This is a genomic window from Streptosporangium sp. NPDC002544, assembly GCF_040295965.1.
Taxonomy (GTDB): Bacteria; Actinomycetota; Actinomycetes; order Streptosporangiales; family Streptosporangiaceae; genus Streptosporangium.
The window spans coordinates 1-48,715 of the sequence record NZ_JBEOWJ010000046.1 but is presented as its reverse complement, the minus strand read 5'-3'; the positions used below and the strand labels follow the sequence as shown (position 1 = coordinate 48,715).

The following is a 48,715-nucleotide window of genomic DNA, read 5'->3' as shown; positions in this document are numbered from 1 at the left end:
TTGGTGGACAGGCCGTCTGCGGGGACGAGGGTCTCGTTGTGGTTGGTGGACAGGCCGTCTGCGGGGACGAGGGTCTCGTTGTGGTTGGTGGACAGGCCGTCTGCGGGGACGAGGGTCTCGTTGTGGTTGGTGGACAGACCGCGCGCCATTGAGATTCTCCTGGGAGAAGGGCCCCGACCTGGTGTGCAGGGCCAGATGGTTGGACACCGTCAGGCTGGCCGACGCTCCTTGGTGGAGACTTGGTGTCCTTCGCGCCGTCGTCTTGGCTCACAGCTTCCGAGGGCGACCGAGTGGCCGAGGCCTCGCTCGCTCATGCCGGGCGCCAAGCTCCCACCAAGTGGGATCGGTCCAGTGCGGCCGGGCCCGAGTGGAATCCGGTGGGATACCCGGATGACCGGATGCCCGCCGTCGACGATCAGGCTCTCGGCGGAGACCCGCCGGTTCTCGCCGGGATGAGCGGTCCCGGAGCGGGCGGCCGTGCCGAATACGAATCGGTCAGAGTCTTGATCATCGGCGTGGTTCTCTTTGCCTTATATCCGGCAATATCCCCGCTGTACCGTTTATGTCTTTTGGGGGAGCAAATGTCCATTTCCCGCTATCTCGTCACCGCCGCTCTCGCCGCTTCGGCGGTAGCGTTCGCCACGCCGGTCGCGTACGCCGACCCCGTTCCACCCTGGTCCCCCGAGTCGCCGTACTATGATCCCGCCGGCACGCTGACCATCACGAACGGTGGCCGCACGGAGACCTGGACCTGGGAGCCCGGCCACCAGAGCTACCGGAGCACCGAGAGCAACTCCGGGTCGATCGAGCGGGACGGGTAGCCGCCGGCAGGCCCGCCGAATCCGGAAAGCGCGCGTGGGCCGCGTACGACTTCCGATCACACGGTGGCCGTCCGCCGGTCCGCGCGGGTGTCGCTCGCCGGTGCCGCGATCGCCCTGGGAATTCGGTCGTATATGGTTTGTCAGTAAAGATCCACAGTTTTATGGAATTCCCATATCCTTCCCAAAGGCGATGAAGGACGAGGGTATGGGCGAGCAAGAAGATGTTCCAGCGGGTGTCGACCCGAACACCCCAAGTGTCGCTCGAATGTACGACTACTACCTCGGAGGCAAGGACAACTTCGCCTCCGACCGGGCGGCCGCGGAACAGTTCATGCGGGTGGTGCCCGGTATCCGCGAGATGACCCGGGCGAACCGGGCGTTCCTCTCGCGAGTCGTCGATCTGCTCGTGCGCCAGGGCGTGCGGCAGTTCCTCGACATCGGGTCGGGACTGCCGACGCAGGACAACGTGCACCAGGTCGCCCATCGCATCGCGCCCGACACCCGGGTGGTCTATGTCGACAACGACCCCATCGTCCTGGTGCACGGCCGTGCGCTCCTGGAGGACAACCACCTCACCTCTGTCGTCCAGGGCGACATGCGGGAACCCGAGAAGCTCCTGACGGACCCGCAGATCGAGAGCGCCGTCGACTTCACCCAGCCCGTCGCGGTGCTGCTGATTTCGATGCTGCACTTCATTCCCGACGACGCCCTGGTCGCTCACATCATCACCACGATCCGCGAACGGCTGGCCCCGGGTAGCCATCTGATCGTCACGCACGCCTTCGAGGCCAACGTCAGCGCCGAGGTGCACGAGGCCGGGCAGCAGGTCTACCGCTCGACCAGCGCGGGGGCGCTCACCTCGCGCGGCCCGGAACAGCTGGCCGAGCTGCTGAGTGGAATGGAGCTGCTGGAGCCGGGGATCGTCCCGGTCGAGGCGTGGCGCTCCGAGTACAACGAGTACGGAGAGAAGATCACCGTCGACTTCACCAAGCCGGGCATCCTCGGCGTCGTCGGACGTAGCTGACCACCTCCAGGCGAACTGGACTGGGAAGGCGCGAAACGAAGAGCGTCAGCCAGGGGGGTGGGTTGGTGGCCGGCGGGCCGGCAACAGGACGCAGTCACCGCACATGCCGCCGCCGGGCAGGCGGTAGTACAGGCAGCAGCTGCGACGGACGAAGAAGGGACGGCCGGGTACGGGCTCGGTCAGTTCGCCGGTGCCGCGCAGGAGATCCCGGTCCAGTAGTTCGCGGCCCAGCCGCACGGCCTTCGCGGTGAGGTCGGGCCGTCGGTGGGTGAAGGCGCCGATGGTTCCGGCCAGTGCGGAGGCCGCATTGCCCCACAACAGCCCCGGCGCGATCTTCACGATCCGCCGGACCGCCTCCGCGAGCGGTTCCAGCATCTCGGCCATGATGCTGCGGTAGACCGGTTCGGCGATCCGCGCGGGGTCGCGGACGCCCCAGCCGGACAGCCGGGTGGCTCGCAGCGGCAGCGGGTCGGGGGCCGGCCGCCAGTACAGGTGCTCGGGGGCCAGGTCGATGAGCAGGTCGTGCGCGACCACGGCGCCGATGGACGGTGACCACAGGCGGGCGGCCAGGCCCTGGAACAGGATCGAGGCGGCCACCCGATGCTCGGTGGTGCCCAGCCGTCCGGCCATGTCGTGGATTCTCGCCTCCAGGACGCCCGGAGCCGTCCACAGATCGGTGAACGGTCGCCATCCGGCCTCGGCCTCGCCTGTCTCGATCCCGAAGTAGCCGCCGATGGCGCGGACGTCGGCGACCGCGCCGGCGACCACGGCCGGGGCGGCGGGCAGCAGTCCGGGCGGAGCACCGGCGGGTGAGTCGCACGGCATGGCAACCGCCTTCCTCTCTTGGGGAGTTCCGCCCCAATTTCGCTGAGGAGGCGACGGCGTGAGTCTCCTGGCTCTCGGGTCCAAGCTCGCCCGGCCTTCCCACCCGTACCCGGGCAGTGGCGATGTCGGGGTCCGCTCGCCGATCACAGTGGCGGGACCGCGCCGGGTTCACACCGGCTTCCTCGTTCCGCCGTCACCTTCGCTGTCATGGTCGCACGGCCCGCATGATTCGCGGTGGGAGGGCCTGCCCAAGGAGGCCACCGCTTCCGGCGGCGCGCTTTTCACCGCGTACCGGCGATACCTCGCCGAACTCGCGATCATGCTGTGACCGGCGGCCCCGCACCCCGAGGGCGAAACAAGTTCAATGACCCACAACCGGGTCGCAAGTCCTCATCGCTACCGTGATCGCCGATCACATCTTGTTGGCGGCAAGGAGAAAACCAGGGTGGCAGCAGTGGATTCCGTGCTTCGGACCGCTCGGCGGCGGATGAACACGTACCTGCGCGAGGGATCTGACACGTTGGACCTGTCGGGTCTCGGCCTGCTCCGGGTTCCCGAGGAGGTGGCCGAGCTTCCCGGTCTGCGGGTGCTGCGCCTGAGATCCAACTGGTTGACCGAGCTTCCCCGGTTCCTGACCGACCTGCCCGCGCTGACCGAGCTCAACCTCGGGGGCAACCGTGAGCTGACCGCCCTGCCCGAATGGATCGGCGAGCTGACCGGACTGATCCACCTCAATGTCTCGGTGACCGGACTGTGCCACCTCCCCGACTCGATGCGCGAGCTCACCGGTCTCACGGAACTCGACCTGAGCAACCTCCATGACCTGGAGGAGGTGCCCGAGTGGATCGGCGACTTCACCCGGCTCGCCAGGCTCCGCATGTGGTACGCCGGGCCGGCCTGTTTCCCGGCGTCGATGGCCCGTCTCACCGCCCTCACCTGGTTGGACCTGACATACAGCCGACCCGCCGACCTCTCTCCGTGGCTGGGCGAGCTGACCGCTCTGGAGCGTCTCGATATGGGATGCGTCCCACTGACCGGCCTGCCGGAGTCGATCGGGAACCTCACCGCCCTCACCTCTCTCGGCCTGTGGAACACCGGGCTGACCGAGCTACCGGAGTCGATCGGCAAACTCACCGCCCTCAGGTCCCTCAGCCTGGGCAAGAACAAGCTGACCGCCCTTCCCACGTCGATGCGGGCCCTCACCCCCCTGACCAAGCTCGATCTGCAGGGAAACCGGCTGGCCGAGCTGCCGGAATGGCTGGGTGAGCTGACCGCGCTCACCGAACTGCGCCTGGACCGCAACGACCCCAGGCCCCAGGTTCCGGCCTCGCTGCGAGCACTCGCGCGAACCCGTCCGGAATGGCGCCGCTTCCTGGCCAGCCGCACCCGCTGAGCCTCTCCGAATCAGGTGCGGTGGCAGTGGCAGGGACAGCGCGTTGAGGCCGCTGCCTGAGCCTGGCACAGAGAGGGGGCACAGCGATTTCCGCCGTCGGAAGGTCAGGAGAGGCGGCCGACGTAGGCGAGGGCCTGCTTCAGCAGGGTGCCCTGACCGCCGAGCATCTCCTGTTGCACCAGCGGTGACGAGGCCTCCTCGGGAGTGAACCAGACAAGGTCGAGGGCGTCCTGCCGGGGGCGGCAGTCACCCACGACCGGGACGACGTAGGCGAGGGAGACCGCGTGCTGCCGGGGGTCGTGGTAGGGCGTGACGCCCTGCGTCGGGAAGTACTCGGCGATGGTGAACGGCTGCGGAGAGGCGGGGATGTTGGGCAGTGCCGTCGGGCCGAGGTCCTTCTCCAGATGGCGGATGAGCGCGTCGCGGACTCGCTCGTGGTGCAGCACCCGGCCGGAGACGAGGGCGCGGCTGACCGTCCCGTCCGCTCCGATGCGCAGCAGCAGGCCGACATGCGTGACCACTCCGGCCTCGTCGACTCGCACCGGCACGGCGTCGACGTAGAGGATCGGCATTCGTGCGCGGGTCGACTCCAGCTCTTCGGGAGAGAGCCAGCCGGGCGTGGTTTCGGTCATTTCGGTCATTGATCGATCGTACTTCGCGGTGGGCTCGGAAACGCGTTCTTCCCCGGCGACCTGCCGAAAGTCAGGGCCGGCGGGGCGCCGCCCGGCCTCGCTCGCGGTACGCCGGTCGTGGAGTCGATGCTCGCGATATCGCCAGGCGTACCGGCTTCTCGCCATGCCGAACGCGCCGCCGTCCACCGCGCGCAGACCCTGTTCATCACCGCTCCGATCCGGCTCTTATGATTCACCGCAGAACCGGCATAGACCTCTTGGAAAGTGAACCGGTCGTTGGGAATGTTCATCTCGGTGAAATGCTCAGGCCGCTATCGTGAAGACGTCGCGTGAGCGAGAGAAGGTGGTGAGATGGCCAGGCATGAATGGAACCCCGATCTGGGCGGCGGTCAGAATGAAAGCACTGGGCGTCGAATTGCCAGGGCGCGTAAACGCAGAGGGCTCACCCAAACCGGCCTGGCGGCCAGGGCCAATGTTTCCCGCAGCCTGATCGCGCAGGTCGAGGCGGGTCATAAACCGGCCACCCCCTCGCTTGTGGCGGCTGTGGCAAGGGCCTGCGGGGTCGATGCCGCCGAGATCAACGGCCAGCCCTACCGAGGGTCCGACAGACGCACCGACGCGGTGCACGCGGCGATGCCCGCCATCAGGCGCGCTGTCACCTACGCCGACATCTCCCCGGAGCTGGAGGTCCCTCCCCGGTCACTTGATGAGCTCGCCAAGGAACTGGTCAAACTCCAGAAGCTGCAGGGGGCCGCCGCCCATGTCAGGCTCGGTGGGCGCCTGCCGTCGGCCATCGAGGAGCTGACGGTCCACGCGGTCGAGTCGGACGCTCCGAGGGCGTGGCGCCTGCTGAACCACGCGTACGCCATAGCGGTGTCCCTGACCCGCCGCCTGGGCTACAACGACCTGGCGCAGGTCGCCGTCGAGCGGGCCGGGACCGCCGCGCTGCGCGCCGACGACCCGCACCTGCGGCACCTGGTCTCGCTGTCGCGGGCGCTGCTGCTGCTCACCCTGGGGTCCGGTGACATCGCGCTGACCATGGTGAGGCGGGCGGCGGGCGAGGTGGACCGGTCAGATCCGGCAGGACTGCAGGTTTACGGCTCCCTCCAGTTTCGCGCGGCCGTCTCCGCCGCCCGGCTGGGGCACGAGTCGGACGCCTGGGAGCACCACGGCCTCGCGGCGGAAACAGCCGCCCGCATCGACTCGCGAACCCGGCCAGACCCGTACGGGCTGCAGGTGAATCCCGTCAACGCGGTGATTCACGGATGTGTGGTGGCGACGGAACTCGGTGACTACGACAGTGCGATTCGCCTGGACTCGGGTTTCATCCCGCCTGCCAGGTTGTACGCCGAACGTAGGGCACATCACGAGATAGACATGTCCAGGGCACATCTGTGGCTCAGGGATCACGACAGAGCACTCAGCCGAGTTCTCAACGCCGAGCGAATCGCCCCCCAGATGACACGATTCCACCCTACGGCGAGAGAGATCGTCAGGCAGCTCGGCACCTATTACCGCACCGTCCCCGAGCGGTTACGCGGCCTGGAAAGTCGAATGGCCTTCTAGATTTACCCGGGAGAATTGTTCACGGGAAACTGTGAACACTGCAGGTGGTCATGTTCCGTAAGGTCGCGATGATGGTGAGCATCGCGCTTCTCGCCATCCGAATCCGATGATTCCGACCTTGGAGGACGGGTGACACGGCGTGCGGTACGGGCTGGATATCGGGAAATGATCGACGAGGCGACGGCGAACCGGCACGACCGGGCGCTGGCGGTCGTTCAGCGACTCCTGGTCGAGCGGGGAATCCGCGCCCACCGCCATCACACGATCAGCCTGGGTTTCGCCGACCGTACGGACGCTCCCACCTGGCCCGGACTATCCGCTCCCCGCTCGTGGACAAAGCGGCATCCGCCCGAACTGGTCGTGATCGACTCCCAGGGCAGGCGCGACGCCACGGTGACGATAGGCCCACGCTCGGGCTGCTACCTGGTGTCCGTCCGCGACGGCCCCGACCTGCAGGCTTTCAGGCAGGAGCAGCCCCAGAACGTCGTGCACCTGATCATCGCGACCCGGCGGGTGCCGGCCTGTCCCCTGCCGGCCAGGGAAGAAGGGGTTGGTTGACGACCAACACCTGGCCGCTCCGACACATCGCGCCCGGGTGGAGCGACAGATCCCCCATCCGGGGGACAGGTCAGTGGGTGACGGGACGGACGTGCCGTCGGCGCCGCGCCCGCCACTAGACTTGAGCCTGTGGACGACGAGCCCGAGGTAGAGATCGGTGCACCGCTCCCCGCCACCGCCTACACGGTTCTGGGCGTCCTGTCGATCCTCGACGAGGAGCTGTCCGCCGCCGAGATCAAGGTCCGGTGCGACTACACGCTGCGCTGGTTCTACTGGTCCCCCGCCATCAGCCACATCCGCCGGGAGCTGCGGAGACTGGGGGACCTGGGGCTGGTGACCGAGCGCGAGGTGACGATCGGCAGGGTCAGGCGGAGCACCCTGTACCAGACCACGGAGCGCGGTGAGGAAGTGCTCCGGCAGTGGGTCTCAAGCCCGCCGGTCGACGAGCCGGTGATGCTGAAGAACCCCGCGCTGCTCCGGGTCTACCTCGGCAGGTTCACCGAGCCCTACGAGCTCGTCAAGATCCTCGATGACCGGCTGGAGCAGCTGGAGGAGCAGATCAAGGACCTCGTCTGGGGCAAGAGGCGCAGCCACGAGCTCGGCCTCGACGAGGAGGAGCGTGTCCAGTACGGGACCGCGATCGGCGACTACCTGCTGCGCGCCGCCCACTTCGAGTACGGCAACGTGCGCCAGCTGCGCGATCGCATCGCCGACTACGACCCCGACCATCCGGAGCTGAAGGTCACCCGCCCGAAGGGCCTGCTCCGGCGCCGCCTGCGCCAGCACGACGCGCCACCGGAGGACCTGCCCGACGAGTGACACGGCGGAGACGCCTGCGGGCACGCCGGAGCCACCGATCTCGCCGAGGCGGTCGGTGGCGGCGGTGCGTTCCCGCGAGCGGTGGACGGTCAGTTCTCCTCCGAGACCACCCCCAGGTACGTCCCGTAGACACCGAGCCGCTCGCCGTCACGCTCGATCTCCCCGAGCAGCCGGCTGCGCGGGGAGACCGCGGCGTCCAGCGGGAGCACGCTGAACCGGACGTGGACGGGCCGGGAGGTCTCGGGGTCGGTGATGTCGACCCAGACCGCGACGGTGCCCTTCACCTCGTCCTGCTCGACCTTCGTCACGCGGTGCCGCGAGGTCAGTTCGAGGAAGGTGTGCTCGCCGGTCAGGTCGAACCGGACGGGCGCGCACAGCTCCCCCTGCCGCGGCGGAATGCAGAGACTGATCGCCATCACTCGGCTCCTTCATCATCTTGATCGCGTAGGAAACGGGTCACCGCGTCGGCGAGGCCGCGGGGGTTGCTGGTCTGGATGGTGTGCCCGGCGTCGGGAATCCGTTCCCAGTGGGCTCCGGGGATGAGCGCGGCGAGTTCCGCCGCCCCTTCGTCGCTGAACACCCGGCTGCGCTCGCCGCGCAGCACCAGGGTGGGGCAGGTGATCCGCGCGGCGGCCCGTCGCAGTTCGTCCGGGGAGGCGATCCTGCCCATCTCCGGCTGGAACTGTGCCGTGTCGTGCTTCCAGGTGAGCAGGCCGTCGTCGGTCCAGGTCAGGTTCTGGGCCACCCCTGAGGTGGCCGCCTCCCGGGTACGCGGCAGCACGCCGGAGAGGAAGGCGTCGGCCTCGTCGAGGTCGGCGAAGAGCGGGCGCCGGGAGATCAGCTCGTTGACGGACCGGCCCGCCGCGGCGTCGATGTCGGGGCCGACGTCGACCACGACCAGCCCGGTCAGCACCGCCGGGCGCCGGGCGGCCCAGACCAGGGCCGCCATGCCGCCCATCGAGTGCCCGACCAGGACGACCCGCCGGGCGCCGAAGCTCGCGATCACCGTGTCGAGGTCCGCGGCGATGGCGTCGGTGCCGTAACCGCCGGGCCCCGCCCAGTCGCTTTCCCCGTGCCCGCGCAGGTCGAGCGCGACGCAGCGGCCGAGCCGCCGCAGCAGCAGCCCGACAGCGTCGAAGGAGTGCGCGTGCAACCCGCCTCCGTGCAGGAACAGCAGCAACGGTTCGGTGGCCGGGCCGGGCCACTCCAGGTAGTGCAGTCGCACCCCGTCATCGGCCCGTACGATGCCCTCGGCGGGGAGCACCACGTCGGCGGGGTCGACTCCGGCGGCCGAGGCGAGCGCGGTGAGCCGTCTGAACTCGCTGGTGAAGGAGTGCATCCGCAGCGTGCGCACCGAGGGCCGCCCTTGCGGGACGGCTGCCGTGTCGGGCGTCCCGCTCACAGGCCCGCCGGCCGGGTACCGATCACCTTCTCCTCGGCCAGGACCCGGATCTCGTCCTCGCTCATCCCGAGGATGCCGGTGAGGATCTCCTCGTTGTGCTGGCCCAGCAGGGGCGCCGGGGTGTGGAACCACGGCTCGGTGACACTGGCGAGGCGGAACGGCAGCCCGGCGGTCAGGAACTCCCCGGTCGTCGGATGTGCCGACGGCTCCCAGAACCCGCGGGCGGTGAGCTGCGCGTCGGTCAGCAGGTCGGCGGCGGGGCTCACCCGCGCGGCGGCGACCCCGGCCGCCCGGAGCCGGTCCACCGCGTCGCCCACGTCGACGCGCGCGCTCCACGAGCCGATCGCCTCGTCCAGCTCGTCGCCCGCCGCCTGACGGCCCGGCTCGTGGGCGAGGTCGGCGCGGTCGGCCAGGTCGTCCCGGCCGAGGAGCCGGGCGAGCGCGGGCCACGCCTCGTCGCCGAGTACGGCCAGGGCCACCCACTCGTCGTCCCCGGCGCAGCGGTAGACCCCCTGCGGGCCGGCGCCCGGACCGCGGTTGCCGTCGCGTCGCAGTTCCCGGCCGTTGACGCTCGCCTCCAGGAGTGCCTCGGCCGCGACGTTGAGCGCGGCCTCGACCATCGTCGACTCGACCTGCATGCCGGCCCCCGTGGCATCGCGGACCTCGAAGGCGGCGATCGAGGCGAACGCGGCGTGCAGCCCGGCGAGGGGGTCGCACACGCCGCGGGGGATCAGCGGCGGACCATCGGCCGGACCGGTCATCCATGCCATGCCGCCGGCCTGCTCCATCGTCTGGGCGAAGCCCACCCGGTCGCGCCACGGCCCGTCGAGGCCGAAGGCGGGCATCCGGATCATCGTGGCGCGCGGGTTGGCCGCCCTGATCGCGTCCCACTCCAGGCCGAGATTGCTCATCACCCGGGGGGAGAAGTTCTCGATGACCATGTCGGCGGTGGCGATCAGGCGCAGCGCCACCTCGCGGGCCCGGGGCAGGCTCAGCTCCAGGGTGAGGTCGAGCTTGTCGCTGTTGTTGCAGAGGAAGAACAGGCCCCACTCCCACCACTGGTCGACGGTCGGGGGCCGGCCGCCGGAGAAACGCATCCCGTCGGGGCGGCGCAGCCCCTCCACCTTGATGACCTCGGCGCCCAGCGCGGCGAGGGTCTGGGTGGCCGAAGGACCGGCCCAGAAGGCGGTGAAGTCCACGATCCGCAGCCCCGCGAGCGGACGGGCCGCCGGGTCGGCCGCGTCCTCGGCCGCCGGGACCCGGTCTCGTACCGGCCAGCTCACCAGGCCGTCGTGCATACCGAGGTCCGGCACCTCGCCGGGGTCGACGGTGCCGAACGCCTCGCTGCGGTAGGGAACCCGTGGCTGCGGGTGGCCGCTCGCGTTCTTGACGAAGACGCCGCGCTCGCGGAAGTGGTCGATCTCGGTGACCGTGGTCGGGGTGCCGATGGGCGCGACGGGGATGCGCAGCGCGGCGGCGAACTCCACGATCTCGGCCGTGGTACGGGTGGCCGCCCAGTTCTCCACCATCTCGGCGAACTCCTCCCGCCGCCGCAGGCGGCCGGCGAAGGAGGCCAGGTCGGCGTCCTCGACCAGGTCGGGCCGGTCGATCAGCACCAGGAAGTCGGCGAACTGCTGGGCGGTGATGGTACAGAACCCGACCAGGCCGTCGGCGGTGGGGACGATCGAGGGCAGTTCGAGGTTCCTCGGCGGCAGGCCCTGCCCCCCGTCGGGGAGGCCGGCCGCGACCGCGGACAGGCCGCCCATCGTGATGACCATGGCTTCGAACGTCGACACGTCGACGACATCACCCTGCCCGGTACGCCTGCTTCGGCGCAGCGCCGCGGCGGCGGCGACGGCGCCGTAGGAGCCGGCCACCCACTCGCCGATCCGCCCTCCGGCCTGCAGCGGCATCTCGCCGGGCCAGCCGCGGCCGCCGATGGACCCGCACATCGCCTGCAGTACGAACTCGTTGACCGGCAGGTCGGTCTCGGTGTAGGGCCCGTCGAGGCCGAAGGGGGTGATCGAGACGACCACCGTCGCGGAGCCGGGTGGCAGCAGCCGGCGTACGGCGTCGACGTCCCAGCCCGCCGATCCGTCGGTGACGACGAGATCGACGTCGGAGAACAGTTCCGCGGTGCCGGACACCACGGACTTCTTGCCCGCGTTGAGATAGCCGAACAGCGCGCCGCTCCGGCCGGCGGCGGGCTGGAAGCCCGACGCGCTCCACCGGCGCATCGGATCGCCTTCCGGTGGCTCGATCTTGACCACTTCGGCGCCGGCGTCGGCGAACATCTTGCCGCAGTAGGAGGCGGCGATGCCCGCCGAGATCTCCAGGACTCTGAGTCCGGCGTAGGGGGTGCGCTGCGTCATCTCTACCTCGCGTGGTGATGTGGGGGGATACGGCGCCCGCCCGAGGGGGACGGGCGGGCGGCCGATCACTGGGGGTCAGGCGTCCTGGCGGGTGCGGGCCTGGCCGAACCGGGTCATCCGGGCCCAGGCGTCGCGGTCGCGCTGGCTGGCCTCGCGGCCGACATGGGTGACCACGTCGACGTCGGTGGCCAGCGACCGGAGGTATCCGGCGGTCGCCTGCTCCCTGGGGATGTGCTTGAAGGGGTCGAAGGAGTAGGCCTTCATCGCGTTCTCATGGGTGATCTTGTTGATCACCGAGTCGGGCAGGTGGCCCATCGTCTCGATGACGTCCTCGGGGGCGAAGGGCCAGTTGCTGTCCGAGTGCGGGTAGTCCGACTCCCAGAACACGTGGTTCTCGTTGAAGTGGTCGATCAGCTGGGGGCCGACCTTGTCGGTGATGAAGCAGGTGTAGAGGTGCTTCTTGAACACGTCGGTCGGCCCGGTGTAGCCCTCGGGGAAGGTGGCGTTGGTCCAGCCGGAGTGACGGTTGAGCACGTGCTCGGAGCGCCAGAGGAAGTAGGGGATCCAGCCGATGTCACCCTCGGTGAGGGAGAACTTCAGGTTGGGGAACTTGCCCCAGAACTCCGCCCAGATCAGCTCAAGCAGGGTGTACGTGCTCATCATCGAGGAGATGGACATCGCCACGCTCGGCGGCGCGTCGGAGGAGATCATCGGCATCCGCGAGGACGAGCCGACGTGGCAGCAGAGCACCGTGTTGTTGTCCGAGGCCGCCTTGAACAGCGGGTACCAGTAGTCGGTGTGGATGCTGGGCATGTTCAGCGCCTCGGGGTTCTCCGAGAACGTGACGGCGTGGCAGCCCTTGTCGGCCAGCCGCCTGATCTCCTTGGCGGCCTCCTCCACGTCGAACAGCGGCAGGATGCCGCACGGGATGAACCGGCCGGGGTGGGCGCCGCACCACTCGTCGACGTGCCAGTCGTTGTACGCCTTGATCATGATCAGGTTGAGGTCGCGGTCCGGCCCCTGGTTGAGCACCTGCCCGGAGAACCCGGTCCAGTTCGGGAAGTTCAGGCCCGCGAGCTGGCCGCCCGCGTTCATGTCCCGGACCCGCTCGTCGACGTTGAAGCAGCCGGGCCGCATCTCGTCGTAGCTGCTGGCGTCGATGTTGTACATCTCGCGCGGCTTGCCGGCCACCGCGTTGAGGCCCATGTTCCGGCCGCGCAGGTCGCCGTAGTACCACTGCTGGACCCCGTCGTCCTCAAGAATCACCCGAGGAGCCTGGTCCTTGTACCTCTCGGGGACATGGGCGTGGAACATGTCCGCGGGTTCGGCGATGTGGTCGTCGACACTGATCAGGATCAGATCGTCCTTGTTCATTTCAACCTCCGTTGGTTGGTCCTGCCGGGCAGGACGGATGGGGGGTGCGGCCCAGACCCCTGCTTCGGATACGAGCCGGAGCCGACCGGTACGGGAGCGGGACTCAGGCCCGCTCCCGTACCGGTCGCCAGGTCGCGAGGAGCAGGGCGGCCGAGCCACCCACGCCGACGAGCAGGGCGACCGCCAGCCGGATCCACCCGTCGGCGAGGGCGTCGATTCCCAGCGCCGCGTCGAGCGAGGCTCCGCCCGGACCGGCGAGGGCGACCGCGAGGCAGGTCACCGCGAGCAGCAGTACGTACTCGTAGCCGTCCTTGAACACGAAGAAGCCGTTGCGGGCGTGGGCGGTGAGTCCGGCGACGACCGAGACACCGACCAGCGCGCCCGCCGCCACCGGTGTCAGCAGTCCCAGCGCGAGTGCCGTGCCCGCCGCCACCTCCACCACGACCGACATGACGGCCTGCAGCCTGGGATGGCGCATGCCCAGGCCCGCGAACCAGCGGGCCGTTCCGGCGAGCTTTCCGCCGCCGAAGGCGTGGTTGAGACCGTGCACGATGAAGATCACTCCGACCGCGGCGCGGACGAGGAGGACGGCGCCGTCCGTCGGCCCCATCAGTCGCTGGCCGGGAGCGGCTTGGCCTCTTTGAGGACGAGGTCGGTCTCGCCGTCCGACAGCGAGCCCTCGCCGCCCACGGTCACCAGCACCTCGACGGCGTCGTCGTCGGGGTGGGTGTAGCGCTTGCCGAGCAGTGACCCGCGCATCCGCTCCGCGGCGGGTGTCACCTCCGCCGAGCCGGACGCGTCACGTCCGAGCATCGGAGCGCCGCCGCAGCAGAGCGACAGCGGGCGCGTCCCCGGCCGGACGACGATGACCTCGGTGGCGCACACCTGACTCTTCAGGCGCAGCCCGGCGCGGAGGCCGACGGCCTCGGTACTCATGATCGACTCCTTCGTTGAACGGGTACCCGCGCGGCTCTTCGCAGGTTCGGGGACCGGTACGCGGCACACGTCCGCGGCATCGGCCCTCGTCGGATGGGCACTGGCTCAGCTCTCCGCGGGCGGGCCGAGCTGGGCGACGAGATGGCGGCGGATGATCTTTCCGGTCGGCGTGTAGGGAAGCTCGGCGCGGAAGACGACCTCGTCGGGTGTCCGGGAGCCGCGTAGCAGGCCGCGGACGTGCGCGCGCAGCTCCGCGACATCGGCCTGTGCGTTCTCGCGCCGGACGACGACCGCGACGAGTCGCTGGCCCCACTCGTCGTCGGGCACCCCGACGACCGCGACCTCCGCCACCGCGGGGTGGGTCAGCAGCGCGTCCTCCACCTCCGCGGGCGCGATGTTCTCCCCGCCGCGGATGATGGTGTCGTCGTTGCGGCCGCCCAGGAACAGGTAGCCGTCCTCGTCGAGACGGGCGAGGTCGCGGGTGGGGAACCAGCCGTCGGCGTCCAGCACCGAGCCCGCTCCCCGGTACTCCCCGGACACCTGCTCGCCGCGGACCCACAGCTCGCCGGTCAGTCCCGGGCCGAGGACCGATCCGTCGTCCGCCCGGATCTGTGCCTCGATGCCGGGCACGACCTGACCGGCCGAACCGAGCCGGGCCCGCAGGAGCGGATCGTCGGACTCGACCGCCTTGCGGTGATCCTCGGGTCCGAGTACGGCGATGGTGGAGCTGGTCTCGGTCAGGCCGTAGGCGTTGGCGAATCCGGTCTCCGGAAAGGCGCGCAGGGCCTGTTCGAGCACCGGCAGCGGCATGCGCGCGCCACCGTAGGCGAGCGAGGCGAGCGCCGGGCAGTCCGCGTCCGCTCCGCCGAGATGCTCGACGACGCGCGCCAGCATGGTGGGCACGACCATCGCGCCGGTCACCTTCTCCGAGCGCACGAGCTCCAGCCAGCAGGCGGGGTCGAAGTCCGGCAGGTAGACCATCCTGCGGCCCGCGTACACGTTGGTCAGGGCTGAGCCGATCCCGGCCACGTGGTACGGCGGGACACTGACCAGGGCGCAGTCGCGCTCGTCCGCCGTGGCGAACTCCACCGTGCCCAGGACGTAGGAGAGCAGGTGGGAGTGGCGCAGCACGACGCACTTGGGGTCGGCGGTGGTACCGCTGGTGAACAGCAGGACCGCGGCGGAGCCGGGATCGGCCTCGGGGCCGGGCACCGGCTCGGTCGCTCTGGCGGCCGACAGCCACTCCTCGGCCGCGATGACGCGGTGCCCGGTGCTCCTGGCGATCTCGACGTACCGGGAGTCCGCGATGACCACCGGTGCGTCCAGCCGATCGAGCAGGCCGCGCAGCACGTCGCGAGGCAGCCGATAGTTCAGCGGGGCAAGCGGGAGTCCGGCGGCGGCGCCGGCGAACAGCAGGGTGGGCAGCAGCGGTGAGTTCTGGCCGATGAACGCGACCGAACCCGCGGCGCCCTCCCGAAGCAGGGTGGCCCCGGCGTTCGCGTCCCGCTCAAGGCCGGCGAAGGTGATGCCGTCCGCTCTGCGCCCGAGGGCGACGCGGTCCGCGAACGCGGCCGCCGCCATGGAGAGAAGCATGGAGATGCTCACAGGGCCTCCGTGGTCCGTGGCGAATTGCGACCAGTAGAACTCGGACCTTTAGTCCTGTCAACCCTCAAGATTGGAACCGTTTGTCGGGAGAAAGTTAGGTCTGCCTAAATTGATCTTCTTTGCAGTATGACCGGTTCTGTCGGGTTTTTTGAGTGGAGGTATCGGACTATCGGTGCAACATCACTTGGAGTTCGCACAGTCGCACCCCTTGACGTAGTGAGGAACACTGAATCTAATAGGTCCATAGTTCTGTGATGGGAATCACTTCCTGGGGTGGTTGTACATGCATGTGAGACAACGAGTCGGAACCCTGGCGCGGAGGATGAGCCGGTGACCGCCGGCCGCGCGGCGATCGCCGGGGTGTTCAACACCCCGCAGGCGCGACGCCTGGAGAACTGGACGACCCGGAAGCTGATCGCGTCGGCCGCCCTGGGCGCCCTGCGCGACGCCGGGCTCACGCTCGCCGACGTCGACGGGGTGATCACGGAGGGAGATTCCTCCGCGCTCATCTACGACCTGCGACTCGGACCCGCCTGGCAGGGACGGGGATTCGGCCTCGACGCCGTCGTCGAGGCGGCCAACGCGATCGAGGGAGGTCAGGCCGACGTCGTCCTCATCGTCGCGGCCGCGGCCGGGGTGTACGTCGACCGGGACGCGACCGCGCCGTGGACCCGGCCGGAGAACGAGTTCGTGGCGCCCTGGGGCCTCTTCACCGCCGCGGAGTTCGCCCTGATCGCCCGGCGGCACATGACGACCTACGGGACGACCCCCGAGCAACTGGCCATGGTCGCCGCGACCATCCGCAACAACGGTCACCACAATCCCGAGGCGGTGTACTCCGGGCGCGGCCCGTTCAAGCCCGAGGACATCCTCGCCTCCCGGATGATCGCCGACCCGTTCCACCTGCTGGACTGCTCGATGACCTCCGAGGGCGGGTGTGCGCTGGTCCTGGTCGCCGCCGACCGGCTGGCCGACATCCCTGCCAAGCCCGTCCACGTGCTGGGCGGCGGCGCGGACTACTACGGCCCCGCCTACCAGTTCCCGCCCAGCTGGGACCTGGCCGGCCGTCGCGGCGGCCCGGTCAACGGCCGGATCGGCGGGCGGGCGGCGGACCGGGCGTTCCGGCACGCCGGCCTGGAACGTTCCGACGTCGACGTCCTCGAACTGTACGACCCGTTCTCATTCGAGATCATCCGCCAGCTGGAGGCGTTCGGCTTCTGCGAGCCGGGCGAGGGCGGTCCGTTCGTCGAGGACGGGCACATCGCCATCACCGGCAGCCACCCGGTCACCACGGACGGAGGAACGATGTCGTTCAGCCACGCGGGCGGGTCACCGCAGATGTTCCAGCGCGTCATCCGCGGCGTCCAGCAGCTCCGCGGCGAGGCGGGACCGCTGCAGGTACCCGGGGCCGAGGTGGCGCTGTGCAGCGGCGCCGGAGCCGGAGCCCTGTTCAACTCGGTCGTTCTGCTCGGCACGGAGGCATCATGAGCACACCCCTGGCTCCCCAGCACGGTGAGCTGCCGCACGCCGAGCCCACCGAGCTGAGCGCCCCGTTCTGGAACCGCTGCGCGGAGGGAACGCTGACCTTCCAGCGCTGCGCGGCCTGCCGGTCGATCAACTTCCCGCCGGTCGAGGTCTGCCGCGAGTGCCTGGGAACCGACCTCGGCTGGGAGGAGAGCTCGGGCCGCGGCACCCTCTACAGCTGGACGGTCGTGCACCGGCCGGTCACCGCCGCCTTCACCCCGCCCTACGCGCCCGCCATCGTCGACCTGGACGAGGGCTACCAGATGGTCACGGACCTGATCGGAATCGCACCCGAGGAGATCGTCGCCGGGATGCCGGTCGAGGTCGACTTCCACGAGGTGAGCCCCGGACTGCACCTGCCCTACTTCCGGCCGCGCGCCAGCTAGCCCCTGTCCCGCGAGCCTCGCGAGCCTCGCGAGGCGGAAGAGGAAACCTGACCGGCCGCGAAAGATAGGAAACCGGTGGGACAGGGCCCCGCGGCCCTCCCTTCACCAGCCACAGGCGTCCGTGCCTATGGCATCGCGTACCGGCGTGCATGGAACGGCCGTACGCGACGTGAGCCGGCACGCCCCGCTCCGCCGAGCGCCGGCGTGCCCGTTCACCTTCGTCTCCGCACTCCCCACCCCCCGCCGCAGTGCTCCCGGATGCGAGGAGAAACAAGAATGTCATCACCCTCCGGTACGTCAGCCGCCAACCTGCCACCTCGATCGATTCCGGTCGTCATCACGGTGCTGCTCATCGCCGAGATCGTCAGCGCCTTCGAGACGACCATGGTCTACAACGCCCTGCCCCGGTTCATCACGGCGTTCCAGAGCAACGCCGCGGACGTCAGCTGGAGCGTGACGGCGTTCCTCCTCGTCGCGGCCGCGTCCGCCGCGCTGTGCGGCCGTCTCGGTGACGTCTACGGGCGGCGGAAGCTCCTGATCATCGTGCTGCTGCTCTCGGCGGTGGGTTCGCTGATCAGCCTCTCCACCGGCACGCTGACCGGCGTGATCGTCGGCCGGGCGATCCAGGGAGCCGCCGGGGCGATCCTGCCGCTCTGCTTCGGCCTCGCCCGCGAGATGCTGCCGGCCAAGCGGGTACCGGTCGCGGTCGCGGTCATCGCGGGTGCGGCGCTCATCGCCGGAGCGTCGGGCAACCTCGTCTCCGGCCTGCTGCTCGACCTGGCGGACTGGCACCTCATCTTCGTCTTCGCCGCCGCCCTGGCGCTCATCGCCGCCGCGGCCTGTCTGGCCCTGCGGCCCTCGACCGTCGTCGCACGAGTACAGAAGATCGACTATGTGGGTGGTGTCCTCTTCGCCCCCGCCATCGCGCTGGTGCTGTTCGGGGTCACCCAGTCCCGTAGCTGGAGCTGGGGAGACGCCAGGACGCTTGGTTTCATCCTGGTCGGGCTGGCGATACTCGCGGTCTGGGCGTGGTGGGAGCTCAGGGTCGACGACCCGATGATCAATATCCGGCTGTTCTTCCAGCACAAGCTCGCCCTGACGATGCTCGCCACCGCGGTCCTCGCGCTCGGTCCGCTCGGTATCAGCGGATTCCTCTTCCCCCTGATGATGCAGACGCCGGAGGCGGCACCGGTGGGTCTCGGGCTGAGCCCGAGCGTCGCGGGGATGTTGGCCTTCTCCACCTCCATCATCGGCTTCGTGCTCACCCCGGTCAGCGGGCGCGTCTCGGCGGCCGCGGGGGCCCGGCTCTCACTGATGATCGGCGCGGCCGTCGGTGTGGCGGGCGTCGTGATGCTCGCGGTGCTGCACAAGAGCGTCGTCGGCCTGGTCGCGAGCACCCTCGTCCTCGGCATCTCGACGGCGTTCGTCTACACCGCGCTGCCCAACCTGGTGGTCGAGGCGGTTCCTGCGGAGAACACCAGCGAGGCGACCGGCGTCAACGTCGTCACCCGCACCGCCTTCCAGGGCGTCGCCACCTCGGTCGGGGCCGTGCTGCTCGCCTCCGCCACCGTGCCGGGGACGACGTTCGGAACCGAGGCGGCCTACTTCAAGGTGTTCGCCCTGATGGGGGTCTGCTGCGTGATCACGTTCGTGATCGGCATGGTCATCAAGCCCGGACGGGAAACGGCACGATCCGCGACGCCCGGGGTCGCGACCCCCGTGGCGGCGCAGGCCGACTGACGGCCGGCACCGGTTCAGGGGCCCCGGGACGACGACGTCCCGGGGCCCTGCCCCCTGACCGACCCGTCCCCACCTCAGGGCGGTCGCCGAGGTCTTTCGGCGGTACGGCCCCCGGTGTGCCGGAATTGTCGCACCCCGGTGCCAGACTCGCTCGGCATGAGCGACGATGTGCGGCTGAGGGATGTCGAAGAGGCCGATCTGGAGCTGTTCTTCGAGCACGAGCACGACCCCGAGACGGTCCGGCGGTCGAAGTTCGTCCCCCGGGAGCGGGAACGCTTCATGACCCACTGGACCACCAGGGTCCTGGGAGACCCCACGAACCTGGTGCGGACGGTCACCGTGGACGGCGAGGTGGCCGGCAATGTCGTGTCCTGGTGGGAGGGGGACATGCGCTTCATCGGATACGTGTTCGGCCGGCGGTACTGGGGCCGGGGCATCGGCACCCGGGCGCTGACGCTCTACCTGCGACAGGAGGAGAAGACCCGCCCGCTCTACGCCGATCCCTTCGGCGGGAACATCGGTTCGGTACGACTATTGGAGAAATGCGGCTTCCGGCACACCGAGACGGTCCGGTACGGCGAGCACGAGCACCTCATGTTCGTGCTGGACGATTCCCCCTCACCCACCTGATTCCGGGCGTGTACGGCGGGAACGGCGTCGTCCACCCGCGCATCCGGTCGGCCGGGAAGAAGCTACGAACCCCCATGGCGAATCTCCTGCGATCTCGGGATCGGCCACCAAAGATCGCAGAACGTACTTGTGCCTCACTCGGAGGTCAGCGAAGTGAGCCTCCCCCGTTGGACCACGACACCGCGCCCGCCCCTCTGGGCGGACGCGGCGGGAACGGGAGTCGGCTAAGTGATGGAGGAGCGGGTGATGGTGCCGGTCCAGAGGTTGATGGCCTTCAGGTAGACCGTGAGCAACTCACCGTCGAAGTACGGTGAGACGCCGGTGTCGTACCGGTTGTCGCCATCGGTGTCGGAAACGCTGATCGTGATGCCGTTGAGATAGCCGGTGCGGCTGTCGTCCGTGTACTGGGTCAGCCACGAGGAGCCGAGAGAGCCTTCACCGGTGAACGGGGAGTCCACCCCGATGGGCCGGTCCGCGGGGAGGCCCGTGACCTTCATCGCGAACGTCGATCCGGTCGACCGTTCGAGGCTCTCGCCCGGGTAGGGACGACTGCCGTCGGGGTTGGGGCCGGCGGGGTAGCCGAAGACGTCGACCGTGGGCGCGAGCGGCTGGTTGAACGCGACCCCCTGGCCGCCGACGTTGTCGGACAGTCTCCCGGTATTGGTCAGCACGTCCGGAGAGGAGAGGACGACACCGCTGTACACGTTGACGAAGGCGAGGTCGCGGTCGTAGTCCCGGATGTCGTCGAAGTCATGGTGAACGAGGCCCTGCTTCCCGACGTACAGGCCGAACGGGGTCGTGCCCTCGGAGTAGCCGGGGACGAAGACCCACTTGGCGAGCGCGCCGGCCGGGGCCTCGACGTCCAGCAGGCAGTGACCTGCCGTCGCGACGACGTTCCGGTATTTCGACTGCACGGCAGTGCCGGTGCACCAGTGCGGCTGGAGGTCGCTGCCGATGAAGAACACCTTGCCCGAGGTCGCTTCCGGCGAGACCGCCCCCTCCACTGGCGGGATGGAAGCCGGGGGGCCGTCCGGGACGATGTCCGTGGACAGGCGTTCTCCGGCGACCGCGGCCTGCACGGCGTACGGCGTGGCGTTCTTCAGGTTGGCGGCCCCGTCGGCGAGCCAGAAGCTCGCGACCTGCTGAGCCGCCGGCACCGTGGGAGCCAACGGGACCACCAGCACACTCGCGGCCTGTGCCGGCCCGGCGACGATGGTGGAACCCAACACGCTCAAGCCGATACCCAACGCGATCAGTGCATGCCTCAAGGGCGATCTCCCGTCCAGTCATGGGACGTCTTCGCGCCCCGTCAGCGTGGAGAGCCGGCCGATCGACACGGCCAGCGAACAGCAAGATCGTAACCTCGATCGGAGCTCTGGTCCAGAAATTTTGGAGCACGTGTTCGATGCATCGGGCGTGTGTTCGACCAAAAGTTCGAGGGTTGAGGCATCGGTGCCCGGGTGGGCGCTCCGCCCGCTCTACGCCGACCCCTTCAGCGGGAACATCGGCTCGGTGCGAGTGCTGGAGAAATGCGGCTTCCGGCGCGTCGAGACGGTCCAGTACGCCGGCACGAGCACCTCATGCTCGTGCCGGCGTCCTCCGCACCCGGCTGATTCCGGGCGCGTCCGCGCATGTGGTGTATGAGCATCCGGGCCTGGGGGCCGGTCATGTTCGAAGGGTGCGGTGAAAAGCGCAGCGAGGGCAGGTGATGGGCTGGAGCCGCTCGTCTACCGACGGGTAGCGCTCCTGCCGGGCACGCGCCCGGCAGGAGCCGCTTTCAGCAGGTGACGGTCCTTTCGTACTTTGCGAACGCGGCTTGGGGGACAAACGCCCAGAATCTCCGCTGATTGTTCTTCATGGTGAAACACCAGCTGTCCTTGCCCCGCTTGACGAGCACCTTCACCCTCATCGTCCTGCCGCACTTGTTCGTCAGCATGACTCCCTGACGAATGACCAATTGGCGCTTGACGCAGGACGGAGCGGTGCCGGCCGACGCGGACGCGGACGCCGACCCCGCACCGGCGGTCGTCGCCGGTGCCGCGTTGGCCGCGCCCGCAGGCGCCAGGGCGAGGGCCGCCGAAGCGACGACGACGGCAGTGGAAATTTTCAGTGTGCTGAGCATGGGGACTGCCTCCCGGTGTCGGCTCTCTCTACGAGAACGGTGTTGAGACTTGGGACAGCGATCCGCGGGCGCGGTCACCGGGGGCCCGTGCCGTCTCGGCGGACGGCACGGGAAACGGCTTGCTGTGCGGATCCGGGGACCGTTAAGCCTGGGGAACCCTGTCAGCACCAGGGCGAGAAGAGGCAGTAGAAGTACCTCTTGTGGTTCCAGAGCAAGGCCCTGAAGACCCTGGGGAGCGCGTTGAACGCTGCGGAGTAGCGGGCCCATCCCCCCCTCGCCGCCTTCTCCAGCTTCGACCACACCCACGCGCCGCCCGCCTTCATCACGGCGTGGCAGGCCAGCCGCTGCTTCCAGCCCTTCACCCGGCTGCAGGAGAACTTCTTCGCCGCTGCCACGGTTGCCGGAGTGACCGCTCCCAGCGTGGGAGCGAGGTTCTCCGATGCCGTCTGCACGACCATGACGTGCGCGGAGCGCGTCACGGGGGCCGCATGGGCCGGCGCCGTAGTGGCCAAGGTCATGACCGCGGTACTCGCGGCCAGGGCCAGTCCTGCTTTTTGGCGCATGTTCATGCTTGCCGTCCTTCCTCTGGTCTCGCCGGCGGCACTCTGCTGCCGGTCGATGCGCCATCGGGCGAAACGCGGGCCTGTATCGCACTCGCTGTCGTCCGACGGCCTTCGAGGCCCGAAGTTATGCGGCGCCTATTTGTTTGGCAGCCCTGTTCAGAGCCCCAAACAAACAGATCGAGGGGGCGATCGACGACCTCGCCGACCGGCGGCAGGTGGACCCGGTGGGTACCGCCCGCGTCAAGACGCGGCGCCCGCGTACCCGTGCGTGTGCCCATCGGCTTGCCCGTCGGACGTCGCGTCCCGGGCAGGTCGGCCAGATGTCACCCCCGCGGGAAATCGGTCGAGAAAGTCGCGCCGGCGCGGACGATTATGTAGTTTCAATTTCTCTAGCGCCCTTTGCCGTCCAGTGGGTGGAGCGCCTGAACAGTGGGTCGTCGCGAAAGACCGCTGGATCCCGCGGAGGGACCTGTCCCGGGCTTCGCCTACGCGCTGCGGAAACTTCGCCAGGAGGCCGGTGGCATCACCTACCGGGACATGGCGCGGCGCGTGGGTTATTCGGTCACCACCCTGTCCCAAGCGGCCGCCGGCGAACGCCTGGCCTCGCTGCAGATCGTCCTCGCCTACGTGGAAGCGTGCGGTGGCGACCTGGCGGAATGGGAAACCCGCTGGCGCGACGTGACCGCGGAACTGGCGCGTGAAATGCGAGACGACGATGGGGCTGTGCCGTCCTACCTGGGCCTGGCCTCCTACGACGCCGAGGACGCGGCCCGTTTCTTCGGGCGCGAACGGCTGGTTCGGGAAGTAGTGGACCTGCTGGAACTGCGCCGCTTCGTGGCGGTTTTCGGGCCGTCCGGCAGCGGCAAGTCCTCCTTGCTGCGGGCCGGGGTCGTGCCGGCCCTGCGGGCGTCGTCGTTCTCACCGCCGAAGGTGGTGGTCATCACCCCGGGCGACCACCCGATGCGGCACGCCGACCGGCTGCGCGCCGATGAGTCCGCCGACGGATCACCGGTAGTGGTGGTGGACCAGTTCGAGGAGGTGTTCGCGCTCTGCCGCGACCGGCGCGAGCGTGCGGAGTTCGTGGACATGCTCGTCGGTGCACGACGTCCGGCGAGCGCACTGCGGGTGATCGTAGCCGTCCGGGCCGATTTCTACGGGCGCTGCAGCGAGCACCGCGAGCTCGCCGAATCCCTGCGCGACGCCAGCCTGCTGGTCGGCGCCATGACCAGGGACGAGTTGCGGGAGGCGATCGTGCGGCCGGCCATGGCCGACGGCCTCACGGTCGAACGCGCGCTGACTGCGGCGATCATCGCTGACGTCGCCGACGAGCCCGGCGCGCTGCCGCTGATGTCGCACGCGCTGCGTGAGACCTGGCGGCGCCGCCGGGGCAAGATGCTGACGCTCGATGCCTACGAGAGCGTGGGCAGGGTGCAGGGGGCGACCAGTCACACCGCCGAGGAGCTGTACGGGCGCCTCTCCCCGGCCCAGGCCAGGATCGCCAGGCGCGTCCTGCTCCGGCTGATCAACCCTGGAGAGCAGGCCGAGGACACCCGCCGTCCGGTCTCCCGCGCGGAACTGGATCCTCTGGGAGACGTCGACACGGGACTCGTCATCGAGCTACTGGCCGGCGCCCGGCTGTTGACGCTTCATCAGGACACCGTGGAGGTGGCCCACGAGGCCCTCATCGGGGCGTGGCCACGGCTGCGGGGCTGGGTCGACGAGGGGCGCGATCGTCTGCGCGCGCACCGGCAGCTGTCCCAGGCGGCCGCGTCCTGGGCCGAGCACGGCCACGACGCCGGCGCCCTGTATCGGGGTGCGCGCCTGACCGTCGCCGAGAAACTGCTCGCCGAGTCGGAACACCGCGACGATCTCACGCCCCTGGAGAACGACTTCCTCCAGGCGAGCGCGGCCCGTGCCCGGCGTGCCTCGCGCCTGCGGTCCGGCATCGTGGCCGCCCTGGCCGTGCTGCTGATCATCTCCGTGGCCGCGTCGGTGGGCGCCGTACGGCAGGCCGACCTCGCCCGGGGGCGGCTGGAGGAGACGACGGCCCGGCTGGTGGCGCAACGCGCCGCGACCCTGCGCCTGACCGATCCGAGGTTGGCCCGCCGGCTGAGCGCCGCGGCGTGGCGGATCTCCCCGGTCTCCGAGGCCAGGGGAGAGCTGGTCGACTCGATGGCGAGCCCGATGGTCGACGCCTTCACCGACCCATATGGCACCGCGGGGTCGCTGTACACGCTGAGCTCCGACGGGGCCGAACTGGCGTCCTACACTCCCGGCCGGACGGGCGAGCCGGGCACCCTTCGCGTCCACGATCTTGCCCGGAAGAAGCAGGTCGCCGACGTGCGCTGGGAGCGGGAGGTCCTGGCTCTGGCGTTCAGACCCGGAACGCGCACCGTGGCGGTGGCGGACCTCTCCGGGGTGTGGCTGTGGTCGGTCCACGGCCCGGCGCCGAGCGGCTCACCCCTCATCTCCTGGCAGGATCCGGACCTGCCCGACATGTGGTTCAGCCCCAGTGGCCGTTTCCTGACCATCTCGGGAGTGGACGCCACGGAGACGTGGGACGTCGAGAGGCACACCCGGGTACTGTCCGAAGAAGTCGTTCACATCAGTCCGGACGACCGGCTCGCGTTGGTGATCCCTCCCCGGGCTCGGGACCTGATCGCGGAGGAGACATCCGACTCGGACGCCGCGGCCACCGGTGGTTCGCGGTCTGCCCGTCGCCTTGAGCTGTGGGACCCCGTACGTGGCAAACGCGTCGACGCACCCTGGTTGCCGGCCAATGCCACCACCGGCGCGTTCAGCCCGGATGGCCGGCTGCTCGCCGTCTCCGCCCGCGAGGACGGCGTCCTGCTGTTCGACATCTCGACCGGCAAGGAGGCGACCAAGGCGCCCATGTACGCGCCCGCCGAACGGCTGGAGTTCAGCGGCGACGGCCGTTTCCTCACCGGGACGGACATCGAGAATCGGGTGAACCTGTGGAGCATACGCAAGGGCATGTCCGATGGCATGCTGCTGGCGAGCCTCTCGCTCCCCCCGGGGACACTGGCTCCGCTTCATCGGATCTCCCACGACGGGCACCTCCTCCGAGTGGCGGACCCGTTCGGGATGGTGCAAACGTACGATCTCTCAGCGCACACCACCACGCTCGGCATGTTCGCCCCGGGAAATGACGAGCGGCGCTTCAGCCCCGACGGCCGCTTCCTGGCCGTGGCGACCGGCAAGCAGGAGGGCTGGAAGATCAAGATCTGGGACGTCGCCACCCGGAAACCTCTCGGCGCCGCGATCCGGCCGGACGACCCGCCTCCCCCGGAGGCAGAGCTCAACGATCCATCTCTGCCCGAGGCGGAGCCGTACTCGCCGGTGTTCAGCCCCGACGGACGCACGCTGGCGCTCATCCACGCCCAGTCGACCGTGGTGACGTTTTGGGACGTTGCGACGAGGGCCCGCATAGGCGACTTCACCGTGAGGCGTCAGTCGGCGGATGGAGTACGAGATCTGGTCTTCTCCCCCGACGGAAGGACCGTGGCGGTGAGCTCCTTCTCTGACAGCCAGGACGACGTCGAAGAACTCGAACTGTGGGACGTCAGGAGCCGGACGTGGCTCAGGAGCATCGGGATGTACGCCGCGGGCGTGACCTTCCTACCCGACGGACGGCGATTGCTGGCCCGCGAGGGATCCTTCCGCACCGATGCGCGCCGGTTGCCCGGAACCGAGGGAGCACTGCTGGACCTCGTCACCGGGAAGGTGTCGCCGTACCAGACCGACGCCCGCGCTCGGGGAGAGGTGATCTTGTCGCGGAACGCGGCCGCGACCGGTGACACGTCCGGTCGTGTGACGTTCTGGACCGGGGAACTGCGCGAGCAACTCGCCCCGCCGCAGGTCGCGCACACGATGGCCGTCTCCGCTCTCGTGCCCTACCCGCCGGGTGGCATGTTCGCCTCCATCTCCGACAAAGACGTCATGCTGTGGGAGTGGCGCGGGCACCGGCAGATCGGTTCCAGGATCGAGCTCACCTCCGACCTCGTCGCCACCGTGGCATTCAACCGGACGGCGCTGCTCATCTCCCACCGGGATGGAAGGCTGCTGGAGATCACCGTCGCCCCGAATGCCGCCGTTGCGGCGATCTGCGCCGAGGATGGGGCGCTGTCCCGCCGCGAGTGGGATGTCCACATCCCTGAGCTGCCTTACCTGGATACATGCCGAGGGGGCCGCCAATAGCACTTCAGGAGCTTGGCCACCCCTGCACGCTGTGGCCGACATGGAACAGCCAGCCGATCACTGTCTTGACGTGGCCCAGCGTCCAGCGCTGGTCAGGGGAAGTGGCAACCGTCTCGCGAGTGGTCTCGGAGGCCGGTGGAGGTCCTGCCTTCTGGTCGAAAGCGGGGAGAGACGGCCCCTGCAGGCCTCTGCCGTATGAGCCGCTTGATGGCCGGGGCGGCGACGGTGAGCGACGACTAGGGGGCATGGGCATAGGCCGATCGTTTGGATCGACTCAATGGGGCGGCCCAGCGCAGAGATCGGCTGGACCCGGAGCGGCTGGTGGCGGCCCATCGGAGGGCTGATTCGACCCTGGCTTGCGGAGTCATATTTCCATATGGAAATATGAGCGCGTGAGCGCCTACGCAGCCCTGGCCGAGCCGCATCGCAGGCAGATTCTCGACCTGCTCCGTAAGGGCGAGCGGCCCGCCGGAGAGCTGGTGAAACACCTTGACCTCAGCCAGCCCGGCGTGTCCAAACACCTCAAGGTATTGCGCGAGGCCGGACTCGTCGTGGTTCGCATCGAGGGCAAGCAGCGTGTGTACGCGCTGCGCCCAGAACCCCTTGCCGAGGTCGACCAGTGGCTGGAGCCCTATCGCGTGTTCTGGTCGAGGCGCCTCGACGCCCTGGAACAACACCTGGAGGAGAACCCGTGATTCACGGAACCCTGGAGACCATCGACGGTCGCCCGGCGCTGCGCTTCGAGCGCACGCTCGCCTACCCGATCGAGCGCGTGTGGCGAGCCGTCAGCGTGCCCGCAGAGCTGGAGCGCTGGTTCCCCGCAGCCGTCGACTGGACGCCGGCGAAGGGTGAGACCTTCGAGGCCGCCGGCCAGACCCTGGAGGTGACCGAGGTCGACGCACCCCGCCGCCTGGCGTGGACCTACGCCGGCCAACTGCACAGCTTCGAGCTGGTGGCCGAGGGAGACGGCTGCCGTTTGATCTTTACCCACGTCATCGGCGACCTCGACTCCGCGGCGCAGACCGCCACCGGCTGGGAGACCTACTTCTGGCGGCTCGGGCCGCATCTCGCCGGCCAGTTCATCTCAGAAGAGGTGGCGCACGAGCCGTGGGAGGAGCTCCACGAACACTACGCCCAGCGCTTCGGGGTGGACCCGGGCCCAGGCCGGCGCTTCGCGGCGGCTCTGCGTGGAAACAACGGCGACGCCTGAGTTGCTGCACCACGACATCGAGATGGCGCAGGAACAGGTCGTCGTTCATCAGGATCTCCGTAGTTCCTGATGCTTTCCTCGACGCTGTGATGATCGCCCGCTGCTCGTCCCGGGTCAAGATCGTTCGTCCTCGGCTTCGCCTGCGGGCGCTGTATCTTGACCCGCTCCTCCCACCGACGGCAGCGGCCGGGTATGGGCAGCCCGCCTAGGACCGTCATCGCGTGCACGTGCCCCTCAAAGGTCGAGGATGAAGGCCAGGGGCGTCGTACTCCTGGAATTGACCAGAAACCCAGACAGTGCCGAGCCGTTGTGGTGAAATGCGCCGAATGGAGCGAGTACGGCAGCTGGTGGGCGAGATGCTGATCTACTGTTTCGTCGTCATCCTGCTCACCGGCGGCTTCCTGGCCTTCTTCTACACACCGAGCAACCAGATGGTCCCCTACAACGGCTTCTACGAGCCGCTGCGGGGTGTCCCCGTGAGCGCGGCCTACGACTCGATCCTGAAGATCAGCTCCGAGGTGCGTGGCGGCCTGCTCATCCGGCAACTGCACCACAGCTCCTCGGTCCTGCTCGTCCTGGGAACCGTCGTCTGGATCCTGCTCGGCCGATCCTGTTACGCCCTCGCGGCCCTGGGGCTGGTCCTGCTCAGCGGTCTGGCAGGCTACGGCTCCGCCGACGACCTGTTCACCGGAACCGTCCTGGAAAAGCTGCCCACTCCCTGGTGGTACGGCTTGCACCTCCTGACGGCGCTGGCCGTGGTCACCGTACTGGTGCTCTCCTCTCGCCGCGAGGCCGGCCGAAGCCCGAGAACGCTCCGCTTCGTGGCATTGAGCCTCGGCCTCACCATTCTGGTGATCTTCTTCCTCTGACCGGCTGCCGGCTCGCGATGAGGATGAGCTTCCATATAAGAAACGCCGCAGACTGCTTGAGGGACAGGGCTGCGCTGGCGAGGCTCTCGAATGCCAGCGTAAGTTGCCGCACGGCTGGGCGGTTTCCCAGACGATTCCGGCCGTGCGGCACTCGTGGTCGGGTCAGATTTCTCCGCTGCGGATGCCTGTCAGGAAGTTGTTCCAGGCTGTGGGGGAGAAGGCCAGCGCGGGGCCAGCTGGGTCCTTGCTGTCGCGGACGGCGATGATATCGGGCAGGTTCATGGCTACTTCCACGCAGTTGTCGCTGCTTCCACCGCTGTAGCTGCTCTTACGCCATGCGGCGCCAGTCAGGTCAGAGAGGGACATGGTCACTCCTTACCGCAGCAATGAACGCCGCAGACTCCTCGGGGGACAAGCACACACCAGCAAGACGCTCGAACGTCAGCTTAAGGTTCTCCACCTGATCCGTCGCCTCTACATAGACGTCTCCGCCTGGGCAGCCGGTGTAGCCCACCTCTGGATCTTCGGCATCGAATGCCAGCAGAGAGAAAGCGCCCTCCAGGCCACAGTGCGCACCGACCCGAAGCGGAAGAACCTGAACGGTGATGTTGGGCCAGTCCATGACCTGAAGAATGTCTCCGAGTTGGCGGGCCATGATGCCGGGCGAGCCGACAGGGCGGCGCAGAGCGCATTCGTCCATGAGTGCATGCAGCGCGGGCGCCTGTGAGCTGAGAAGGCTGATTTTGCGTGCCATCCGAGCTGTCACATACCGCTCCAGCTCTGTAGCGACCAGTCCCGGACGAGACGTGCGGATAAGTTCACGGGCGTAGTCCTCGTTCTGCAAAAGACCTGGTATCAGCAGCGGTTCCCAGCTGCGGATGGTTGTTGCCTCGGACTCCAGGCCAACGTAGGCGCCGGCGAACACATCGCTGTAGGCGGTCCACCAACCACGTTGACCGGCATCCTGGCCGAGTTGGATCAGTCCAGCCTTCGTTGGCGGATCCACAGCATACAGATCGCAGAGGTCGGCAACGTCCGTGCCGCTGGGCATGGTCCGGGCGTTCTCGATACGGCTTAGCTTGGCCGTGGACCAGCGGAGCGGAGTGGCCACCTCTTCCAGCGTGAGGCTTGCCTTCTCGCGGAGTCTTCGCAGCTCACGGCCAAGTCGGCGGTGTCGAACGGTGGGGCTCGCAGAAGCCATGCCGACAAGCATGCCTGATCACGGTCGTCGTGCGCCGAGCAAATTTATACAAGGCGCTTGTGATCATGCAAGTTGCACGCCACACTGCAAGAAGTTGCTTGGCTACGAAGAGTAATGGCGAGGTGGAAGCGTCCGTGTGGCGTCGCCGTCATCGTTGGTTGCCTGCGGTCCGGCTCGTTAACTCAGGGTGAGGGTGCCATGACACTTGTGGATCGATCCGTGTGGCGGTTCCATCTGTCCAGGAAAGTCATGACGGACTCAGTCCTTCTCCTCAGCGGGTGTCCTCGCCGGGCTGACGAACGATCCGATCTGCGGGACGGTGTAGACCACCCCCTGTTCCCGGAGGTAGGCGACCACCTTCCTGGCCGTGCCCCGGGCGATACCGAACTCCTGCACCATCTGCACCTCAGAGGGGATCAGGTGGCGCGGCAGGTACTGGCCGCGTTCGATTCTCTCGGTGAGGGTCTCGGCGACCTGGATCCATATCGGCCGATCACGCTCGAACTCGATCATGCGAAGAAGATAGACGGCCATGCTCATAGGCACTCATGTGAGTACGAGCATGGACGAGCACATCTGGAGAAGGGCTGTAGAGGCTCGAAATCCGCCTCAAGGCTCATAAAGCGGACCCGTCCGGTGCTGGAACACCGTGACGGGCCCTTGATCAGGAAGTAGGTCCTGACCCGTGAGCAACCCTAGTGCTCCAGTTCTCGACAGACAGGCGGTCAGCGACTGCGGCTGTTTCGCCGAGGTGCCGCCGATGCCGATGGGGTGTGCCACCTGTGGGCATGCCCCCTACGCGCATGGCTGTCCCGACCGGCCCGCCGATCACGAGTACGTCCAGCCCTCCGGCGACCTGTTGGACATCCGGCTGCGGGTCCGTCGTACCGGAGACCGTTCCCTGCTGTGCTTCGAGCCCGCCCCCGAGGCCCCGGCCAGGACGATCCCCGCTCAGCGGCCCGCCGAGGTGGTCGCGCCGGTATCCGTTCAGCGGCGTGCCGGGTCGGCCTCGACTAAGAGGATTCCGCCGGTACCCGCTCAGCGTCGTTCCGAGCGGATACCGGCCGTCGAGCCGTCCGTACCGCCGTCGCCGTCTCGGCGGGTGCCCTGTCGTCCGCGTCCGGCGTCCGCTCTCACCAGGGCGTCCCGGCTCGGATGTGGACGCCGTCTCGTGCCCCGCTCCGGGCGAAGAACCACCTGCGCACCGAACCGCTCGGCGGTCACCCCGTCTTCGTGTCGGCCACCCGGCCGGTACGGCGAACCCCTCCAGATCCTTCCCCGCTTCATGAAACAGGCCCGCCCCACGCTGACAACGACCGGACGGGCCCTTGATCGGATCGAGGTCCAACCAGTGAGAGATGGTAGTTCCACCCACCCAGAGCCGACCAGTCCCGAGACGACGATTCCCGGCTGGCGGCTGATTCTCAGCGACGCCGGGCGACTGTGGGCCAGCCGGGAGCGGCCCTTCTCCCAGGTGGCCACCCACGCCGGGGCCGAACGGACCATCGACGGCGACAGCCTGGAGGCGCTGCGGGCCGAGACCGATCGGCAGGAGACCTTCGCCCGCGAGGCGGAGGAGCAGGCGGCCCGCGGACAGGAGACACCGGAGGCTCCTGCCTCGGAGGAGCGGGAGCAGGAGACGCGAGAGCGGGAGATGCCGGAGCGAGAGCAGGCCGGGCGGGTGGTCTCGTGATCCGCCGCTGCCTGGCCGCCGCCCGGGGCCGTCACCGCGACGGCCAGGCCGTCGCCCCGGTCCCGCAGTACACCTGGGACCACGAGGCCCGCGCCGAGGCCGCAATGCTGGAGATCACCTGGCCGGGATGGGCCGTGCTCTACGGCACCGGCAGCCGACTCTTCCACGCCATCGCCACCTGGCCCACCCCGGAACCGCTCATCATCTGTGACCGGACCATCGAGGGCCTGAAAACCCAGATGCGTGAAGCCGAGACGACCGCGCTCCTGCACCGCTGGGCGCTCACCTCCGGCTCGGCCACTATCGGCCACTTCTGATGAGCGGGCACGACGGCCCCATCCCTTCCCCGGTCCGGGGCCGCCGTGCCGTCCAAGACGTACCGCGCGAGGGTGAAACGCGGTGCGTGACGCGGGCGGGCCGCCCACCCGGCCCGCCCGCGTCATCCAGACAGGAGTCCCCGCGATGAACCCCCCGAAACAGGGCCCGCTCACAGCACTGCGGCAGGCATTGCAGAACAAGCGGCGGTGTCGGCCGTGCGCGTGCGCGGCTGACTCTCGGCCGGGCGCATGCCTACGGCGGGCCGGCCCGCCCTGCCTCCCGGATCAGCTGTTCGCCGTCAAGGCCGCGCGTGCGGTGCTGAGGATCTCCTCGGAGAGGGGGGAGCCCTTGGTGGCCCGGGACAGGACTAGTGCGCCGAGCATCGTGCACAGCCGGGTGATGCCGTCCTGGTCCTCGGTGGCGAGCCACTCGGCGAAGCCGCTCACGCCCTCGGCGTAGACGCGGTGGGCCTCGTGATCACCGAGTTCCCGTGCCATGTCGGTGGCGAGCCCGGCGACGGGGCAACCGTCCGCCGGGTTGTCGCGATGCTCGACGGAGAGGTAGGTGTCGATCGCCACCCGCTGCTCCGGTCCTGCCGCGCGATGCCGGGCGAACTCGTCGAAGGCGTGGGCGGTGGCCTCGTCGACGAGCGCCTCCTTGGAGGCGAACTGCTTGTAGAAACCGCCGTGGGTTAGCCCGCACTCCTTCATGAGGTCGGCGACGCTGACCTGTGTGCCCCGCTCGCGGAACAGCCGGGAGGCGGCTTCCACGACCCGCTTGCGGTTCTCCTGTGCTTGCGCCTGCGACACGCGGCCCATCGGCCACCTCTCAAGTTGGATGTCGGTTGACATCTATCTTACCCTTCGGTTTAGATTATTAACGTAATCTAATTTCCGGGCTCGGTCCTCCGAACCGCCCGCGACGCTGGGAGCAAGCATGGAACTGAAGGACACGGTCGCAGTGGTCACCGGCGCCAACCGGGGGTTGGGTCGCCAACTGGCCATCCAGCTTCTGGAGCGCGGAGCGAAGGTGTACGCGGCGGCCCGCCGCCCTGAGAGCGTGGACGTGGCCGGCGTCATCCCGCTCCACCTGGATGTGACCGACGAAGGGTCGATCCGGGCCGCGACCGGCATCGCCTCCGACGCGACGCTGCTGGTGAACAATGCCGGGATCTTCACCGGCACCCCTCTGGTCGCCGGTGATCTGGACTCGGTGCGGCTGGAGATGGACACGAACTTCTTCGGGCCGCTCGCCGTGACGCGGGCCTTCGCCCCGGTCATCGAGGGCAACGGCGGTGGCGCCGTGCTCAACGTCCTGTCCGTGCTGTCCTGGCTGCACCCGGCCGGTTCCGGGTCCTACGCGGCGGCCAAGGCCGCCGCGTGGGCACAGACCAACGCGATCCGCGAGGAACTGGCACCTCGCGGCATCACCGTCTCGGCGCTGCACGTCGGGTACATGGACACCGACATGGCCGCCGGCGTTCCCGCCGAGCGGAAGGTCGATCCCGCCGAGGTCGCGGCGCAGGCCTTGGACGGCATCGAGAAGGGCCTCCCCGAAATCCTCGCCGACGACATCACCCGGCACGTCAAGCAGAACCTGGCCGCGACGCCGAACCCGGTGTGAGGCGCACCCCGCGGCGTCCGTTGTACGTTGCCCCCGGTGGCGTCGACCCGGGTAGGGACTTCTCACCAGGCGCGGTTAGGGCCCACGTCGAGCCCGCGCATTAGGCAGAGATTTGGACTGCTGAGGTCGCCTGGCGCGGTGGCTACCGCGAATGCCGCCCAGCGGCAGACCGAGGGGATAGGCGCCGGAGGCCGGACCCTCCGCTCTCCTGTCGGCGGTCAGCCGGCCAGGCGGCGGACCATGCGGACCAGCGCCTCGCGCCTCGACCGGGTGCTGTCATCGGCTTCACCAATTGAGGTCAGCTGTCCGGCAGGCAAGGTCACGTTGAGCGGCCACCACGCGACTCCGCCCGTCGGCGAGCCTGTCCTCACCGACGCTCAGCGTTCGACGTCGGCGCGGAAGGCGGGGAGGAGATCCCTGAGTTCGGCGGCGTTGAAGTTCGGGCCGTACACGATTCCGACCGTGCCGTCGTCGGCCCAGACACACATGCCCGATGCGGAGTCCAGGAGCAGGGTTTCGGTACAGCGGGCGTAGCCGCCGAACGGACCCGGGGGGATCTCGAAGTCTTCGCCCGGTGTGCCGACCGCCAGAAAGGTACCGAGGATGTCGTCCACGGCCGGTTGCCACTGGTCGGTGACGACCCTTGCGTCATATCCGGTGAATGTGAGGAGCCTGGTCCATTTGCGGCCCTTGGCCTTCTTGGTCTCCTCGTAGCGGGCATCCACCGCGTCGTAGACGGGAGCACCCCCGACGGAGGGTCGGTTGGACAGCAGTTCCTCCCGCGTGGCGGACGGCCACATGGCGTCGAGGCGAAGGCCCGCCGTCCGCTGCGGCAGCGGTTTCACCAGCCAGTGCCCACCCAGAGGGGAAGACGGTGCCGCGGAGCCGCCGGACGCGCACGCCGAGAGCAGGCAGACGGCGAGTACCGCCACCGCCGCGGCTGCCGTACCGTTGACGCGGCGGGCGGTCTGCACCGCCGGGTCCGGGGGGGTGGGCGGCGCCCCTCCCCGCGGAGAGAACTCCCCGACCGCGAGGCGTACATACGGGGCTGAGGACAGGCATGCGTCTTCCTTCATGTTCGGTTCATCATCGCGAGCAGCACAGGGCGCCGGCCCGCGTGGTCCCGCGCGACGTCTTCTGTAGGGGGCCGGGCCCGGTCGGGTCGCCCCGGGCTGCGACATCCGGGGCGACGCGGTGCCTTCCCAAGTCGGTCGGCAACCGGATCAACCGATGGGCGGATAGGGCGGGGACAGGCTCCACGCCCGCAAGGCCGAGCTTCGATCGGTGGAGATGACAACCGGAAGGCCGTCCAACCGGGCCACCGTCATCGTCCGGACCACGTCGGGGTGGACGAACGGTGCGCCGATCTGCTTGCCGGTGGCCAGGTCCCACACCCGCACCGTCATGTCGTGGCTGGCCGAGACGACGACCGGGCGATCGTCCAGATGCGTCATGACCGCTGACCAGATCACATTGGTATGGCCTTCGAACGGTGCGCGAAGCAGCTTGCCGGTGGCCAGGTCCCACACCCGCACCGCTTTGTCGCCGCCGGTGACGACGACCGTGCGGCCGTCCACCCGCGCCGTCGTCACCGATCGGAGCGCGTCGTCGTGGCCGGCAAGGGGCGTGCCGACCTGCTTGCCGGTGGCCAGGTCGCGAACCTGCACCGTGCCGTCTACGGTGCCAAGGAGGATGACGGGGCGACCATTCAGTGATGTCACCGCTATTGACCACACAGCATCACTGTGGCCTTTGAACGGTGCGCCGACCTGCCTGCCGGTGATCAGGTCCCACACCCGCACGGTCTTGTCCACGTCGACGGAGACGATGACCTGCCGCCCCTTCAACCGCGTCACCGCCACTACTCCGACTCCGTCGACATGGCCGGTAAGAGGCTCACCGATCTGCTTGCCGGTGGCCAGGTCCGACACCCGCACCGTCATGTCTGTGCTGCCGGTGATGGCGATCGGGTGGCCGTTCAACTTCGTCACCGCAATCGTGGAGATCAGTGTGGCGTGGCCGGTGGGCAGCGCGCTGACCTGCTTGCCGGTGGCCAGGTCCCACATCCGCAGTATCCTGTCGTAGCCTCCGGTGACGGCGACCGGGCGGCCGTTCAACTCCGTCACCGCCAACGCCTCCACGTCACCTGTGGCTTGCACATAGAGCTGCGTGCCGAAGGGGGCGGTCGCCGCAGAACGGGCCGCCGGGGCAGAACCCTTGTCCGTGGTGGAACCACCGGGCGAGGAGGAAGCCTCGCGGCTGTCTGACTGCCAGAACAGGACGACCAAAATGGACACCACAAGGGTGGCGACGGTCGCCACGACGGTAACCAGCATGCGTCCTTTGACGGGACGGCGTGATGGGCCATCGGTGCTCGACGAGCCGGACTCGGGCATCAGATGCTCTTTTCCGGAGTGGACGTGACGGCTTCGACCAGGTCGGTCAGAGGAAGTGATGTGCTCCCCTTCGAGTGCGCGGACGGATGAGACGTCGGGTGCGGTTTTATACAGCTCCAGCAGGCCGACGTACGCCATCACCCTGCTCCGTCGATCTTGCTATTGGCTTGGAATCAGCTTGTAGACATCCCGGCGCTGGAGATTTGCCGGAAACCTGGCCATGCCCCCATCCGGCCCCGCCCCCGGCGCCCGCATAGACCCGTGGCCTTGTCGCATTCTTGTTTTCTGCCTGACCGCTTGACTCCTCCGGCGGTTGCGTCCACGGAGGTGGTGTATGAGCACATCGGGTCCGAGCCGGACGGCGGTCGGCCCCGGTGATCCGTTCGGGCGAGCGCGCGGAGCGGGTTCGTGACATCTTCTTATCTCTTGCGGGAAATCCCTTGTGTGGATCGGATGCGGTTGTCGCCGCCGGTCCGCGGCTTTCCGGAACGATGTGGTTGACAGCGAACCCGTCAACACGATAAACGGCATCGCTATTTTCTGGGAAGGGATACGACTGGGTCGGACGCTTGGCCGGCGGGCGAAACTCTGATTACTCTTGCGCTGCATTCATCCCGAAATCGAGGAGAGGACGGGTGATGAAGGGAATCGTTCTCGCCGGCGGTAGCGGTACGCGTATGTACCCCCTGACATTGGCTACGTCCAAGCAGCTGCTGGCCATCTATGACAAGCCAATGGTTTATTACCCGCTTTCCGTGCTCATGCTGGCCGGCATGCGGGACATTCTGGTGATCTCAACGCCTGAGAGCCTCCCCGCGCTGCGCAACCTGCTGGGCGACGGGTCGCATCTGGGGCTCGACATCTCCTACGCCGAGCAGGCGGAACCGCGAGGAATCGCCGAGGCGTTCATCATCGGCGCGGACTACATCGGCAACGACCAGACGGCGCTCATCCTGGGCGACAACGTCTTCCACGGTGCGGGCTTCCCGCGGATCCTGCGGGCCTGTCGCACCAGGTTGAACGGTTGCACGATGTTCGGATACCCGGTGTCGGACCCGGAGCGGTACGGCATCGGCGAGGTCGACGCCAACGGCACGCTGGTGTCGATCGAGGAGAAGCCGCTCCGCCCGCGCTCGAACGACGCGATCACCGGGCTCTACTTCTACGACAACGACGTCGTGGAGATCGCCCGGGACCTGGCGCCCTCGCCGCGCGGCGAGCTGGAGATCACGGACGTCAACCAGACGTACCTGAAGCAGGGGCGGGCCCACCTGGTCCGGCTCGGGCGGGGTTTCACCTGGCTCGACGCCGGCACGCACGACTCGATTCTGGCCGCGAGCCAGTACGTGCAGGTCATCGAGAAACGCCAGGGTGTCCGGGTGGCCTGCCTGGAGGAGATCGCGGTGCGCATGGGATACATCGACGCGGACGCCTGCCACCGGCTCGGCGCCGGGATGAAGAATTCGGAATACGGCCAGTACCTCATGGAAATCGCCCAGTCGCTCGGCTGAGCGGTGCTGTCCCGCCAGCGGGACAGCAAATCCGATTCTTTCGTCTCTCTTTCCGCACGCCAGGGGTAAAGGAGTGGCCATGGATTATGCCGAGCTGAGCCCGGCCGAATTGCTTTCCCTTGAATTCACCGCGCCGGCGATGACCGACAGGGCCTGGCAGGTGCGCTGGGACCTCGCCGACCGCGATCCGGGGGAACTGGTGCTCGGCACCCTGCCGCCGACCATCGATTTTCACACCTCGGGGAGCACGGGTCCGAGCCGGTGCTGGCGGCGGCTACGGGAGAACGTCTGGCTGGAGGCGGGCATGCTCGCCGAGCTGATCGAACCGGAGAAGCCGGAGGCGGTCGTCTCCTGCGTTCCCCCGACCCACCTGTACGGGGCGCTGGCGAGCGTGCTGATACCCGCTCATCTCCGGCTGCCGGTCTGGTACAAACCGACGTTCTACGGTGTCATGCCGCCGATCGAGCAGCGGCGGGTCGTGGTGGTGGCGACACCGTGGATCTTCACGTTGCTGTTGCAGCACATGAAGTGGGTCCGCGAGATGGAGCACATCACCGTGCTGTACGGCGGCGCGATGCTCCCCGCGACGGCCGGGGAGTTCCTCGCCGAGGCGGGCCCGGACCGGGCGCTCATCGTGGAGGTGCTGGGCTCCACCGAGGCGGGCGGCATCGCGACCCGGCGCTGGCGGGAGGGCGAACCTCCCCCCTGGACCCTCTTCCGCGACGTGTCCTTCGTCGAGCCCGAATCCAGGCCCGAGCTCGCGTCCGATCCCGAACCCGCCGGGACGAACGGCGAAGGGCAGAACGGCGACGGGTCACCGGACGACGGGGAGATACCGCTCGTGATCCGCAGTCCCCGGCTGGCCTTCCGGCCGGACGAGCGGCCACCGCCGCTCTGGGAGGCGGACGACCACGTCCAGCCGCTGGACGAGCGGACGTTCCGGTTCGCCGGTCGCCGCACCCGGCTGGTCAAGGTGAACGGCCGCCGGATCAACCTCGACGAGGTCGAGCACGCGCTGCGCGCCGTGCTGGACTGCGAGGACCTCGCGGTCGTCCCCGTCGCCGACCGGATGATCGGCGAGCACGTCGACCTGCTGGTCGTGCTGAAGCCGGGCACGGAACTGGCCGACCTCGACCTGTCCACCGCGTTCGACCGGATCGGGGTCCGCCCGAAGCGCGTGCACGAGGTGCCCAGGATCGAGCGGTCCGCACTGGGCAAGGTGCGGCACCTCCAGACATCACCCACCACTGAGGCAACTGAAGCAGAGGTAGCAAAGTGACACTGACCGCCGAGATGACGAGCAGCGAGACGACCGGTGCGGCGTACCTGGCGGAGATCGCCAGGAGCGCCTCCTGGGAGGGCCGGGTCGATCCGTGCGACGACGCCGACATCGCCAGGATGGAGGCCAGCGCGGCGACCGTCGCCAAGCACCTGGCCGCCGACCAGCCCATCTACGGCCTCACCCAGGGATTCGGCCCGCTCGTCACGTACGCCGCGGAGTCGGAGATGGAGCAGGGCAGCTCGCTGATCTCGCACCTGGGCACCGGCCAGGGCAGGCCGCTGAGCCCGGAGGTGTCCCGGCTCATCTTCTGGCTGCGTCTCAACAGCATGCGCCGGGGGTTCTCGGCGGTCTCACCGGAGTTCTGGCAGACCCTGGCCGACCTGTGGAACGCCGGTTTCACGCCGGTGATCCCGCGGGACGGCACGGTCAGCGCGAGCGGGGACCTGCAGCCGCTGGCACACGCGGCACTGACCTTCACCGGATTCGGCGAGGCGTGGATGCGCGGCGCCGACGGCGGCTGGGAGACGCGGCCCGCCAGGGAGGCGCTCGCGGCGCTGGGCGCCGAGCCGTTCGAGTGGCCGGTCAGGGAGGCGCTCGCCTTCGTCAACGGCACCGGCGCGAGCCTGGCGGTGTCCATCCTCAACCACCAGTCGGCGGTGCGGCTGGTCCGGGCGGCGGCCATGCTGACCGGCCGGCTGGCCACCCTGCTGCGGGCCAACAGCGAGCACTACGACGACGGCCACGCGTTCGCCCGCGGCCAGCTCGGGCAGCTCACCGCGGCCAGGTGGATCAGGCGGGAACTGCCCGCGGGCCTGGTCCGGGACGAGCGGCGGCCGCTGCAGGAGCCGTACAGCCTGCGGTGCGCGCCGCAGGTGCTCGGCGCGGTGCTCGACCAGCTCACCTCGGCGGGTGACGTGCTGGCCAGGGAGGCGAGCGGTTGCCAGGACAACCCGATCGCCTACGAGGGCCAGATCCTGCACGGCGGCAACTTCCACGCCATGCCGGTCGGCCTCGCCTCCGACCAGATCGGGCTCTCCCTGCACATGGCCGCCTACCTGGCCGAGCGGCAGCTCGGCCTGCTGCTCAGCCCGGCCACCAACGGAGACCTGCCGCCCATGCTCACGCCGAGGGCAGGCCGGGGCTGCGGGCTGGCGGGCGTGCACATCAGCGCGACGTCGTTCGTCTCCCGAATCAGGCAGGTCGTCTACCCGGCCTCGCTGACCACGCTGCCGACCAACGGCTGGAACCAGGACCACGTCCCGATGGCGCTCAACGGGGCGAACGCGGTCGCCGACGGCCTGGAGCTGGGCTGGCTGGCCATCGGCTCGCTGGCCCTGGGCGTGGCCCAGCTCGCCGTGATGGTCGGCGAGGAGCCCCAGGCCGACGGGATCTGGGCGGAGCTGGCCGAGATCTCCCCGCCGCTGGACGCCGACCGGCCGATGGCGAAGGAGGTGCGGGACGCCCGCGACCTGCTCGACCGGCACGCCGCCGCGGCGCTCGCCGCCGAATGACGAGGGAGGGGACGAGCCGATGAGCATCGAACAGCTACGGCGCAGCGCGCGTGGCTTCATCGCGGCCACCACGCGGTCCACCTTCGAGTGCCCGACGACGGAGCAGGTCGCCGAGTTCTACGACAGGAACGGTGGCGCCCTGGCGGAGATCTATCGGGGTCAGATGCACGTCGGTTACTGGGCGGGGCCCGAAGACGACAGCGGGCTGGACCAGGCCGGCGCCCGGCTGACCGACATCATGATCAGCAAGCTCGGCGCAGGACCGGATGACAGGATCCTGGATCTCGGCTGCGGGTCGGGGGCGCCGGCCGTGCAGGTGGCGCGCGCCACCGGCGCGGAGGTGGTCGGCGTCTCGATCAGCACCGGCGACGTCGAGCTGGCGAGCGCCACGGCAGAGGCGGAAGGCATGGCGGACCGGGTGCGGTTCCGGCACGGCGACGCCCTGGACCTGCCGTTCGAGCCGGGTTCCTTCGACGCCGTTCTGGCGCTGGAGTCGTTCGTGCACCTTCCCGACCGGGTATGGGCCCTGCGCGAGATCGCCCGCGTCCTGCGCCCGGGCGGCCGGGTGGTCCTCACGGACTACATCCGGCGCGGGCCGGAGAAGATGGACGAGGCCGAGGAGTACGCACTGGCCGAGACGCTGGCGGACTGGCGCATGGTCCCCATGGCGCGGGCCGAGCACTACCCGGACTTCGCGCGGCAGGCCGGCCTGGCCGTCGACGAGATCACCGACATCACCGAGCACACGAAGTACTCGTTCGGTCAGATCTACCTGGCGACACGCGAGTACGCGCGCAAGCACGGCGACCTGCCGCCGGACCTCGCGAAGATCTTCAGCAAGGGGACCGACGAGGACTGGCTGGAGTCGGCGGAGGAACCGCAGTACAACGGCACCGTCCTCGTCGTGGCCCGCAAAGCGGACGACACCGCGACGTCCTGACGGCCGACGGGGCGGAAAGGAACCCTTCCCACGAAAGCGGGGCACCGGCCGGTGCCCCGCTTTCGTGTTCCTCCGAGAATGACGGTCGCCCGCGGTGTCCCGCTTTCGGTTCCTCCGCGGGCGACCGTCACCCGTACTGCTTCAGCGCCAAGGCCCGCGCCGGCCGGCCGTCCCGCAGCACCACGTCCATCCGCAGGCCGACCGTGCGGCCGGCGCGCGTCACGCCGAGGGAACCCCGGTGGTACGTCGCGCCGGTGCTGCGCAGCGCGAGAAAGCTCTCGATCCGCGGCCGCACGGTGCCGTCGGCCTCCACGGTCCAGCATCCCTTGGCGGTCCAGGGCGGCATGGCGGCCGAGCACCACCTCCGCGGCAGGCCGCGCAGGTGGACCCTGCCGAGTGCCCTGCCCTGCGCGATGCCGGGAGCGGGCTGGTAGAAGGAGAGGCGGATGGCGTGTGGGTCCATCTTGCGCAACGCTCCGGTCTGCTCGTAGAGCAGGACCATCGCCAGGTAGCGGACCACCCTGTCGATCCGCTCCTCCTCGCTCTCCGCCGGGTAGAGCTTCTCAAGCCGGGTGAGGTAGTGCCGCCGTGTCTCGGCTCCGATCGGCCCGCGCCATCCCGCCGCGCACAGCTCGTCGAACTGGATCCGGCAGTCCTCGCCCGCCGTCCAGTAGGCGTGCAACAGGTCGCGGTTGTGCTCGGCCTGGGCGATGCACTCGCGGTAGTCGACCTCGACCGTCTCGTGGAACAGGTAGGGCCGAACGGTCTTCCCGGCGACCGTGTCGAGCAGGCCGACCAGCTCTTCCGCGTACCGGAGAGAACCCTTGGTGATCGATTTCTGCACGGCGGGAGGACGCCCGTAGGCGTCCTCGTACCACACCCCGAAGTCTTCGATGATCAAGCTGATCCGGGCTCCGGGCTCGTACACCTCGGCGATGTCGGCCACGAGCTGGGTCAGGCGCAACGTGGTGAAGACCTCGGCGATGTCGATTCCCTGGTCCTCGTCGCCGACGTAGTGCTTGATGCATCCCCACATCGTCGAGAAGGGGACCGGCTCGTTCCGCGACACCGCCCGTTCGATGCGTTCCCGCAGGATCCGGCGCCCGTCCGCGTCGGGTCTGGGGTCGAAGCGCGTGTGCCGTGAACCGACGACGATGTCGAGTATCCGGTCCACGGTCGAGCCCGGATGCGGCGCCCCCCCGCTGCCTAGGATTCCGGAAACGGCTCGCGTCATCAGGTCGGGCGGGATCGGCAGACCCTCGGTGGACCAGGAAAATGTGAGATCGTCACCGGCGACCCTCACGGTCGCCGTGCCGTCGAAGTACTGTTCCCCGGGCATCGTCCTCCTTTCGTGGATGTGGTTCCCCCGCGGTGAGAAGCGGGCACCGGCCTCGCGGCCGGTGCCCGGCTCAGGCCTCCTTGCGCCAGTAGACGCCGCACCAGTCGATGTCGATGATCGGCTCGGTGATGGCGTGCTCGTTCCGGTAGTCGTGGACGGCCTTGGCGCAGGCCTCCAGTGCGTGGTAGTCGTCGACGATGAGGAATCCGCCCGGCGACAGCTTGGGATAGAGGTTCACCAGCGCGTCCATCGTCGACTCGTACAGGTCGCCGTCCAGGCGCAGGACCGACAGGCGCTCGACGGGCGCGGTGGGCAGGGTGTCGGCGAACCGGCCCTTGACGAACTCGACCTGTTCGTCGAGCAGGCCGTACCTGCGGAAGTTCTCCTGCACCTGCTCCAGGGAGATCGCGAGCGGTTCGAACAGGTGGATGCCCCACAACGGCTTGTCGTCCGGGTAGCGCTCGTCCGGCTCGGGGATCCCCTCGAAGGAGTCGGCGACCCAGACCCGCCGGTCCGTCACGCCGTGCGCGGCCAGCACGGCCCGCATGAAGATGCACGCGCCGCCTCGCCACACCCCCGTCTCCATGAAGTCGCCGGGCACACCGTCGGCCAGCGCGCGCTCGGCGCATTCCTGCAGGTTGTTGAGACGCTTCATGCCGATCATGGTGTGCGCGTCGCGCGGCCAGTCGCGTCCCTCGCCGCGTCCCTCGGCGCTGAACTCGACGAGTTCGGCCCCCGCCATTTTCAGCTCGGTCTTCTCCCCGTCGGAGACCTCGACGATGTCGACGTTGGAGACGTCCAGGTCCGGGTCCTGGTAGACCGTGTTGCAGACGATTCGCTTCATGAGGTCGAGATAGAGGTCGGACGCTGTCATCGTCATGGGTTTCCTCCGGTTTTCGTGACGGTTCGGGAACCGTTCGAGAAATGTGTGGACGGTGCTCTCCGAGCTGTGTCGAAGCCCGGATGAATCGGATCGGCTTTCCTGCTACCGATGGTTCGCGGCGGTTTCGGCCTGCCACACCTCACCGGGGCGCGGTGCGGTGCTTGGCGGTGAGCTCTTCCAGGTGGGGGACGAGCTGGTTGGGGGTGGGCGTGGCGTGCATCTCGTCGCGCAGGTCGCGGGCGCCCTCGCGGAAGGAGGGTTCCGCCAGCAGCCGCAGGACGGCCTCGCGGATGTCCCGGCCCGTTGCCCGCTCGTAGGGGATCTCCAGCGCGCCGCCGCGGGCGGCGAGCCTGCGCGCGAGGATCGGCTCGTCGAAGTGGTATCCGAGGGCGAGCTGCGGGATCGCGTGCAGGGCCGTGGTGAGCGCGGTGCCCGGCCCGGCGTGGTTGACGACCACGTCACACGTCGGCGCGAGGGCGTGCAGGGGGACGTACGGCACCAGCCGGGCGTTGCGGGGAACGCGGGTGAGCTTCTCCTGCTCGCTCTCGGCGATGGTGGCCACGACCTCGACGTCCAGGTCGCCCAGGGAGTCGAGGACGTCCTGGGTGTCCAGGGCGTACCCGTCGAACAGCTCGGTGGCGGTGAGGCCGAGGGTGAGGGCGACGCGGGGACGCTCGGGCGGGACCGACAGCCACTTCGGCACGACGGCGGGTCCGCCGTAGGGGACGTATCGCATCGGCACGTACGGCAGGTCGGCCTGCGCGGTCAGTGAGGCGGGGAGCTGGTCGATGGTGAAGTGCCCGGTGGTCATGTCCTCGTCGAACGCGAAGCCGTACTTGCGGGCGTAGGAGCCGAGCCAGTCGGCGAGGGGGTCGGCGCGCTCGTGAGCCGGCTGCTCGGTCTTGAGACGGAGAAAGTGCTCGCGGGCGATGCCGAAGACGTCGACGCTCCACAGCAGGCGGGCGTGGGCGGCGCCGCACGCCTTGGCCGCGATCGGTCCCGCATAGGTGAAGGGCTCCCAGATGATCAGGTCGGGCTGCCAGCGGCGGGCGAAGTCGACCAGCCCGGCGATCATCGGCACGTTCTCCGCGTTGTATCCCCCCACGGTGTCGACGTAGCCGTCCAGCATGCGGCGCCAGGTGGCGTTCGCCGGATCCGCCGCGACGTCGTACGGCGACGGCAGGCCGACCCGTGCCGCTTCGAGCTGCTCGGCGGTCAGCCCGTAGATCTGGAAGAGCCGGATGATGTCGAGGTCGCGGCCGACCGGCACGGCGGTGAGCCCGGCCTGGGTGATCGTCTCGGCGAAGGCGGGCTGGCTGGCGACGCGGACCTCGTGGCCGGCGGTGCGCAGTGCCCAGGCCAGCGGCACCAGCGGGTGAAAGGTGCTGTTGCCGGGATTGACGGCGAATAGGACCCGCATCGCTTCTGTCGTCTCCTCTGTCCTGCGCTGTCAGCGGCTTGTGGTGCGGTGTTTGGCGGTGAGCTCTTCCAGGTGGGGGACGAGCTGGTTGGGGGTGGGCATGGCGTGCATCTCGTCGCGCAGGTCACGCGCCCGGTCGCGCGGGGCGGGCTCGTCCAGCAGCCGCAGCACGCTCTCCCGGATGGCCGGGCCGGTCGCCTGGTCAGCGCGGATCACCAGCGTGGCGCCCTGGGCCTCGGCCATCCGGGCGAACGCCGGTCCGTCGAAGTCCCACGGCAGGGCCAGTTGCGGAACCCCGTGGAGGGCTGTGGTGAGGAAGGTACCGAACCCCGCGTGGCTGATGATCGCCGAGCAGGTGGGCGCGAGGGCGTGCAGGGGCGCGTACGGCACGAGCCGCGCGTTGTCCGGGATGCGGTTGAGCCTGTGCCGCTCACTCTCGGGGACCGTGGCGACGAGTTCGACGTCGAGGCCGGCGAGGGCGTCGAGGACGTCCTGCACGCTGACCGCGTAACCCGCCTTGTGGTCGGTCAGGCTGAGCCCCATCGTCAGGGCGACGCGGGGGCGGGCAGGTGGGGTCCACAGCCACTTCGGCACCGTGGCCGGCCCCCCGTAGGGAACGAACCGCATCGGCACGTACGGCAGGTCGGCCCGGACGCCGAGCGAGGCGGGGAGCTGGTCGATGGTGAAGTGCCCGGTGGTCATGTCCTCGCTGAAGGCGAAGTCGTACTTGCGGGCGTAGGAGCCGAGCCAGTCGGCGAGCGCGTCGTGACGGTCGCCGGGCGGCTGCCGTTCCATGAGCCGCAGGAACCTCTCGCGGGCGACGCCGAAGACGTCCAGGCTCCAGGGCAGGCGGGCGTGGGCGGCGCCGCACGCCTTGGCCGCGATCGGTCCCGCATAGGCGAGCGGCTCCCAGATGACCAGGTCGGGCCGCCAGGACCGGGCGAACTCCACCAGCCCGGCGATCATCGGCAGGGAACCGGGCCGGTGCCAGGAGTGCAGGATCTCCGCGTACCCGTCGGCCAGATGCGGCCAGGTGCCCCGGTCGGGGGCGTCCACGACGTCGTACGGCGTGGGCAGGCCGTACGCGGGTTCCCAGGTCCAGTCCGGGATCCGGTGGTCGCGGGCCAGCAGCTGCCACAGGTCGGCGTCCCGGCCGACGGGCACGGCGGTGAGTCCGGCCTGGGTGATCGTTTCCGCGAAGGCGGGCTGGCTGGCGACGCGGACCTCGTGGCCGGCGGTGCGCAGTGCCCAGGCCAGCGGGACCATGGCCAGCAGGTGCGCCTTCTCGGGATTGGCGACGAACAGTACGCGCATGGTCTTCACCCCCGCCCGGCCGCGGACATCTGGAGCGGCGTGCGCCGGTGCGCCGCGACCAGTTCCTCAAGATCGTCGACCATCTCGTTCGGCGTCGGCATGGCCAGCATCTCCTCACGCAGCAGGGCGGCCCCGTGCCGGAACCTGGGTTCGTTCAGCAGCCGCAGCAGGCGGTCCCGGATGGTCACACCGGTGGCCTGCATGGTGTGCAGGGCAAGCCCGGCCCCCTGCGCCGCGATCCGGCGCCCCAGCGCCGGGCCGTCGCCGTCCCACGGGATGACCAGGTGCGGGACCGCGTGCAGCGCGGTGGTGGCGAGGGTGCCGAAACCGGCGTGGTGGATCACCGCCGAACAGGTGGCCGCCAGAGGGGCCAGCGGTACGAACGGCACGAGCCGGGCGTTGTCCGGGATCGAGGTGAGCCTGTCCCGCGCGGCCTCGGAGACGGTCGCGACAAGCTCGATGTCCATGTCGGCCAGCGCGTCCAGCACGTCCGGCAGGTCGACCACGTACCCCGCCCCGTGGTCGGCGGTGCTGAGCCCCATCGTCAGCGCGACCCTGGGGCGCCCCGGAGGCTCCCGCAGCCACGAAGGGACGACCGCCGCGCCGCTGTAGGGCACGTATCGCATCGGCACATACCGCAGGTCGGCCTCCAACCGCAGCGAGCGCGGCAGGAGGCTGATCGTGAACTGGCCGGTGACGAGCTCTTCGGAGAACTCGAAGCCGTACTTGCGGGCGTAGCCGCCGAGCCAGTCGGCGAGCGGGTCGGTCCGGTCCCCGGCGGGCTGCCGTTCCATGAGCCGCAGGTGGTGGGCGCGGGTCACGGCGAGGCTGTCCACGCTGAACAGCAGGCGGGCATGGGCGGCGCCGCAGGCCTCGGCGGCGATCGCGCCGGCGTAGGTGGTGGGTTCCCAGATGACCAGGTCGGGCCGCCAGGACCGGGCGAACTCCACCAGGTCCGCGACGATCGGGACGTTGCTCATCTTGTGCCAGCGGCTGACCTGGAGCTCGTATCCGTCCTTCAGGTAGCTCCAGGTCACGTCGCCCGGATGCCACTCGGCCGCGTCGTAGGGGACCGGCAGTCCGCCGACCCCCGCCGGGAGCCAGTGCATGTGCCGGCTCATGAGCTGCCACAGGTGCCGCTCCCCGCCGACCGGCACCGCGGTCAGGCCCGCCTGGGTGATCACGTCCGTGAAGACGGGCTGGGCGGCGAAGACCACCTCGTGGCCGGCGGTGCGCAGTGCCCAGGCCAGCGGGGCCATGGCCAGGAAGTGCGTCTTCTCCGGGTAGGTGGTGAACAGGACGCGCATCGGTCTCACCCGTCGCCGCGGTGTTCGGCGACGAGCTCCTCCAGCCGGGGGACGAGCTCGTTGGGCGTCGGCATGGCGAGGAACTCCTCGCGCAACCTGGCGGCGCCCTGCACGAAGGACGGCTCGTTCAACAGCCGCAGCAGGTTCTCGCGGACGGCCTCGCCCGTCGCCTTGGCGGCGTGCACGGCCAGGCCGGCGCCCTGCGCGGCCAGACGTTCGGCCAGCGCGGGCTGGTCGACGTCCCACGGCAGCGACAGCTGGGGCAGCCCCTGCAGGGCCGTGGTGGCGAGAGTGCCCACCCCGGCGTGGTGGATGACGGCGGAGCAGGAGGCGAGCAGCGCCTGGAGCGGCACGTAGGGCACCGGGCGGATGTTGTCCGGGATCCTGGCGAGCTTCTTCTGCTCCTCCTCCACGATGGTGGCGACGATCTCGATGTCGAGATCACCCAGGGCGTCGAAGAGGTCCTGCACGTCGACCGGGTAGCCGACGGCGCGGTCGGTGACGGTTAGACCCATGGTGATGGCGACCCTGGTCCGCTCGGGCGGGGTGGACAGCCACTTCGGCACGACCGCCGGGCCGCCGTAGGGGGTGTACCGCAGCGGGAGGTAGTTCAGGTTCGCCCGCATCCGCAGCGAGGGCGGCAGCATGTCGATGGTGAACTGGCCGGTGATGAGCTCCTCGGTGAAGTCGAACCCGTACTTGCGGGCGTAGGAGCCGAGCCAGTCGGCCATCGGGTCGGCGCGGTCGTCCTCCGGGCGTTCGGCAGTGAGCCGCAGGAAGTGGTCGCGGGTGATGCCGTAGACGTCCGCGCCGATGAGCAGGCGGGCGTGCGCGGCACCGCAGGCCTTGGCGGCGATCGCGCCGGCGTAGGTAGTGGGTTCCCAGACGACCAGGTCGGGCTGCCAGCTCTGGGCGAACTCCACCAGGCTGCTGATCATGGGGACGTTGCTCTGCTTGTGCCACTGGCCGATCTGCAGCTCGTAGCCGTTGCGGAGGTAGTCCCAGTCGACGTCCTCGGGCTCCCACTCCGCCGCCGCGTACGGGGTGGGCCAGCCCACCTCCTTGCTGCCGGTCCACTCCTCCGTCCACTCCTTCTTGGCGTGGGCCATCTCCTTGAGGCGGCCGAGGTACTGCCACAGGTCGCGGTCGGTGCCGATGGGCACGGCGGTCAGGCCGGCCTGGGTGACGACGTCGGCGAACTTGGGCTGGACCGCGACGCGCACCTCGTGGCCGGCCGTGCGCAGCGCCCAGGCCAGCGGGGCCAGCAGCAGGAAGTGCGTCCGTTCTGGATATGTGGTGAACAGGATGCGCATGGTGGTGGTGTCTCCTGGTCGGGCGTCAGCGGTGTTTGGCGGTGAGTTCTTCGAGCTGGGGGACGAGCTGGTTGG

At 69.2% G+C, this 48,715-nt stretch carries 44 protein-coding genes, 1 pseudogene and 1 riboswitch; of the genes and pseudogenes, 21 read left to right on the top strand and 24 right to left on the bottom strand.

What is annotated here, in order from left to right; all coding sequences use genetic code 11:
* Positions 1 to 581: 581 nt before the first annotated feature.
* On the top strand, positions 582 to 821 hold the full coding sequence (locus tag ABT061_RS43100; RefSeq protein ID WP_350929243.1) for a hypothetical protein: 240 nt from the start codon (positions 582 to 584) through the stop codon (positions 819 to 821).
* A gap of 205 nt (positions 822 to 1,026) precedes the next feature.
* Positions 1,027 to 1,845, top strand: a complete 819-nt coding sequence (locus ABT061_RS43095; protein ID WP_350929241.1) for an SAM-dependent methyltransferase — start codon at positions 1,027 to 1,029, stop codon at positions 1,843 to 1,845.
* A gap of 45 nt (positions 1,846 to 1,890) precedes the next feature.
* Here the strand turns inward: ABT061_RS43095 and ABT061_RS43090 are convergent, their stop codons facing one another.
* A complete protein-coding gene (locus ABT061_RS43090) occupies positions 1,891 to 2,670 on the bottom strand; it encodes a (2Fe-2S)-binding protein (RefSeq protein WP_350929238.1) in 780 nt (259 codons plus the stop codon).
* A gap of 38 nt (positions 2,671 to 2,708) precedes the next feature.
* Positions 2,709 to 2,886, bottom strand: a riboswitch (cobalamin riboswitch).
* 238 nt (positions 2,887 to 3,124) lie between these two features.
* On the opposite strand from ABT061_RS43090, the gene ABT061_RS43085 reads away from it, so the two are divergent.
* Complete coding sequence (locus ABT061_RS43085; RefSeq protein WP_350929236.1) at positions 3,125 to 4,063, top strand: leucine-rich repeat domain-containing protein; 939 nt, start codon at positions 3,125 to 3,127, stop codon at positions 4,061 to 4,063.
* 104 nt (positions 4,064 to 4,167) lie between these two features.
* Here the strand turns inward: ABT061_RS43085 and ABT061_RS43080 are convergent, their stop codons facing one another.
* On the bottom strand, positions 4,168 to 4,704 hold the full coding sequence (locus tag ABT061_RS43080; RefSeq protein ID WP_350929234.1) for an NUDIX hydrolase family protein: 537 nt from the start codon (positions 4,702 to 4,704) through the stop codon (positions 4,168 to 4,170).
* A 342-nt stretch (positions 4,705 to 5,046) separates the two neighbouring features.
* Between ABT061_RS43080 and ABT061_RS48490 the strand changes: the two are divergent.
* The 3 genes and pseudogenes from ABT061_RS48490 to ABT061_RS43065 form a co-directional block, all read left to right on the top strand.
* Positions 5,047 to 5,262 (top strand): annotated as a pseudogene (locus ABT061_RS48490) (helix-turn-helix domain-containing protein); the annotation flags it as partial.
* A gap of 1,128 nt (positions 5,263 to 6,390) precedes the next feature.
* Complete coding sequence (locus ABT061_RS43070) at positions 6,391 to 6,819, top strand: hypothetical protein (RefSeq protein WP_350929230.1); 429 nt, start codon at positions 6,391 to 6,393, stop codon at positions 6,817 to 6,819.
* Between the two features lie 129 nt (positions 6,820 to 6,948).
* Entirely contained in the window at positions 6,949 to 7,638 is a 690-nt protein-coding gene (locus ABT061_RS43065; RefSeq protein ID WP_350929228.1) for a hypothetical protein, read from the top strand.
* An 89-nt stretch (positions 7,639 to 7,727) separates the two neighbouring features.
* On the opposite strand, the gene ABT061_RS43060 is transcribed toward ABT061_RS43065, so the two are convergent.
* The 7 genes from ABT061_RS43060 to ABT061_RS43030 all read right to left on the bottom strand — a co-directional run bounded on the left by ABT061_RS43060 (position 7,728) and on the right by ABT061_RS43030 (position 15,327).
* A complete protein-coding gene (locus tag ABT061_RS43060; RefSeq protein ID WP_350929226.1) occupies positions 7,728 to 8,054 on the bottom strand; it encodes a hypothetical protein in 327 nt (108 codons plus the stop codon).
* Positions 8,054 to 8,992, bottom strand: coding sequence for an alpha/beta fold hydrolase (locus ABT061_RS43055; RefSeq protein ID WP_350929224.1), 939 nt, complete (start codon positions 8,990 to 8,992; stop codon positions 8,054 to 8,056). The genes ABT061_RS43060 and ABT061_RS43055 overlap by 1 nt, the downstream gene beginning before the upstream one ends.
* A gap of 44 nt (positions 8,993 to 9,036) precedes the next feature.
* Positions 9,037 to 11,412: a CaiB/BaiF CoA-transferase family protein gene (locus tag ABT061_RS43050; protein WP_350929221.1), complete on the bottom strand. Its 2,376-nt coding sequence runs from the start codon at positions 11,410 to 11,412 to the stop codon at positions 9,037 to 9,039.
* Between the two features lie 75 nt (positions 11,413 to 11,487).
* Entirely contained in the window at positions 11,488 to 12,786 is a 1,299-nt protein-coding gene (locus ABT061_RS43045; protein WP_350929219.1) for an amidohydrolase family protein, read from the bottom strand.
* 103 nt (positions 12,787 to 12,889) lie between these two features.
* Entirely contained in the window at positions 12,890 to 13,396 is a 507-nt protein-coding gene (locus ABT061_RS43040; protein ID WP_350929217.1) for a DoxX family protein, read from the bottom strand.
* Positions 13,396 to 13,722, bottom strand: coding sequence for a hypothetical protein (locus ABT061_RS43035; RefSeq protein WP_350929215.1), 327 nt, complete (start codon positions 13,720 to 13,722; stop codon positions 13,396 to 13,398). The genes ABT061_RS43040 and ABT061_RS43035 overlap by 1 nt, the downstream gene beginning before the upstream one ends.
* Positions 13,723 to 13,827: 105 nt before the next feature.
* Positions 13,828 to 15,327 (bottom strand): class I adenylate-forming enzyme family protein, encoded by a 1,500-nt coding sequence (locus ABT061_RS43030; RefSeq protein WP_350929213.1) that lies wholly within the window; start codon positions 15,325 to 15,327, stop codon positions 13,828 to 13,830.
* 330 nt (positions 15,328 to 15,657) lie between these two features.
* Between ABT061_RS43030 and ABT061_RS43025 the strand changes: the two genes are divergently transcribed.
* The 4 genes from ABT061_RS43025 to ABT061_RS43010 all read left to right on the top strand — a co-directional run bounded on the left by ABT061_RS43025 (position 15,658) and on the right by ABT061_RS43010 (position 19,607).
* On the top strand, positions 15,658 to 16,815 hold the full coding sequence (locus tag ABT061_RS43025; RefSeq protein WP_350929211.1) for a thiolase family protein: 1,158 nt from the start codon (positions 15,658 to 15,660) through the stop codon (positions 16,813 to 16,815).
* Complete coding sequence (locus ABT061_RS43020) at positions 16,812 to 17,237, top strand: Zn-ribbon domain-containing OB-fold protein (RefSeq protein ID WP_350929208.1); 426 nt, start codon at positions 16,812 to 16,814, stop codon at positions 17,235 to 17,237. Before ABT061_RS43025 ends, ABT061_RS43020 begins: the two co-directional genes overlap by 4 nt.
* 276 nt (positions 17,238 to 17,513) lie before the next feature.
* Positions 17,514 to 18,977: an MFS transporter gene (locus tag ABT061_RS43015; RefSeq protein WP_350929206.1), complete on the top strand. Its 1,464-nt coding sequence runs from the start codon at positions 17,514 to 17,516 to the stop codon at positions 18,975 to 18,977.
* Positions 18,978 to 19,133: 156 nt separating this feature from the next.
* Positions 19,134 to 19,607 carry a GNAT family N-acetyltransferase gene (locus tag ABT061_RS43010; protein ID WP_350929204.1) on the top strand — a complete coding sequence of 158 codons (474 nt, stop codon included), beginning with the start codon at positions 19,134 to 19,136 and terminating at the stop codon, positions 19,605 to 19,607.
* Between the two features lie 224 nt (positions 19,608 to 19,831).
* On the opposite strand, the gene ABT061_RS43005 is transcribed toward ABT061_RS43010, so the two are convergent.
* The 3 genes from ABT061_RS43005 to ABT061_RS42995 all read right to left on the bottom strand — a co-directional run bounded on the left by ABT061_RS43005 (position 19,832) and on the right by ABT061_RS42995 (position 22,298).
* A complete protein-coding gene (locus tag ABT061_RS43005) occupies positions 19,832 to 20,836 on the bottom strand; it encodes a trypsin-like serine peptidase (protein ID WP_350929292.1) in 1,005 nt (334 codons plus the stop codon).
* A 548-nt stretch (positions 20,837 to 21,384) separates the two neighbouring features.
* A complete protein-coding gene (locus ABT061_RS43000; RefSeq protein ID WP_350929202.1) occupies positions 21,385 to 21,729 on the bottom strand; it encodes an alpha-amylase inhibitor in 345 nt (114 codons plus the stop codon).
* 161 nt (positions 21,730 to 21,890) lie between these two features.
* The gene (locus ABT061_RS42995; RefSeq protein ID WP_350929200.1) at positions 21,891 to 22,298 is read right to left on the bottom strand and encodes a hypothetical protein; all 408 of its coding nucleotides are present in this window, start codon (positions 22,296 to 22,298) and stop codon (positions 21,891 to 21,893) included.
* 423 nt (positions 22,299 to 22,721) lie between these two features.
* Here ABT061_RS42995 and ABT061_RS42990 point away from each other — a divergent pair, with 423 nt between their 5' ends.
* From ABT061_RS42990 to ABT061_RS42975, 4 genes are all read left to right on the top strand, one after another.
* Positions 22,722 to 26,510 carry an nSTAND1 domain-containing NTPase gene (locus ABT061_RS42990; RefSeq protein ID WP_350929198.1) on the top strand — a complete coding sequence of 1,263 codons (3,789 nt, stop codon included), beginning with the start codon at positions 22,722 to 22,724 and terminating at the stop codon, positions 26,508 to 26,510.
* Positions 26,511 to 26,902: 392 nt separating this feature from the next.
* A complete protein-coding gene (locus ABT061_RS42985) occupies positions 26,903 to 27,205 on the top strand; it encodes an ArsR/SmtB family transcription factor (RefSeq protein ID WP_350929196.1) in 303 nt (100 codons plus the stop codon).
* Positions 27,202 to 27,720: an SRPBCC domain-containing protein gene (locus ABT061_RS42980; RefSeq protein WP_350929194.1), complete on the top strand. Its 519-nt coding sequence runs from the start codon at positions 27,202 to 27,204 to the stop codon at positions 27,718 to 27,720. The genes ABT061_RS42985 and ABT061_RS42980 overlap by 4 nt, the downstream gene beginning before the upstream one ends.
* A gap of 326 nt (positions 27,721 to 28,046) precedes the next feature.
* Positions 28,047 to 28,589, top strand: a complete 543-nt coding sequence (locus tag ABT061_RS42975) for a hypothetical protein (protein ID WP_350929192.1) — start codon at positions 28,047 to 28,049, stop codon at positions 28,587 to 28,589.
* Positions 28,590 to 28,751: 162 nt separating this feature from the next.
* On the opposite strand, the gene ABT061_RS42970 is transcribed toward ABT061_RS42975, so the two are convergent.
* From ABT061_RS42970 to ABT061_RS42960, 3 genes are all read right to left on the bottom strand, one after another.
* Positions 28,752 to 28,955 (bottom strand): DUF397 domain-containing protein, encoded by a 204-nt coding sequence (locus tag ABT061_RS42970; protein WP_350929190.1) that lies wholly within the window; start codon positions 28,953 to 28,955, stop codon positions 28,752 to 28,754.
* On the bottom strand, positions 28,942 to 29,790 hold the full coding sequence (locus ABT061_RS42965) for a helix-turn-helix domain-containing protein (RefSeq protein WP_350929187.1): 849 nt from the start codon (positions 29,788 to 29,790) through the stop codon (positions 28,942 to 28,944). Before ABT061_RS42965 ends, ABT061_RS42970 begins: the two co-directional genes overlap by 14 nt.
* A gap of 258 nt (positions 29,791 to 30,048) precedes the next feature.
* A complete protein-coding gene (locus tag ABT061_RS42960; protein WP_350929185.1) occupies positions 30,049 to 30,303 on the bottom strand; it encodes a GntR family transcriptional regulator in 255 nt (84 codons plus the stop codon).
* Between the two features lie 838 nt (positions 30,304 to 31,141).
* Here ABT061_RS42960 and ABT061_RS42955 point away from each other — a divergent pair.
* The gene (locus tag ABT061_RS42955) at positions 31,142 to 31,483 is read left to right on the top strand and encodes a hypothetical protein (RefSeq protein WP_350929183.1); all 342 of its coding nucleotides are present in this window, start codon (positions 31,142 to 31,144) and stop codon (positions 31,481 to 31,483) included.
* Entirely contained in the window at positions 31,480 to 31,800 is a 321-nt protein-coding gene (locus tag ABT061_RS42950) for a hypothetical protein (RefSeq protein ID WP_350929181.1), read from the top strand. Before ABT061_RS42955 ends, ABT061_RS42950 begins: the two co-directional genes overlap by 4 nt.
* 285 nt (positions 31,801 to 32,085) lie before the next feature.
* Here the strand turns inward: ABT061_RS42950 and ABT061_RS42945 are convergent, their stop codons facing one another.
* Positions 32,086 to 32,652, bottom strand: a complete 567-nt coding sequence (locus tag ABT061_RS42945; protein WP_350929179.1) for a TetR/AcrR family transcriptional regulator — start codon at positions 32,650 to 32,652, stop codon at positions 32,086 to 32,088.
* A gap of 85 nt (positions 32,653 to 32,737) precedes the next feature.
* Here ABT061_RS42945 and ABT061_RS42940 point away from each other — a divergent pair, with 85 nt between their 5' ends.
* Entirely contained in the window at positions 32,738 to 33,424 is a 687-nt protein-coding gene (locus ABT061_RS42940) for an SDR family oxidoreductase (protein ID WP_350929177.1), read from the top strand.
* A 377-nt stretch (positions 33,425 to 33,801) separates the two neighbouring features.
* On the opposite strand, the gene ABT061_RS42935 is transcribed toward ABT061_RS42940, so the two are convergent.
* Positions 33,802 to 34,500 carry a hypothetical protein gene (locus tag ABT061_RS42935; protein WP_350929175.1) on the bottom strand — a complete coding sequence of 233 codons (699 nt, stop codon included), beginning with the start codon at positions 34,498 to 34,500 and terminating at the stop codon, positions 33,802 to 33,804.
* A gap of 147 nt (positions 34,501 to 34,647) precedes the next feature.
* Positions 34,648 to 35,958: a WD40 repeat domain-containing protein gene (locus ABT061_RS42930; protein WP_350929173.1), complete on the bottom strand. Its 1,311-nt coding sequence runs from the start codon at positions 35,956 to 35,958 to the stop codon at positions 34,648 to 34,650.
* Positions 35,959 to 36,458: 500 nt separating this feature from the next.
* Between ABT061_RS42930 and rfbA the strand changes: the two genes are divergently transcribed.
* The 4 genes from rfbA (at position 36,459) to ABT061_RS42910 (ending at position 41,064) form a co-directional block, all read left to right on the top strand.
* Positions 36,459 to 37,331 (top strand): glucose-1-phosphate thymidylyltransferase RfbA, encoded by an 873-nt coding sequence (rfbA, locus tag ABT061_RS42925; RefSeq protein WP_350929171.1) that lies wholly within the window; start codon positions 36,459 to 36,461, stop codon positions 37,329 to 37,331.
* Between the two features lie 79 nt (positions 37,332 to 37,410).
* On the top strand, positions 37,411 to 38,610 hold the full coding sequence (locus tag ABT061_RS42920; protein ID WP_350929168.1) for an AMP-binding protein: 1,200 nt from the start codon (positions 37,411 to 37,413) through the stop codon (positions 38,608 to 38,610).
* Complete coding sequence (locus ABT061_RS42915; protein ID WP_350929166.1) at positions 38,607 to 40,124, top strand: aromatic amino acid lyase; 1,518 nt, start codon at positions 38,607 to 38,609, stop codon at positions 40,122 to 40,124. Before ABT061_RS42920 ends, ABT061_RS42915 begins: the two co-directional genes overlap by 4 nt.
* A 19-nt stretch (positions 40,125 to 40,143) precedes the next feature.
* Positions 40,144 to 41,064, top strand: coding sequence for an SAM-dependent methyltransferase (locus tag ABT061_RS42910; protein ID WP_350929164.1), 921 nt, complete (start codon positions 40,144 to 40,146; stop codon positions 41,062 to 41,064).
* A gap of 127 nt (positions 41,065 to 41,191) precedes the next feature.
* On the opposite strand, the gene ABT061_RS42905 is transcribed toward ABT061_RS42910, so the two are convergent.
* From ABT061_RS42905 to ABT061_RS42880, 6 genes are all read right to left on the bottom strand, one after another.
* The gene (locus ABT061_RS42905) at positions 41,192 to 42,403 is read right to left on the bottom strand and encodes a hypothetical protein (protein ID WP_350929162.1); all 1,212 of its coding nucleotides are present in this window, start codon (positions 42,401 to 42,403) and stop codon (positions 41,192 to 41,194) included.
* A gap of 70 nt (positions 42,404 to 42,473) precedes the next feature.
* Positions 42,474 to 43,283 (bottom strand): TylF/MycF family methyltransferase, encoded by an 810-nt coding sequence (locus tag ABT061_RS42900; RefSeq protein WP_350929160.1) that lies wholly within the window; start codon positions 43,281 to 43,283, stop codon positions 42,474 to 42,476.
* 142 nt (positions 43,284 to 43,425) lie between these two features.
* Positions 43,426 to 44,706, bottom strand: a complete 1,281-nt coding sequence (locus tag ABT061_RS42895; protein WP_350929158.1) for an activator-dependent family glycosyltransferase — start codon at positions 44,704 to 44,706, stop codon at positions 43,426 to 43,428.
* Between the two features lie 30 nt (positions 44,707 to 44,736).
* A complete protein-coding gene (locus ABT061_RS42890; RefSeq protein ID WP_350929156.1) occupies positions 44,737 to 46,020 on the bottom strand; it encodes an activator-dependent family glycosyltransferase in 1,284 nt (427 codons plus the stop codon).
* A gap of 5 nt (positions 46,021 to 46,025) precedes the next feature.
* Positions 46,026 to 47,327, bottom strand: a complete 1,302-nt coding sequence (locus tag ABT061_RS42885; protein WP_350929154.1) for an activator-dependent family glycosyltransferase — start codon at positions 47,325 to 47,327, stop codon at positions 46,026 to 46,028.
* 5 nt (positions 47,328 to 47,332) lie between these two features.
* Complete coding sequence (locus tag ABT061_RS42880; protein ID WP_350929152.1) at positions 47,333 to 48,640, bottom strand: activator-dependent family glycosyltransferase; 1,308 nt, start codon at positions 48,638 to 48,640, stop codon at positions 47,333 to 47,335.
* Positions 48,641 to 48,715: the final 75 nt, after the last annotated feature.

Bases quoted from the DNA above. Each gene is read 5' to 3' on its own strand.
- ABT061_RS42945 (WP_350929179.1), bottom strand. From the start codon at position 32,652: ATGTCAACCGACATCCAACTTGAGAGGTGGCCGATGGGCCGCGTGTCG.
- ABT061_RS43000 (WP_350929202.1), bottom strand. From the start codon at position 21,729: ATGCTCAGCACACTGAAAATTTCCACTGCCGTCGTCGTCGCTTCGGCG.
- ABT061_RS43060 (WP_350929226.1), bottom strand. From the start codon at position 8,054: ATGGCGATCAGTCTCTGCATTCCGCCGCGGCAGGGGGAGCTGTGCGCG.
- ABT061_RS42900 (WP_350929160.1), bottom strand. From the start codon at position 43,283: ATGACGATGACAGCGTCCGACCTCTATCTCGACCTCATGAAGCGAATC.
- ABT061_RS43080 (WP_350929234.1), bottom strand. From the start codon at position 4,704: ATGACCGAAATGACCGAAACCACGCCCGGCTGGCTCTCTCCCGAAGAG.
- ABT061_RS42910 (WP_350929164.1), top strand. From the start codon at position 40,144: ATGAGCATCGAACAGCTACGGCGCAGCGCGCGTGGCTTCATCGCGGCC.
- ABT061_RS42970 (WP_350929190.1), bottom strand. From the start codon at position 28,955: ATGTCCCTCTCTGACCTGACTGGCGCCGCATGGCGTAAGAGCAGCTAC.
- ABT061_RS42890 (WP_350929156.1), bottom strand. From the start codon at position 46,020: ATGCGCGTACTGTTCGTCGCCAATCCCGAGAAGGCGCACCTGCTGGCC.
- ABT061_RS42965 (WP_350929187.1), bottom strand. From the start codon at position 29,790: ATGGCTTCTGCGAGCCCCACCGTTCGACACCGCCGACTTGGCCGTGAG.
- ABT061_RS43040 (WP_350929217.1), bottom strand. From the start codon at position 13,396: ATGGGGCCGACGGACGGCGCCGTCCTCCTCGTCCGCGCCGCGGTCGGA.
- ABT061_RS42960 (WP_350929185.1), bottom strand. From the start codon at position 30,303: ATGATCGAGTTCGAGCGTGATCGGCCGATATGGATCCAGGTCGCCGAG.
- ABT061_RS42935 (WP_350929175.1), bottom strand. From the start codon at position 34,500: ATGAAGGAAGACGCATGCCTGTCCTCAGCCCCGTATGTACGCCTCGCG.
- ABT061_RS43035 (WP_350929215.1), bottom strand. From the start codon at position 13,722: ATGAGTACCGAGGCCGTCGGCCTCCGCGCCGGGCTGCGCCTGAAGAGT.
- ABT061_RS43095 (WP_350929241.1), top strand. From the start codon at position 1,027: ATGGGCGAGCAAGAAGATGTTCCAGCGGGTGTCGACCCGAACACCCCA.
- ABT061_RS43090 (WP_350929238.1), bottom strand. From the start codon at position 2,670: ATGCCGTGCGACTCACCCGCCGGTGCTCCGCCCGGACTGCTGCCCGCC.
- ABT061_RS43015 (WP_350929206.1), top strand. From the start codon at position 17,514: ATGTCATCACCCTCCGGTACGTCAGCCGCCAACCTGCCACCTCGATCG.
- ABT061_RS42940 (WP_350929177.1), top strand. From the start codon at position 32,738: ATGGAACTGAAGGACACGGTCGCAGTGGTCACCGGCGCCAACCGGGGG.
- ABT061_RS42995 (WP_350929200.1), bottom strand. From the start codon at position 22,298: ATGAACATGCGCCAAAAAGCAGGACTGGCCCTGGCCGCGAGTACCGCG.
- ABT061_RS42895 (WP_350929158.1), bottom strand. From the start codon at position 44,706: ATGCGGGTCCTATTCGCCGTCAATCCCGGCAACAGCACCTTTCACCCG.
- ABT061_RS43100 (WP_350929243.1), top strand. From the start codon at position 582: ATGTCCATTTCCCGCTATCTCGTCACCGCCGCTCTCGCCGCTTCGGCG.
- ABT061_RS42905 (WP_350929162.1), bottom strand. From the start codon at position 42,403: ATGCCCGGGGAACAGTACTTCGACGGCACGGCGACCGTGAGGGTCGCC.
- ABT061_RS42930 (WP_350929173.1), bottom strand. From the start codon at position 35,958: ATGGCGTACGTCGGCCTGCTGGAGCTGTATAAAACCGCACCCGACGTC.
- ABT061_RS42880 (WP_350929152.1), bottom strand. From the start codon at position 48,640: ATGCGCATCCTGTTCACCACATATCCAGAACGGACGCACTTCCTGCTG.
- ABT061_RS42920 (WP_350929168.1), top strand. From the start codon at position 37,411: ATGGATTATGCCGAGCTGAGCCCGGCCGAATTGCTTTCCCTTGAATTC.
- ABT061_RS43020 (WP_350929208.1), top strand. From the start codon at position 16,812: ATGAGCACACCCCTGGCTCCCCAGCACGGTGAGCTGCCGCACGCCGAG.
- rfbA (WP_350929171.1), top strand. From the start codon at position 36,459: ATGAAGGGAATCGTTCTCGCCGGCGGTAGCGGTACGCGTATGTACCCC.
- ABT061_RS42975 (WP_350929192.1), top strand. From the start codon at position 28,047: ATGGAGCGAGTACGGCAGCTGGTGGGCGAGATGCTGATCTACTGTTTC.
- ABT061_RS42885 (WP_350929154.1), bottom strand. From the start codon at position 47,327: ATGCGCGTCCTGTTCACCACCTACCCGGAGAAGACGCACTTCCTGGCC.
- ABT061_RS43045 (WP_350929219.1), bottom strand. From the start codon at position 12,786: ATGAACAAGGACGATCTGATCCTGATCAGTGTCGACGACCACATCGCC.
- ABT061_RS43050 (WP_350929221.1), bottom strand. From the start codon at position 11,412: ATGACGCAGCGCACCCCCTACGCCGGACTCAGAGTCCTGGAGATCTCG.
- ABT061_RS43010 (WP_350929204.1), top strand. From the start codon at position 19,134: ATGAGCGACGATGTGCGGCTGAGGGATGTCGAAGAGGCCGATCTGGAG.